This is a genomic window from Alteraurantiacibacter buctensis, from assembly GCF_009827655.1.
GTDB classification, from domain to species: domain Bacteria; phylum Pseudomonadota; class Alphaproteobacteria; order Sphingomonadales; family Sphingomonadaceae; genus Alteraurantiacibacter; species Alteraurantiacibacter buctensis.
The window spans coordinates 1-56,541 of record NZ_WTYV01000009.1; the positions used below are offsets into that span (position 1 = coordinate 1).

The following is a 56,541-nucleotide window of genomic DNA, read 5'->3' on the forward strand; positions in this document are numbered from 1 at the left end:
ACAAAGGGACCAGCAATCATGAACGCCATCCGCACCCTGATCGAACGGGGGCGGCAGGAAGTCGCCCTCTTCCGCCAAAGCCGCGAGGACGCCCTCTGGTTCGTCGCCATCGCCTTCGGCCCCGCCATCGCGCTGGCCGTGATCTTCGCCCTCTTCAACGAAGGAACGATGTAGGCTTTCGCCGGCAGGACACCGATGGGTACGCTTCGCGAAAAACTGCCTGATTGGCCCCGTCTGATGAGTTCGGAACTTGCTGCGGCGTATCTGTCGATCGGCACCACCACGCTGCGCACGAAGGGGCCGCAGCCTAGAAGCTTGGGTACACGAGTGCTTTACGATCGTCGCGACCTCGATCGCTGGGCCGACGCGCTTTCAGGTCAGGACCTTGACGCGGCCGAGCGCACGGCAGAGGGTGATGACATCGCCGCACGCGTTGCCCAGCGCCTCGCCGCTAGTTGACCCGCAAGGAAGCCAGCATGCCGCCTTCTGCCCTCCCCTATACCTATTGCAACGCCAAGCGGCTAAAGAACGGCGTCCGCCAGTACTGGCGGTTTCGTCGCGATGGCACCGACTGCCCTTTGCCAGGCAATCCGGCCACCGACACAGCGGCCATGCGCAAGTATGCCGAACTGATCGATAGGGCAAATGCAGTGGCGGAGACGGCTGCCGGGCCGGGGCGCCACTCCTTCGAGTGGCTCGCCAACCAATACCGCGCCAGCGCCGAATTCAACCAGCTCGCCCCCGCTACCCAGCTGGATTACGGGAAGGTGCTTGATCGACTTCTCCTGCCGGCGCTAGGCCCGGAGCGGTTCGATTGCATCAACCGCGCCGCGATCAAGCTGGTGCGCGATTCCGTGCTCGCCAGCGGCAAATCCGCACGCACTGCCAACAAAGTGAAACAGGTGGCCAGTCTGCTCTACAGCTGGGCCGATGATGAGGAGCTGCTGCCTGCGGGCTTCGCTAATCCGGGCCGCGCGCTCAAGAAACTGAAGGGCAAGGCCACGCCGATCGAGATCTGGTCGGCCGAGGAGATCGCGCTGTTCCTGTCCCGCTGTGACGCGCCGATGAAAACCGCCGTGCTGCTGGCGCTCCACACCGGCCAGCGCGCCAGCGACGTCGTCGCCATGCAGTGGAGCGATTGCCTCGGTAACATGATCAGGGTGCGGCAGAACAAGACTGATGAACCGCTTGTGATCCCCTGCCACCCGGTGCTGGCCGCGCACCTCAAACAGATCCGCACCCGCTTCGCCGGGCCCATCTTGCGCATGGCCGATGGCAAGCCCACCAACGCCAACGCACTCGCCAGCGCTATCTACCGCGCTATCGGCAAGATCGATGGGATGCCTCGCCGCTCGATGCACGGCTTGCGATATGCGGCCGCCGGCAACCTCGCCCAAGCGGGATGCACGGTCAGCCAGGTCAGCGCGATCATCGGCCACCGCACCTATCAGATGGCCATGAAGTACGCCGCCCAGCGCGCCGACGCCGAAGCCGCGATTGCCCGCCTCGGATCGCAGGCTTGACCCCGTCCGGAATCGCGCTAGACGCACCCCCTCGCAGGGTGTCCGAAAGGGCAAATTGCGGAAAATGAGGACAAGCACTGCGGAAAACCACCCGTGGAACGCCCTAACTCATTGAAAAGGCCCGATGGCGGAGTGGTTACGCAGAGGACTGCAAATCCTTGCACGCCGGTTCGATTCCGGCTCGGGCCTCCACTTCCCTTGCATTGCCCCAGCGTGACGCTGGCAATATGCGAGGGGTGGATCACATGGTGAGCCGCTTTAGCTCAGTTGGTAGAGCATCGCATTCGTAATGCGGGGGTCACAGGTTCGAGTCCTGTAAGCGGCACCATTTTCCCATTCATCAGCGTCCGCCGATGAATCTGGCCATCGGAAAATATGCAAAAAGGCGTGCACCTTCCGGTCACCCGCGTTCGCTCCTGTTTGGCCGGGGCTCCTGGGGCGGGCGACACCACGGGATCGATAGAGGACTAGCGAGAGTATCAATTTGGAGTGGACCACGGTGCATGTCATCTACATATGTAGAACACTTCGATCACGGGGGGAAAACACCATCGAGAACGAAGTGATCCTACCCGGTGCCGGCAACCAGCCACATCTCACATGGCTCCCTGCGGCCGTCGGGGTGCGGCGGGGTTACGACGTCTGATAAGCGGCGGCAGCACCGCCGCCCCAAGGCATCACGGCGGGACAGGGGGAGGGGAGAAGATGATGGTCGATCGCTTGCGAACTGTTGCGGCCGCACTGGTGCTGCTGGCAGGGGGACCTGCCTGCGCGGGAACTGCCTCTGCGCCGGTGCTGGCGTCGGATACAGCGGTTGCCAGTGACGCGCATGCCGTCACCATGACGCTGCTGGGCACCGGCGGCGGCCCCGGCGGTCGCGTCGACCGCTCGGGCATCGCCACGCTGGTGCAGATAGGCGACCGCAACTACCTGGTCGATGCCGGCGACGGCGTTTCCCGCCAGCTGGCGCACGCCGGAATCGGTGACGTGGAAATTCCCGTCGTCTTCCTGACCCACCTGCATGACGACCACTATGCCGGTCTCACCGCGCTGGCCACCTTTGCCTACACCCTGCGGTCGCGCAACCTCCACCTGGTAGGTCCGGCAGGCACGGACCAGCTGCGCACGGCCTTGGCGGCCATGCTGCAGGTCAGCGCCAATATCCGCATGGTCGAGAACCGGCTGCCGCTGACTCCCGACCAGTTCCTGCATGCCACGCAATTCACCCAGAACCCGGTTTACCAGGATGACCGGGTGACCGTTACGGCCATCGAGAACCATCACTTCCGCTTCGGGCCGGAGAGCCCTGCGGCGACCAACAAATCCTATTCGCTGCGGTTCGAAACCGGCGGCAGGGTGATCGTGTTTACCGGGGATACCGGCCCCGATCCCCGCGTCGACGAGCTGGCCCGCGGCGCCGATATCATGTTTGCCGAGATGGTCTCTGCCGCCGATCGCCTGGCCGTTCCGCCCCAGGTACTGCGGCACATGGACGAGGAGCATCTCTCGCCAACCGAAGTGGGCCTCCTGGCAACCCGTGCCGGGGTAAGGAAGCTGGTCCTGACGCACATCGGCGATGTGTCCGAGGAGGATATTGCCGAGGTACGCCGTAACTATTCCGGCGAACTGGTGGTCGGCACCGACCTGGCCGAAATCGCGCTCTGACCTGCTCCATCAAAAGGATTCCACCATGCCTTGCTCCACACTTCGTTCGCTGGTCCTTGCGGTCGCGCTGGCCACGCCTCTTGTTCCCGTGAGCAGCGCGCTGGCCCGTTCTGGTGATGCCACTACCGCCACAGAGCGGACAGAAAGTTCCTATGAATGGGTGACCCTGGGCACGATGGGCGGTCCGATGCCGAGTGCCGCCCGCGCCGAGCCCGCCAACCTGCTGGTGCGCAACGGCAGCGCCCACCTGGTCGATGTCGGCGATGGCGCAGCGACGGCCATGACGGTGGCGGGCGCGGACTTTCAGGAACTGCGCAGCATCTGGATCAGCCACATCCACTTCGACCACATCGGCGGCCTCTTCGGCGCGCTGGGCCTGCGCCTGCAGACCCGCGGGACCGGACCGCTGACGATCTATGGCCCCCCGGGCACCCGCGCCATCGTTGACGGCCTGATCGCGGCCATGCAGCCCAGCGCGCGGTCGGGCTTTGGCGTACCGGGCGAGGTGCCGATCGATCCGGGTGCCTCGATCACGGTGGTGGAACTCGACGACGGGGACGTGGTGACGCTCGACGATTTCACCGTGCGCGTTGCCAGCAACACGCACTACAGCTTCCTTCCGGGGTCGGCCAACGAGCGGGACTTCCGTTCGCTGTCGTTCCGGTTCGATCTTCCGCAGAGGTCGATCGTCTACACCGGCGACACCGGGCCCAGCGACAAGGTGACCGCCCTGGCCCAGGGTGCGGACATGCTCGTCACCGAAATGATCGACGTCGAGGCGACCATCGCCAACGTGCGTCGCCGCGCGCCCCAGCTTTCACCCGCAGAAGCGGCCAATATGGAGCGCCACCTGCGCGAACATCACGTGACTACCGCCGATATCGGCATGATGGCGCATGCCGCGGGCGTTGGCGAAGTGGTGGTGACCCACCTGGCCGGGGGCGAGGCGCAGGGCGAACGGGACGCGGCGGCCCGCTATGCCCGCGAAATCGGCAACCACTACTCCGGCCGCGTCAGGGTCGCGAACGACCAGGACCGGTTCTGACAGGACCAGCCTTGCATCGGTCAATTCGGGGGTCGTAAATGGAAATGCGCGGACTGCGGGACGCGTGAACCCGGGAGCTCCTCCGTTGAACCCTGCAACCTCAAACAGTGCACCAGGGCAGGCGTTGCAGCGGGGGGAACGCCGGCCGGCCATTGCCCGCGCGGCGCTGGAAGTTCTCGGCCGGCATGGCAGCCGGGGATTGACGCACCGGGCCATCGATCAGCACCTTGGCCTGCCGATGGGGACGACCTCGGCCTATTTCCGGCGGCGCGAAGACCTGGTGGGGGCGGCCATCCGCGCCTTGTTCAAGGCAGACAGCGACCGTTTCACAGCGATGGTCGGAGATCTGCTGGCAAGCGGTGAAGAAATCACGCTGGAGACGGTCGTCCGGTTCTTCGTCCGCATGATCCGGCACGTGCGTGACAACACGCCCGAGGTCATCCAGCTTGCGCGCTACGAGTGCTTCCTGCTGGCCCGGCGGGACGAGGAGCTGAAGCTGTTGCTCAAGGCCCAGTTCGATGCGCGGGAAAGGCGCGATGCCGAACTGTTCGCCCGGCTGGGAGCGACTGACCCCGTGCGTTCAGCCACCCGCTTCGGCATTACCGTCCGCGGCGCCTTCTTTACACTGGCCTTCTTTCCCGAGCCATCGATGCAGGTCGACGAGCTCGACGAGTCATTCATCAGGAACGCGCTGATTGCTGCCATGGCATAAGCGAATGCCGCAAGCCTGCCTCCAGCGTGACTGTTCGAGGAAAGGCCCCCGGCATCCCATCGACACCTGCCGCGTCAGGCTGCCGCCCTGCCCATCGATACTACCCCGTGTTCCCGGGATGCCGGGGCTGGCCGGGCAGGCATGCTTTGGGAGAAGTCCCCAAAGGAAAGCGGGCGGCCGAACATGTAGCCCTGCAGGTAGTCGCACCCCGGCTTGCGCAGCAGATCGGCCTGTTCAACGCATTCGACTCCTTCCGCGATGACCTCCATGTCGAGCCCCTTGGCCAGCAGGATGGCGCCCGCCACCAGCAGCGAAGCCTTGTTGCCCGGCTGCAATCCGCTCACCAGCGACTTGTCGATCTTGATATGGCTGAAGCCATAGGACTGGAGGTAATGGATCGAGGTGAAGCCGGTCCCGAAATCATCCAGGGCAACCGATATGCCCATCGCCTTGAATTCTCCGATCATCCTGATGGCCCGTTCCGGCTGGGCAAGCAGGTAGCCCTCGGTAATTTCCAGTTGCAGGCGATCGGGGGGAAACCCTGTCTCCTGCAGGATCTCGGCAACCTGGCGTTCGAAGCCGGGATCGCGAAACTGCGCCGGCGACACGTTGACGCTGAGGCGAAGCCCCGGCAACTGCACGAAGTCCTGGCAGGCGCGGCGCAGGACCAGCGCACCCAGCGGATGGATCTGCCCGGTGGCCTCGGCGATTGCGATGAACTGGTCCGGGTCGAGCTGGCCCTCGCGCCGGCGGGGCCAGCGGATCAGGGCTTCTGCAGCCACGATCGAGCCGGTCGCGCCGTCTACCACGGGTTGGTAGAAAACATCGAATTCGTCATTGACCAGGCCCCTGGCAATCTGCTCCTCGATCAGCATCCGGTGCAGCCGGCCTTCGTCGAACGCCTTGTCGTACAGCGCGATCTCGCCTTTGCCGTTGCTCTTGCAATGGTACATGGCGATGTCGGCCCGGCGGAGGAGCTCGTGGGCCTTGAGCTGACCTTCCAGGTTGCTGGCAATGCCGATGCTTGCCCCCACCTGGAGAACATGCCGCTGGAAGACCACCGGCAGGCAGATCTCCTCGGCCAGGTGGCGGGCGATGGACAGGGCCTGGAAAGTGGCATTGGGCACTTCGATCAGGATGGCGAACTCGTCTCCCCCCACGCGGGTCAGCATGGCATGGCCCGGGCAGGCCTTGCGCAAGCGCGCTGCCAGGCAGCTGATCAGCGTATCGCCTGCATGGTGGCCATGCGCGTCGTTGATGTCCTTGAAGCCGTCCAGATCGATGAAGATCACCGCCTGCGTGTCCTGCGCCGGCGGCGGCAATGCGTCCAGCGTATCAAGCCGGCCGAGCAGGTGGCGCCGGTTGGGCAGGCCGCTCAACGCATCGGTCAGCGATACCCGCCGGTTTTCCTCGCTCAGGCGCTCGGTTTCAATCTGGCGCCACCGCAGGTCGCGGCCCGAGCGGATCATCTGTGAGAAATCGAGATTGTAGCGGTGCGTGACCACCATCATGCCCGCCCCGACAAAGCTCAGGACAATTGCCTGTACGATCATCTTGCCGTCATCGATCCACGAGAAATAGAGGACGAACGCTACCGTGCTGGCCAGCGCAACCCGCAAGGCGGCCGCGCGCATGCTCATCAGGCAGAATACCGAGCTGACCTGGGTCAGTGCCAGGAAGAACGTCAGGTGTCCGCGGGCGTAGGCATCGCCCAGGGGGTAGATCCACATGCACCATCCCTCGAACCCCAGCGTCATGATGACTGCCAGGCTGCACGTGCGGCGGATCAGCGCGGAAATCTCGGCATCCGAAATCGCCTCGATATTCTTCTGGCGGTACCACCATATGGCCCGCCTGATGCCCACCGCGCACATCGCCAACGGGGCGATGACGGTGCGGAAGGGATATTCCGGCCGGTAGAACTCGATCATGATCGCGGCAGCATTGCAGACGAGAATGGCGTAGAGCAGTGGCATCTGCCGCGAGAACGAGCGGAACTGCGCGTGCGCCAGCTCGCCGTCGCTCGTGTCGAGCCGGAACAGGGCCATCACCTGGCGTAACATCAGTCGCATCGCTGCCCTCGGGCGATATTGGTATGAACGTTCGCGTTTTCGTCACCACGGGTTAAGCCCGCGTGTCACCAGCCAAGGGGTTTTCCCTAGGCCGCGCTGGTGCAAGTCCTCAGGCATGGAAGTGGGCCGCAGCCGCTGGCGGCGCGGATCGCCGGGAAGGGATCAGGCTCCAGGAAGCGTATCGGCGCCGACGTGACGCGAAAAGCTTGCCCGCATGCGGTGCCGATCGGCCCTCCGCTCCGTGAAAATCTCGAAGGCCCGGGCGGCCTGGCCGATCACCATGCCGCTGCCGTCAAGCGTGCGACAGCCACGCAGCCTGGCGGCGCGCAGCAGTTCGGTCTCCAGCGGGAAATAGACGATGTCGGCGACCCAGTGGCGCGGGGCGATCAGGTCCACGGCAATGGCCGGGGCGGGGTTGGTGGCCATGCCCATCGGGGTGGTGTTGACGATGCCATCGACCACGCTGGTATCCAGCCGGTCCATCCGGCAGGCAACGGCCCTGCCGGGACCGAAATGGCCGGACAGCAAGGCGGCGAGGTTCTCGGCCCGCGCCAGGTCGAGATCGGCAATCATCACCGTGCCCGTGCCCGCGCTGAGCAGGGCATTGGCCACGGCCGCGCCGGCTCCGCCCGCACCTAGTTGCAGCACCCTGTCGAGGGCAGCCCCCGGGAGCCCTTCGGCCAGGCTGGTCTCGAAGCCCGTCTTGTCGGTGTTGTAACCGATCTTGCGGCCATCGCGCATGGCCACGGTATTGACCGCCCCCACCAGTCGCGCGCAGTCGGCCAGCTCGTCCAGCAGCGGGATCACCGCCTGCTTGAAGGGAAAGGTGATGTTGACCCCGGCGTATCCTTCGGCCGCAAGGCGGTCCAGCAGGCGGCCGAGGGCGCTGTCGTCCCACTCGCGGTCGGTAAAATCGAACAGCTCGTAGGCCAGCTCGATCCCTTGCGCCGCCGCCTCCTGCTCGTGCAGCCAGGGCGATCGCGACGCCAGTATCGATCGTCCTATGAGGCCCGTACGCAGCATGTCACCTCTCTAGTGGAACTGGCCTGCGACCGCCAGAATGGGGTACCGGCGGTCGCAGGCGGGTGCCCTTCGATCAGAATTCGAAGGTTGCGCCAAGGAAGAACGAGCGGCCGACGAGGTCGTAGAGCGCAGCATCGGTCGAGTTCTGCGAGCTGGCCACGAATGGCAGGCCGCGATCGAACAGGTTGGTCACCCCGGCGCGCAGTTCCAGACCGTTCTCGAAGGTGTAGTTCGCGAACAGGTCGAACAGGTGGTAGGACGAGACGCCGACCTGGACGTTGTTGGGCGTGAGCACCGAACTGACATCGTCGATCGCCCCCTGGAAGCGCCAGCGCAGGCCCACGTTGAAGTCGTCCGTCCGGTAGCCGAAGGTGCTAAGCGCCTTCCATTCCGGCGTGGCGCGCGGCGGCACGCTGTTGGGTCCGGCCCCGCCGTTGCTGATGCCGGTATAGTCGAGGAACGGCGCCCCGGGCAGCAGTTGCACCTTGAACGAATTGAGCCAGCCGATCGCGCTGTCGACATAGACCCGGCCACTATCGGCCAGGAACGGCGCGGGCACGCTCCAGCGCACCTGCACCTCCACCCCGTCGGTCTTCAGCGCGCCCAGGTTCTGGAACGGCGTGGACACGTTGAGCAGCTGGCCGTTGGCATCGCGGCGCACCAGCTGGCAGAACTCGTTGGTGGTGCTGTAGCTGGGGTTGCTGCCATCCAAGTTGTAGCACTTGGACAGCACCGTCAGGCCGGGGATCGGCGAGATCACGTTCTGGATGCTGATGTTGTAGTAATCGACCGACAGCGAGAAGTCGCCGAACACGCCGTCGCTCGCCGGAGAGTTGAACACCGCGCCCACGTTGAAGGTATTGGCCCGCTCCGGCGTCAGCAGGGCATTGCCCGTGTTCACCTGGCCGGTGGCGGTGGTGGGGAACTGGTAGGACCCGATCCCCGCCTGCGGCACGCCCTGCGCCACGCACAGGTTGGCCACCTGGGTGCCGTTGGCTCCGGTGCGCGCCGTGGAGCGCACGTCGCACGGATCGCCCAGCGCGCCCGGCGGGGTGCCGATCACCAGCTGCGCACCCTGCGGGGGCGAGAACAGCTCGGCAATGTTGGGCGCACGCACGGCGCGCTGGTAGCTGCCACGGATCAGCAGGTCCTCTACCGGCCGCCAGCGGGCGTCGAATTCGTAGCTGTGGACTGAGCCGACCGTGGAATAGTCCGACACGCGGCCCGCCGCGCCGATCGCCAGTTCCTCGGCAAAGGGGCTGTTGGCGATCAGCGGAATGTCGACCTGCGCGGCAAATTCCTTCACCGCAATCGCCGTGCGGCCCAGCGGCAGGGTGTTGACCACGCCTTCGATGTTGGCGCCCGGGGCAAAGCCGCTGTCTGCCGTCAGGTCCTGGTCCGGCGCGAAAGCATAGGTGTTGCGGCGATAGCTGCCCAGCAGCGCGATTTGCGCCGGCCCGGCACCCAGGTCGAAAAGGTTGCCGTTGACCTGCGCCTGGAACTGGGTCTGCGTCAGGTCCTCGATGCTGATCGCATCCTTGGTGATGAAATCGACGCAGGCGGCCGAGAGGCTGCGGGCGTTGCTGTCACCGAAGGGATTGAACCCGCCGCTGCACAGCGACCGGCCGCCGTCCGCCGCATTGAGCAGCCGCTGCACCTGCGACTTGAGCACCGCCTGGTGCATCACCTGGGTATGGCGCGACTGGTCGTAGGCCCCGAACACGTCGTAGGTCCAGCCGTCGGTAATGTCGCCGCGGAAGCCCAGCACGTACTGCTGGACCACGTAGTTCTCGTCCCAGTTCTTGTCCGGCACGCCGACATAGCGGCCGTTCCAGGTGAAGTTGGCCGTGGGATTAGGCCGCGAAGCCAAAACGCGGGCCAGATCGGGCGTGATGAAGGGGTTGGTCACCGGCACGCTGGTCAGCGTGGGGAACTGGGTCAGGCTGCCGCCGCTTTCGGTGTTCACCGTCAGGTCCACATAGAGGAACTGGCCATAGGCGGTGATGCTCGGGGCCAGCTCGTACTCGCCGTTGACGAAGGCAGTCTTGCGCTCCAGCGAGTTGAGGATCTGGATCTGCTGGCCCACCGGCATGCGCACCTGGTTGCCGAACACGCCATAGCCATTGGTGCCGTTGGGGCCCTGATAGTTGACCGCGCCCGGCTGGACCACCGCCCCGCCCGCCGCGATGTTGTTCTGGGTGAACAGCGTGCCGTTATTGTTGAAGCCCAGGTTGCCCACCTGGCTGCCCTGGGTGATCGATCCGGGCAGGTTCAGCGGGGTGCCGTAGCCGGCGAAGACCTGCTGGATCACCGCCAGGCTGGGCGAGTTGGTGGCGCTGGGAATGAAGGTGCCGGTGCCGATGAACGATGATGGCACCTTGTCGAAGAAGAAGTCCCGCTCGCTGCCCTGCAGCGAATCCTGGTGGGTATAGCTGAAGGCGGCCAGCACGCTGCCGCGCCCGTCAGCGAAGGCCGAACCGATCGCCAGCGAGGTGTTGTAGCGCTCGGCATCGCCCATCTCGCTGATGCCGTACTGGCCATCCAGCACCACGCCTTCGAACCCGCGCAGGGTGCGGAAGTTGACCACGCCCGACATCGCGTCCGAACCGTAAACTGCCGAGGCGCCGCCGGTGATCACGTCCACCCCGCCGATGATCGATTCCGGGATGATGTTGATGTCCACGTTGCCCGAGATGTCGGACAGCGGCAGGCGGCGGCCGTCCAGCAGCACCAGGTTGCGGTTGGAGCCGAGGCCCCGCAGGTTGATCGTCGCGCGCCCGCCGGTGCCCTGCCCGCCGGTGGCGGCATTGCCCGAGGTGGTGAAGCTGGGCAGCTGGTTCAGCGCATCGTTGAGGTTGATCGTGCCGGCCTGGTCGAGCGCTTCCGGCCCCACCGTGATGATCGGGCTGACCGAAGTGTTGTTGGGCCGCCGGATCAGCGAGCCGGTGACGACGATCGTGTCATCGTCGTCCGCGCTTGCCGATTCGGCACCAGCCTGCGCCAGGGCAGCCGATGGCAGCAACAGCGCGGTGGCACAGGCGGCCAGCGACGACGACACCAAGAGACGAGAAAAAGACGAAACCATAATGCACCCTCCCCTTGCCGGATCTGCAATCCGATCGATGGAGGCTCATTTATGTTACGAACTAGTTCCTGTCAATTTCCAATCGCCATCTGCTTTCCCTGGCCCAGCCGGTGCGCGAGGGCGGCGCAGATCGCGCACAGGACCAGCGGCACGCAGTAGCTGGCAAACAGCACCGGCAGGGACACCCCGGCCGCCATCAGCTGGCCGCCAAACCACGGGCCGAAGATTGCTCCGGCGCGGCCGATGCCGATGGCCCAGCCCACGCCTGTTGCGCGGATCGAGGCAGGGTACGATCCCGCGGCCAGCGGCCAGACGCCGTTGTACCCGCCCTGCAGCAGCACCCCGATGCCGAAAGCCGTGGCCATGGTCCCGGCCACCGACATGGGAATAGAGGCGAACCACATCATCGCGGCCGCCGCCGCCACCAGCATGACAGGCACCAGCCGCCCCAGCGAAATGCGCACCGCCAGGAAGCTCATGGCCACGGTGCCCACGAAAGCGCCAAGGTTGTACAGCGCGCCGGCGTAGATTCCGTCGGTCTCGGACAGGCCGGCCTCGATCGCCAACTTGGTGATCCAGCTGACGATGAAGTAGAGCACCATCAGGCCGAAGAAGACGGCACCCCACAGGGCCAGCGTGCGGCCACGGAATTCGGTGGCGAAAAGCCGCTTCACCCCGCCGTCCAAGGCCTGTTCGGCAGAGGCCGGGCGGGCATCGGGCAGGAGCCGCCAGGCCAGCGGAAACAGCACCACGGTAATCAGGCCCGCCGCAACCAGCAGCGCGTGCCAGCCGTAGACCGGCAGCAGTTGCGCCACGATCAGCCCGGTGAACACGGCGGCAAAGGGGTATCCGGCCTGGACCATGCCCACGGCCAGGTTGCGGTGGTGGGCCGGGGCACTTTCGGCCGCCAGCGCCGCCATCGCCGCCAGCACCGTGCCGATGCCCGCGCCCACGATCACCCGCAGGACAAAGAACTGGGCCACGGTGGTCACCAGCCCGCTGGCCATCATGCCGACAGACATCAGCGCCAGCGCGGTCAGGATGATGCGCCGCCGGCCATAGCGGTCGGCCAGCGGAGCGATCAGCATGCCGCCGATGGCCATGCCCAGCAGCCCGGCGCTGAACAGGGTGCCCATCACCTCGGCCCCGATGGTCCATTCCTGCTGGATGCGCGGGGCGATGAAGGACAGGATCGTGACGTCGATCCCGTCGGCCATGTTGATCGCAAAGCACAAGGCCACCACCGCCAGCGTGCGCTTCGTCCAGCCTTCATCTGTGCCCGCCGGGGCACCCGTGTCGATTGCAGCCAATTGCCATCCCTCCCGTTATGCCAGGCAATCGCAAACCGGACCGGAGGCAGGGGCGGGAACGCCCGGCGTCAGTCCTGCTTGGTCACCCATGCTATGATGATGTCCGCCACCTGTTTGGCCCGCCGCGCCACCGCTTCGGGGCTGGTCATGTCGACCCCGAAATTCTGTGCGAAGGTGAACTGGTTGGAGACGTTGTAGAAACTGAGCGCGGTCATGTTGAGGTGCAGCTCCACCGGGTCGATGCCCGGGCGGAAACTGCCCTCCGCCTCGCCCCGCGCGATGATGCGCGCCAGGATGGCGATGACCTGGCGGTTGCCCGAAGGCAGGTCTTCGATCTGCTTGAGATGCTCGGCCCGGTGGATGTTCTCGTTCATCACCAGGCGGACCAGTTCGGAATGTTCCGAGTGGTAGTGCACGTCATGCTCGATCAGGCGGCGCAGGGCCTCCACCGCGGTGCCGGATTCGATATCGACCTGGGCCTCGCTGGCGCGCACGCGCTGGTAGGCCCGCTTGAGGACCGCGCGGTACAGCTCCTCCTTGCCTTCGAAGTAGTAGTAGATCTTGCGCTTAGTGGCCTTGCCCGCGATCTCGTCGATCCTCGCGCCGGCCAGGCCCTTTTCGACGAATTCGGCCGTGGCGATGTCGATGATCTGGTTGATGGCCTTTTCGCGCGCTTCTGCGCGCGACTGGCGCTGGCCCTTCTGGTCGCTCAAGCGGGAACCCCTTCTGCTGCCGGCCGGCACGGACGATCCGCTGCCCCCGCCCTGCCAGATAGCCTGTTCGCGCCGCTGCGTCTTCACGGCCATGACCAGTTACCAACTCCGAATTATGTAACGAACTAGTCCCTCACATTTTCTCTGTTGTCAACCACGCTTTGGTGTTAGCCTGCGGGCAAGAGGGCACGCCTGCGGCCCCGCAGGAATGGGCTTGAAGAGGATCGGGGATGAAGACGTCGATCGCCACGGTTTCGATCAGCGGCACGCTGGAGGCCAAGCTGCAGGCCATCGCGGCCGCCGGGTTCCAGGGCGCGGAAGTGTTCGAGAACGACCTGCTCTCATCCCCCCTCACCGCGCGCGAGATCGGCGCGCTGATGCGCGAACTGGGGCTGGCCTGCACCCTGTTCCAGCCCTTCCGCGACCTGGAGGGCATGCCTGACGATTTGCGCCAGCGCACTTTCGACCGCCTTGAACGCAAGTTCGACCTGATGGGGGAACTTGGCGCGCGCGACGTGCTGGTCTGCTCCAATTGCCAGCCGCACGCGCTGGCGGATCGCGGGCGGCTGCTGGCGGACCTGGCCGAAGCGGCCGAGCGGGCTGGACGGCGGGACTTGCGCGTGGGCTATGAAGCCCTGGCCTGGGGTCGCCACGTGTTCGACCATCGCGAGGCCTGGGGCCTGGTGCGCGATGTCGACCACCCCGCCCTTGGCCTGATCCTCGACAGCTTCCATTCGCTGGCCCGCGCCGTGCCGTCCAGCAGCATCGGCGATATCCGGCCTGAAAAGCTGTTCATGGTGCAGGTGGCCGATGCACCCCGGCTGGACATGGATTACCTCAGCTGGAGCCGCCATTTCCGCTGCATGCCCGGCCAGGGCGACCTGCCGCTGGATGACTGGGCCGATGCCATCCGCCGGATCGGCTATGACGGGTTCTGGAGCCTGGAGATCTTCAACGACCGCTTCCGCGCCGGTTCGGCCAGCGGCGTGGCTACCGATGGCTACCGCTCGCTGCGCCTGCTGGAGGGCGGCATCAACCGGCCCGCGCAGCCCGTGCCCGCGCTGCCGACCCGCAGCGAGCCGCTGGGCGTGGAATTCATCGAGTTTGCCGCCAGCCATGCCGAGGCCGAAGATCTGGCGGCCATGCTGCGGCCGCTGGGCTTCGTGCCCACCGCGCGCCACCGCAGCAAGGACGTCACCCGCTGGCAGCAGGGGCAGGCCAACATCGTCATCAACTGCGAGCAGGAGGGCCTGGCCCACAGTTTCGACATGGTCCACGGTGCCTCGGTCTGCGCCATCGGCATTGCCGTGGCCGATCCGCAGGCCGCGCTAGCCCGCGCCGATGCCATGCGCATCGAACGCTTCGAACAGGCCATCGCGCCCGACGAATGGGCCGTGCCATCGGTGCGCGGGGTGGGCGGCAGCCTGCTCTACCTGGTGGAAGCGGCCACGACGCAGGCCATGTGGGCGCACGAGTTTCCACATCCGCTGGAGCCGGCACCCGCAGCAGGACCGGCACTCAGCCTCGACCACATCGCCCAGACCATGCAGTACGAAGAATTCCTTAGCTGGCTGCTTTTCTACATCAGCCTGTTCGCCATGCGCAAAACGCCGCAGGTGGAGATCGCCGATCCGATGGGGCTGGTGCAGAGCCAGGCGGTGGAATCGGCCAACGGGGCTGTGCGCTTCACGCTCAACGGGTCGCTGGCGCACCAATCGCTGTCGGCCCGCTTCGTGCAGAACTATTTCGGTGCCGGAGTGCAGCACATCGCCTTTGCCTGCGACGACATCTTCGCCGCGGCCGACCGGGCGATTGCCGGCGGGGTGGAGCGGCTGGCAATCCCCGCCAACTACTACGAGGACCTGGAGGCCCGCTGGGGCCTGGCCCCCGACCTGGTGCAACGAATGGCCGCGCGCGACATCCTGTATGACCGCGACGGCGATGCCGAATACTTCCAGTTCTACACCCGCGCCTTTGCCCGCCGGGTGTTCTTCGAACTGGTCGAGCGGCGCGATTATGGCGGATACGGCGCGGCCAATGCCCCGATCCGCCTTGCCGCCCAGGCGCGCCACAAACCGCAATTCATCGACTGACAAGGGAGAATAGAGGGATGAGCATGAACAGGCACGCCGGAGCGGCCACACTCGCACTGCTGGCGGCATCGCTGGCCGCGCCGGTACAGGCACAGGGTCAGCGCGATTTTCCGGTGGCCGATGCGCCGGTGCTGGCCGACAACTTTCCGGTCCACGCCGTGCCCTTTCCGCGCGGGGTCAGCGCCTGGCGCGACGTGATCTACCAGCAGTTGTCGGGCCATATCCCGCAGGTGCTCGATATCTATGTCCCGCGCGAACCAGGGCCGCACCCGCTGGTGCTATATATCCACGGCGGCGGCTGGCAGGGCGGGCACACGCGCCATTCGGGTGCCCTGGCCAATTTCCCCGAGGTGCTGGCGGCGCTGGCGGCGGAAGGCTTCGTGGTAGCCAGCCTCGAGTATCGCCTGTCTGCCGATGCGCAGTTTCCGGCCCAGTTGCAGGATGCCAAGGCGGCCATCCGGTTCCTGGCCGCCAATGCCGCGCAGTACCGGGTCGATCCGGCGCGGGTCGGCGTGTGGGGCGGCTCCGCCGGCGGGCACCTGACGGCGCTGGCTGCGCTCACCTGCGGCGACACCGCGCTTGATCCCGCAGCAGCAGGCGAACCCTGCGTGTCAGCGGCAGTGACATGGTACGGCGTGTTCGACTTTGCCCAGCAGGCAGCCGGCCAGCCGGGCAGTGTCGACACCGCCGCCGAGCGGCTGCTGGGCTGCGCAGGACGCTGCCCGGCCGACCGCTATGCCTTCGCCAGCCCGGTGACCTACATCGATGCGCAGGACCCCGCCTTCCTGCTGATCCACGGCGAGGAGGACCGCACCGTCGCCATTGGCCAGTCGCGGCTGGCCGAACAGCGCCTGCGCGCCGCCGGGGTACCGGTGGAGGCGATCTACATCCCGCACGTCGACCACAGCTTCATTGGCCGCACGCCGGCCGAAACGCGCGAGGCCACCCTGCGAGCCACCAATGCCACCTTCGACTTCTTCCATGCCCGCCTGCACCGGGGAGGCCAGTGATGCGCCTGGTCCTGACCGCGCTGGCGGCAGGGCTGGCGCTGGCGGTGACCGGCCCCGCTGCGGCGGAAGAACCGGTTGCCGTCGACGGCGGCATGATCGACGGCATTACCCTGCCATCCGGGGTAGATGCCTGGCTGGGCGTGCCCTTTGCCGCCCCGCCGGTGCGCGAACGGCGCTGGCAGCCGCCGCAGCCGGTGGAGCCATGGACCGGCGTGCGCCACGCCGACCGGTTTGCCCCGCAATGCCTGCAACCGCTGCGCAGCCCGGCGCAGAACCACTACTTCGGCGTGGAGGCGACCAGCGAGGACTGCCTCTACCTCAACATCTGGGCACCGGCCGGCGCGCGTGACAAGCTGCCGGTGGTGGTCTGGGTCTATGGCGGCGGGTTCAACATCGGTTCGGCCAGCATGGCCAACTATTCGGGCGAAGGGCTGGCCGCCGACGGGGTGATCCGGGTGAACCTGTCCTACCGCGTCGGTCCGCTGGGTTTCTTGGCCCATCCCGAGCTGTCGCGTGAAGCGGACTATGGGGCATCGGGCAATTATGGCCTGATGGACCTTGTCGCCGGCCTCGAATGGGTGCGCGACAACATCGCGCGCTTCGGCGGCGATCCCGGCAACGTGACACTGGTGGGCCAGTCGGCCGGATCGATGGCCATTGCGGTGCTGCAACAAAGCCCGCAAGCCGCCGGCCTGTTCCACCGTGCGGTGGCGATGAGCGGCAGCAATTTCGGCGGGCTGGTCAATCCCGTGCCGCTGGCTGCCGCCGAAGCACAAGGGTTGGCCTTGCAACAGGAACTGGGCGCAACCTCGCTTTCCGATCTGCGCGCCCTGCCGGGTGACCGCGTGGCCGCCGCGCGCTCCCCGCGCGATCCGGTGGTGATTGACGGCCACGTGGTCATGGGCACCGCCGATCAGGTTTATGCCAGCGGCCGTTTCAACGATGTGCCGCTGCTGCTGGGCTATACCCGCGACGAGAGCTTCCGGCCCCTGCCCCCGCCGGCCAGCGCCGCGCAGCTCGAGGCCGAGGTTGCCGCGCGCTTTCCGGCCAATGCCGCCGCCGTGCTTGCCGCCTATGCCGGAGCCGATCCGCAGCGGGCCGCGCTGGACATCGCGCGCGATGCCACGGTGGGCCTGCAGATGGCAGGCTGGGCACGCGCGCAGGCCGGCAACGGCGCGGCGCCGGTCTACGGCTATTTCTTCACCCGCCGCCAGCCCTATACGCCGGGCGTGTCCTTCTCGGACCACGACCCGGCGACGGCGGGGGCCTATCACACCGGTGACGTGCCCTACTGGCTGCGCACGCGCGAATCGCTCAACCTGTTCCGCCGCACGCGTGACTGGGAGCCGGGCGATGCGGCGCTGGAACGGGAGATGGCCGGCGCCCTGATCGCCTTTGCCCGCGACGGCGTGCCCCGCAGCGAGCGGCTGGGCCCCTGGCCGCAGCTTGACCTGGCTGACCCGCGCGTAGCCCTGCTGGCGCCCGAACCGGCGATCGCAGCCTGGCCACACTGGGCCGACATGGCCCTGCTTGCCGGTTCCGCCCAGCCGCCCGCCCAGTCCCCCGCCCAGCCCAGGCCGCCACGCGACTGATGATGCGCGCGCTTTCCTGCACCGCCGCCCTGTGGCTCGCCTGCCTGGCCAGCAGCCCGGCAGCGGCGCAGGAGTGCCCGGCCGACAGCCAGCTTGCCTATATCTGCGGGCTTGACCGGCCCGAGGACCTGGTAGTGATCCCCGGCACCCGCTGGCTGGTGGCCAGCAGCTTCGTGCCAGGCGGCGGCATCCGGCTGGTCGATGGCGAGGCGCGCATGGCCCGGCGCTGGTTCGCGGGCACGGCGGACCAGATCGCCCCGCTGGCCGATGCCCTGCCCGCCTGCCCCGGCCCGCCCGATCCGGCCCTGCTGCACACCCGGGGCCTTGCCCTGCGGCCGCTGGACGATGGCCGCTGGCGGCTGCTGGCAGTCAACCACGGCGGGCGCGAGGCGATCGAGCTGTTCGACGTTGTGCAGACCGGTGGCGAGCCGCAGATCGTCTGGCGCGGCTGCCTGCCGCTGCCGGCGGGGCAGGTCGCCAACTCCGTCACCGCCTTTGCCGACGGCACGGTGCTGGTCACTGTGCTGACACGGCCGGGCACGACCATCGGCGATTTCATGCTGGGGCGCACCACGGGCGCGGTATGGCAATGGCGGCCCGGAGAGCCCGGCTTCAGCGAGCTCCCCGGAACGCAGCTTCCCGGCAACAACGGGATCGAGACCGATCCGGACCAGCGGCATTTCTATGTCGTTTCATTCGGCCTGCACGCGGTTGCGGTGTTCGACCGGCAGAACACCGCGGCCCCCGTCAGCCTGATTACCGCGCCAGATTTCATGCCGGACAACATCCGCTGGTCCGAAGGCAGGCTGCTGCTGGCCGGGATGCGCCTTGACGAGCCGGCCTGCGGCGGGCTGCGGCAGGTGGTGGACGGGGTGGCCGACCCGATGCTGTGCCACCGCGGCTGGGTGGTGGGCGAACTGCTGCGCGATCAGGAGCGCATCGCCACCCTTGCCTATGGCCACCCGCAACCCGGCTTCAACGGCCACTCGGTAGCGGTCCTGTGGCAGGACGAGCTGTGGCTGGGATCGTTCCAGGCAGACCGCGTGGCGACTGTCACGCCGCCGCGCTAGGCGGTCTTGTCCGCCAGTGGCACGCGGAACGATGCCGCCAGCCCTGTGGTCGTCCGGGAAAGCACCAGCCGGGTGTCCAGCGCCTCGGCAATGTCGAGCGCCATGGCCAGCCCCAGGCCGGAGCCGGGCATGTCCGGATCGAAGCGGGTGCCGATCTCGGTGGCGCGCGCGATCTGCTCGTCGGTCATGCCGGGCCCGTCATCGCTGACCGTCAGGCGACAGCCGCCATCGGCGCGGACCGCCCCGATCGTCACCTGGCGGGCCGCCCACTTGCCCGCATTGTCGAGCAGGATCGCGCACAGGTCCACCAGGTTGGCCTGGTCCGCTGCGACGCTGAAGGGCCTCTCGAACCCCTGCATCGCAAACGCCTTGTCCGGGTGCAGCCGGCGCATGGCCCGCAGCACCGGCTCCAGCGCATCGGGCAGGGGCACGCTTTCGCCGGGCAGGCGGGCCACGGCGTTCGAGCGGGCGCGGGCGAGCTGGTAATCGATCTGTTGCTGCATCCGTTCGGCATGATCCAGCAATACGGTGGCCGAGGCGCGGGTCGCCTCATTGTCCGCCAGCCGCTCCGCCTCGTCGGTGATCACGGCCAGCGGGGTGCGCAGCGAGTGGGCCAGGTTGCCGGCATGAACCCGCGCCCGGTCAACCATCTGCCCGGTCTGCGCGATGTAGGCGTTGAGGTCGCTCACCAGCGGGGCGATCTCGGCGGGATAGGTGCCGTCCAGCGTGCGCGACCTGCCGCCGCGCACCGCGTTGATTGCCGAACCCAGCCGGTCGAGCGGCTTGAGACCGATGCCGATCATCACCAGCCCGGTTGCCAGCAGGGCAGTGGCCAGCGCCGCCAGCCACCAGCTCAGCTCGCGCGAGAAAGCGGCGATGTCCTCGTCCAGCTCGCGCTGGTCGGTGGCGATCACGACGTGCACTTCCTCGCCCGCCGGGCCGCGCTCGATCATGCCATAGGTGATGGCCGGCCCGGTGGGGCCCCGCTCGATGCGGTGGACGATCTGCGGCGAATGGGCCACGCGCTGGTCCAGCTCGCCGCGGGTCATCGATTCCGATTTCAGCGGAGGGTGGCCGTGGACCGCTACCTCCCAGTAGAAGCCGGACAGCGGTTCCTCATACCGCGGATCGGACAGCGGGCGCAGCAGGTAGGGCGCGCCCTCCCCGTCCAGCTCGGCCAGCCGCGCCAGCTCGCGCACGTGGACTTCCAGCTCCTCGTGATAGGCAGTCTCGATGTGGCGGGTGAACACCTGCGTGGCGGTGAACCAGATGCCGGCGATGCCCAGCAGCACCCACAGGCCCACGGCCAGCACGAAACGCAGCCGCAGGCTGCCGGAGGCTGGCAGAGCCGCCCTCACCGGTTGAGCCTGTAGCCAAGGCCGCGCAGGGTGCTGATCCGCTCGCGCCCGATCTTGCGGCGCAGGCGGCCCACCAGCACTTCCACGGTGTTGAGCTCGCGCTCCGCCTCAAGGTCGTAGAGGTCTTCCAGGATATCCCCTTGCGCCAGCACCTGGCCGGGGCGGCGCATGAACAGGTGCAGCAGGGCGAACTCGCGGCGGCTGAGCTCCAGCTCCTCGCCATCCGCCTGCGCGGTGCGGGCCAGCGGGTCCAGGGTCAGGTCGCCCACGCTGAGCGCCGAGGCGCGGGTGCCGCCCTGCCGCCGGTGCAGGGCGTTGAGGCGGGCCTGCAGTTCCTCGAACCGCACCGGCTTGACCACGAAATCGTCGGCCCCCGCGTTGAGGCCTTCCACCTTGTCCTGCCAGCTTCCCCGCGCGGTCAGGATCAGGATCGGACAGGCCACGCGGGCCGCGCGCCAGTGGCGCAGCAGGTCGATCCCGCTGCCGTCGGGCAGGCCAAGATCGAGCACCACGGCGGCCATGCGGTCCATGTCCGGCCAGTCGCGCGCTGCATCGCAGGTGGTGGCCAGGTCCACGGCATAGCCCGCCCCGCGCAGCCGCTCGGCCAGGCGGCGGCCCAGTTCGGGATCGTCCTCAACCAGCAGCAGGCGCATCGCGCGAAGTTCCTTGGGGCCAGGCGGTGGTGCCGCCCCTTTCCGCCCCGAAACTGACAACAAGCTGGCAAACTGACAAGTTGCTGTCAGCTTGGCAGCGGAAACGGGGCGGCATGACCACCCGCCGCCCGCTCCGCTTCGCCTGCGCCACCGCGCTGCTTTTGCTTGCCGCCTGCGGCTCCGGCGCGGATGAGCCCGCCGCACCGCAAGCCGCCGCCAGCCCCGCGCTGGCGATCGAGACTGCCACGGCCGCCGCCGCAACCGGCCTGCCGCTGGCCCGCGTGCCGGGCCAGGTGACCCTGCCCCCCGATGCCCGCGTGGCGGTGACCGCACCCTTCCCCGGCGCGGCGGTGCGGGTGTTCGTGATCGAAGGGCAGGCCGTGGCGCGCGGCACGCCGCTGGCGCTGGTCCGCGCGGCCGAGCCGGTGACCATCGGCGCCGATATCGCCCGCGCCCGCGCCGAGGTGGGCCTGGCCGAAGCCCGCGCTTCCCGGCTCAACCAGTTGGCCGAGGAAGGCATCATTGCCCGCGCACGCGCCGACGAGGCCGCCGCCGCGCTGACCCAGGCCCGCGCCACCCTCAATGAAGCCCAGCGCATGGCCAGCATGGCCGGTTCCGGCCCCGATGGCATGATGACCCTGCGCGCGCCCATTGCCGGGCGCGTGGCCCATGTGGCGGTGGAAACCGGCGGCGGGGTGGACGGGATGACCGCGCCCTTCGTGATCGAGGCGACCGGCCGCTACCAGCTTGACCTGCAGATTCCCGCGCGGCTGGCGGCGCAGGTCCGCCCCGGCATGGCGGTGGAGGTGGAAGTGCCCACGGTGGAAGGTGCTGAGCCGCTGGTGGTTGGCGGGCAGATCCTCTCGGTCACCCCCTCGCTCGATCCGCAGACCCGTTCGGTCATGGCCAAGGCCAGCGTGGGCGCAGCACCTGGCCTGGTCGCCGGGCAGAACCTCACCGTTTCGATCACCGGCAATGGTGACGGCACCGGCGTTGCCGTCCCCTCGCGGGCGGTCACCCGGATCGAGGGGGCAGACCACGTGTTCGTCCGCAGCGGAGCGGACTTTACCCCCCGACCCGTCACTGTGCTTGCCAATTCGGGCGGCACCGCCGTCATCAGCCAGGGGCTGCAGGCGGGCGAGGTGGTAGCCACCAGCTCGATTGCCGAGCTCAAGGCAGCGGCGGCGGAATAGGGCCATGCTGCGCGCACTCATCGAAAAGGCGCTGGCCCTGCGCCTCGCCGTTCTCGGCCTCGCAGTGCTGCTGGCGGGCCTGGGAGCCTGGTCGTTCGCCAGGCTGCCGATCGATGCCTTCCCGGACATCAGCTCCACCCAGGTGAAGATCATCCTGCGCGCGCCGGGGATGACCCCGGAAGAAGTGGAAAGCCGCGTCATCACCCCGATCGAGATGGAGATGCTGGGCATCCCCGACCAGACCATGCTGCGATCGGTCGCCAAGTATGCCATCGCCGATATCACCATCGACTTTGCCGACGGGACCGACATCTACTGGGCCCGCAGCCAGGTGGCCGAGCGGCTCAACAATGCCATAGGCGACCTGCCCGATACGGTGGACGGCGGCATGGCCCCGATCTCCACCCCGTTGAGCGACATGTACATGTTCACGCTGGAAGGCCCGCAATCGCTGGCCGAGAAGCGCCGCGTGCTCGACTGGGTGGTCCGCCCGGCCCTGCGCACGGTGCCCGGCGTGGCCGACGTCAATTCGCTCGGCGGCTTTGTCGAGACCTTCGAGGTGGCGCCGGACAATGCCGCGCTGGCCGCCGCGGGCCTGTCCACCGCCGACCTTGCCGCCGCCATAGAAGGCGGCAACCGCAACGACGGCGCGGGCCGGCTGGTGACCGGCGAGGAAGCGCTGATCGTGCGCTCCACCGGGGCCATCGCCTCGCTGGAGGACCTGGCCAACACCGTGGTGAAGAACGAAGCCGGCGGCGTGGTGCTGGTGGGTGACGTGGCCAATGTGCGCACCGGCAGCCTCACCCGCTATGGCGCGGTCACCCGCAATGGCGAAGAGGAGGCGGTGCAGGGCCTGGTTATCGGCCTGCGCGGGGCCGATGCGTCACAGGTGGTAGCGGGCGTCCGCACGCGGCTGGAGGAGATCGCCCCCAGCCTGCCCGAAGGGATGGACGTGGTGCCCTTCTACGACCGGTCCGACCTGATCGGCCGCGCCGTGGGGACGGTGGAGAAAGCGCTGCTGGAAGCCACCGTGCTGGTGGTGTTCCTGCTGCTGCTGTTCCTGGGTGACCTGCGCGCCTCGGTGATCGTGGCGCTGGCCCTGCCGATGGCGGCATTGCTGACCTTCATCTTCATGAGCGCGATCGGCCTCACCGCCAACCTGATGAGCCTGGGGGGCCTGGCGATTGCCGTGGGCATCCTGGTGGATGGCGCGGTGGTGGTGGTGGAGAACGTGGTCGAGCGCCTGTCCGACGCAAAGCACGCGAAAATGGGCAAGGCCTACAACGTGCTGCGGGCCACGGTGGAAGTGGCCAAGCCCGTGGCCGCCGGGCTGGCGATCATCGCCATCGTGTTCCTGCCGCTGCTGACGCTGGAAGGGCTGGAGGGTAAGCTGTTCTCGCCGGTCGCCAAGACCATCGTGCTGGCGCTGCTGTCCGCACTGGTCCTGTCGCTGACGCTGGTGCCGGTGCTGGCGCTCTACCTGCTGAAGGTGAAGGAGGGGCATCACGAACCCTGGCTGATGCGCCAGATCGGGCCGCGCTATACCACGCTGCTGGATCGCGCCTTTGCCCGCAAGAAGGTGGTGTTCGGCGTGGCGGGCGCGGCGCTGGCGCTGGCAGGCGTGGCCTACAGCTTCACCGGCAAGACCTTCCTGCCGGTGATGGACGAAGGTTCGGTGGTGATGCAGCTCTCCAAGCTGCCCTCGGTCTCGCTGGAGCATTCGCTGGCGGGCGACCTGGTCGTGCAGCGCGCGATCCTTGAGGACGTGCCCGAAGTGGAGGCGATCATCGCCCGTGTCGGCTCGGACGAGATCGGGCTTGATCCGATGGGCCTGAACGAGACCGACGCCTTCCTGCAACTGGCCCCGCGCGAGGACTGGCGGGTGGCCGACAAGGACTGGCTGGTTGATCAGCTCCGCGCCGTGCTGGCCCGCTTCCCCGGCATCGAGCCCGGCTTCACCCAGCCGATCGAGATGCGCACATCGGAAATGCTCACCGGCGCCCGCGGTGACCTGGCGATCAAGCTGTTCGGGCCGGACCTGGCAGAACTGTCGCGCCTGTCGGGCCAGATCCAGACCCGGCTGGAAGGGATCGAAGGCACCAGCGAGGCGATGACCGTGGCCAACGATACCGTGGACTACCTGCAGGTGGATATCGACCGCGTGGCCGCGGGCCGGGTGGGGATGCCGGTCACCGACCTGCAGGACATGCTGCGCGCGCAGGTGGAAGGCACCCGCGCGGGCGTGGTGGCCGATGGCAACCGCCGCGTGCCGATCGTGCTGCGCGGTGAAGGCTCGGCGGCCGATACGCCGCAGGCCTTTGCCGACCAGCTTTACCGCTCGCCCGCCGGCCAGCTCGTCCGCGCCAGCGATGTCGCCCGCGTAGCGGTGACGGAAGGCCCGGTGAAGCTGGAGCACGAGAACGGCAGCCGCTTCGCCCTGATCCAGGCCTTCGTGACCGGGCGCGACCTGGTGGGTTACGTTGACGAGGCCCGCGCCGACATCGAGGCCAATGTCCCGCTGCCACCGGGCTATCGCGTGGAATGGGGCGGCCAGTTCGAGAACCAGCAGCGCGCCAGCGCCCGGCTGGGGCTGGTGCTGCCGATTGCCGTGCTGATGATCTTCGGTGTGCTCTACATGACACTGGGCTCGCTGCGGGCCTCGCTGCTGATCCTCACCAACATCCCCTTCGCCATGGTCGGCGGCATGGTGGCGCTAGCCATATCCGGCGAATACCTGTCGGTTCCCGCCTCGGTTGGGTTCATCGCTCTGGTCGGCATCGCGGTGCTCAACGGCCTGGTCATGGTCAGCTACTTCCGCCAGTTGCGCAGCGAGGGGATGCCGCTGCACGAGGCGGTCCGCCGCGGGGCGGAGCGGCGCCTGCGGCCGGTGCTGATGACGGCCACCATCGCTGCCTTCGGCCTGGTGCCGCTGTTGTTCGCCACCGGGCCGGGATCGGAAATCCAGAAGCCGCTGGCCATCGTGGTGATCGGCGGCCTCGTCACCGCCACGCTGCTGACGCTGGTACTGCTGCCGATCCTCTACGAACGCTTCGGCGAAAGCGCGGGCGAGCACGACGAGGAACTGGGCGGAGGGTATGACGCATGACCTGGCGACTGTTCCTTGCCCTCTCCGCCGCCGTGATCGTGCCGCTGCCGGCGCTGGCCGAACCCGGCCTGCCCGATGCAGCGCAGGTGGCCGAGGCGCTGGATGCCCACCCCTCTGTCCTCGCCGCCCGGCAGCGCGTGGAGGCGACCCGAGCCGGGGCCGAGGCGCGCGCCATCGGTCCGCACGAGCTGACCTTCTCCGGCAGCTACGTGCGGCGCGACACGCGGATCGACGGCGGCTTCAACGAATTCGACACCCAGCTTTCGCGCTCGGTCCGCCTGCCCGGCAAGGCCCGGCTCGACAGCGAGATCGGCCAGCACCAGGTCGAGGCGGCGGAAAACATGGCCGAGGACGTGCGCCACCAGGCTGCGCTGGTGCTGGCCGGCCACTGGTGGGATTGGCTGGAGGCTGCCGCCGCCGCGCGGGTGGACCTGCAGGCGGTGGGCAACCTTGAACGGTCGCTGGCGGCGGTCCGGCGGCGCGTGGAACTGGGCGATGCAGCCCTGCTTGATGCCGATCTGGCCGAGGCCGCCCTGGGCCAGGCGCGCATCCTGGCCGAGCAGTCCGCCGGCGAGGCCCTGCTGGCGCGCGGGCGGCTGGAAACGCACTTCCCGGCGCTGGCCCTGCCCGCCGAAGCGCCCGAGGTGCCGCAGCCCGCTGCCGACGGCGACCTGCTGGCAACCCTGCGCGACCAGGTGCTGACCAACAGCCACGAAATCGCCGCCGCCGAGGCCCACGCCGATGGCATGTCCGCCGCTGCCGAGCGCGCCAGGCTGGAACGCACGGCCGACCCTTCGCTGGGCGTGCGGCTGTTCTCCGAACGCGGCGGGGAAGAGCGCGGCGCGGGCCTGGTCTTCTCGATCCCGCTGGGCGGCGGCCACCGCGCAGCCCTGGCCAGCGAGGCTGCGGCCACCGCCTCGGCCGCCGCGGCCGATGCCACCCTCGCCCGCTTCACCGTGCGCGAAACCGCGGATGCAGACCTGGCCGAGGCGACCTTTCGCATCAGCGCCTGGCACCGCGCCCGCGAGGCGCTGGACGCGCAGATGTCTGCCCTGCAACGCCTGCGGCGCGGCCATGACCTCAGCGAGATCGACCTGTCCGACCTGTTGCTGGGCGAGCGGCTGACCCACGAAGCCTTCCGCACCGAAGCCGTGACCCGCGCCCAGGCTCAGCGCGCCATCACCCGGATTCGCGTGGACAGCCACCAGTTGTGGCTGGCCGACTGAGGCTCCGTGGCCGCCCCGGCAGCCCGGCCCCGCAAGGTTCCGCCCGCCCCGCCCCAAGGTCTACTTGGCAGCGGGGTCGCAAGTCTGTAGACTTTGTCAAAATCGGGACTGGATCACTTCACAGGAGTTAGCGATGGCCTATCGGGTCAAGATCAATGGCGAGACGCGCGAGATCGATGCGCCGCAGGATATGCCCCTGCTGTGGGCCCTGCGCCAGGAACTGGGCATGGTCGGCACGAAGTTCGGCTGCGGCATCGGCATGTGCGGGGCCTGCACCGTGCATGTGGACGGCGTGGCCACCCGCTCGTGCAGCCTGCCGGTCGGCTCCATCGGCGACAAGGAAGTGACCACCATCGAGGCGCTGGCCCAGTCGCCCGTGGGTGAGGCCCTGCAGCAGGTGTGGCTGGAAGAGGACGTGATGCAGTGCGGCTATTGCCAGGCCGGCCAGCTGATGACCGCCACAGCGCTGCTCACCGCCAACCCCAACCCCAGCCAGGACGAGATCGAGAACGCCATGCGCGGCAACATCTGCCGCTGCGCGTGCTACAAGCGGATCAACCAGGCGATTGCCCGCGTTGCGCAGGAGGGCCCGGTCAATGCGTGATATCGCTCTCGCCCGCCGCGGGTTCCTGAAGGCCAGCGCCCTTGTCGGCGGCGGCTTTGCCCTTGCCGCCAGCATCCCGATGGCTGCCCGCGCGATGGCGGCAGAACAGGCCGAAGGCGGCATGCTCAACGCCTTCGTCACCATCAATCCGGACAACACCATTACCATCATCGGCAAGAACCCGGAGATCGGCCAGGGCATCAAGACTATGCTGCCCATGCTGATCGCCGAGGAGCTGGACGCCGACTGGGACCAGGTGCGCATCCTGCAGGGCGATACCGATGCCGCCCGCTATGGCCCGCAGCTAGCCGGCGGCAGCTTTGCCACGCCGATGAACTGGATTCCCATGCGCCAGGTGGGCGCCGCCGCCCGGCAGATGCTGCTGGCCGCCGCCGCGCAGACCTGGGGGGTCGAGGCTTCCTCGCTTACCACCGAGCCGAACGCCGTGGTCCATGCCGCTTCGGGCCGCCGCGCCAGCTATGGCAGCCTGGCCAGCGTGGCCGCCGGAATGCAGGTGCCGGACCTGGCCGCCGTGCCGCTGAAGGATGCGGCGCAGTTCCGCATCATCGGCCGTGCGATTGGCGGGATCGACAGCCCGCGCATCGTCAAGGGTGAGCCGATCTTCGGCGTCGACACCCAGCTTCCCGGCATGGTCTATGCCGCCTACGAGCGCAGCCCGGTCTATGGCGCGCGGCTGGTTTCGGCCGACGTGGCGGCCGCCAAGGCGCAGGCCGGCGTGATCGATGCCTTCACCATCGAGGGCAACGGCAAGGCCGACGAGCTGGTTGATGGCGTGGCCGTGATCGCCAGCAACTGGTGGCTGGCCAACCGCGCTCGCTCGGCCCTCAACGTCCAGTGGGACCAGGGCGAGTGGGCGAACCATTCCACCGCCGGCTATACCGCGCAGGCCGCCGAGGCCTGGGCATCGGGCACCCCTCAGGAAGTGCTCAACAACAAGGGCGATTTCGCCGCTGCTGCCGCCAGCGCGGCCAAGGTGATCGAGGCCGAATACAGCTATCCGTTCCTGGCCCACGTGGCGATGGAGCCGATGAACTGCACCGCGCTGATGCACGAGGACGGGCGCATGGAAATGTGGGCCCCGTCGCAGACCCCGCAGGGGGGCCTGGCCGTGGTGGCCAGTTACCTGGGCCTGCCGCAGGACAAGGTGACCGTGCACATCACCCGCATGGGCGGCGGCTTCGGCCGGCGGCTGACCAACGACTACATGGTCCAGGTGGCCGCGATTGCGAAGCGGATGCCCGGCACCCCGGTGCAGCTGATCTGGAGCCGCGAGGATGACGTGCGGTCGGACTTCTTCCGGCCGGGCGGCTATCACAAGTTCAAGGCGGCGATCGACGGCAGCGGCAAGCTGGTGGGTATCCAGGACCACTTCGTCACCTTCGACTATCCCGCCGGCGGCCCGTTCAACCCGGCATCGATGCCGGCCAGCGAGTTCCCCGCCAACTATGTGCCCAACGTGCACTATGGCATGACCAAGCTGCGCACCGCGATCCCGATGGGCGCGCTGCGGGCCCCCACCAGCAACGCGCTGGCCTTCGTCTTCCAGAGCTTTCTGGACGAGGTGGCGCAGGCATCGGGCAAGGACCTGCCTTCGCTGATGCTGGAGCTGATCGACGGTGCCGGCCCCGAACAGGGCGGCCGTGGTCCTGCCGGCCCCACCCCGGGCTTCAACCCCGCGCGGCTGGCCGGCGTCACCCGCAAGGTGATGGAGATGGCCAACTGGGGCACCCCTGCCGCAGAAGGCCGCGCCAAGGGCTTCGGCTTCTACTTCAGCCACCAGGGCTATTTCGCCGAAGTGGTGGAAGCCAGCCTCGACGCGCGCAACCAGGTGGTGATCCATGACGTGTGGTGCGCGGGCGACGTGGGCGCGCACATCATCAACCCGCACGGGGCGCTGAACCAGGTGGAAGGCTCGATCATCGACGGCCTGGGCCAGGCGCTGCAACTGGCGGTGGAATTCGAAGGGGGCGCGGCCAAGCAGTCCAACTTCCACAACTACCAGCTGCCGCGCATGCCGATGGTGCCCAACCTGCACGTGGAATTCGTGAAGAGCGACAATGCCCCCACCGGCCTGGGCGAACCCGCGCTGCCGCCGGTAATCCCGGCGCTGACCAACGCGCTGTTTGCCCTGACCGGTAAGCGGGTGCGCAAGCTGCCGATCGACACCAGCCAGTTCGCCTGATCGTCCGCGTCTGAACACAAGCTCGGCCCCTTTCCCGCCCGGCGGGAGAGGGGCCGATCCTCATTTGCCTTCCGCCGGGGTGGTGATCGCGGGCGGCTGCTTGCCCGCGCGGATGGCGAACTGGGTGGGCCGCCGCACCGGAATGGTCAGCAGGCAGCGCAGCCCTTCGGGCAGGAATTCCAGCTTCACCGGCTGCTTCAGTTCCTGCGCCACCACCCGCTCGATCAGGTCGGTGCCGAAGCCGCGCCGGTCCGGGCGCACCACCGGCGGACCGCCGCTTTCCTGCCAAGCGACTTCCACCAGTTCCTCGCTCCGCCGATGCCAAGTGACCGAAACCGTGCCGCCCGGCCGCGAGAGCGCGCCGTACTTGGCGGCATTGGTGGCCAGCTCGTGGATCGCCAGGCCCAGCGACAGGGCATCGTTGGGCGCCAGTTCCACGTCCGGACCGGCCATCTCCACCGTGTGCTCGGCCTCGAAGGCATAAGGGTTCAACTCTGCCTCGATCAGCGCGCGGATGGGGGTTGCCCCCCAGTCTGACATGGTCAGCAGGTCGTGGGTGGCAGACAGCGCGCGGATGCGCCCGTCCAGCCCGTCGGCAAACTCGTCCAGGCTGCCGCCCCGCCGCCGGGTGAGGGCGATGATTGAAAGGACGTTGGCCAGCGTGTTTTTGACCCGGTGGTTGAGCTCGCGGGTCAGCGTGGCGCGGATCGCGCTCTGCTCCTCGAACCAGTTAAGCGCCGCCTCGTCCTCCAGCGCCTGGCGGGTAAGCATCCGCACCAGCAGCATCAGCAGGCTGGCCGCCAGCAGGCCGAAGATCAGCGTGGCCATCGACAGGCGCGAGAGCGCGGCCGATCCGCTGCGCCCCACCTCGATGCGGAACGGGCGGTTGGCGATGTTCACCTGCAGCCGCACCACGCGGCCCGATGGCTCGACCCCCGGGCTGGTGGAGGCCAGTAACTGGCTGCCATCGCCCCACCCGTCATACAGGTTGACCAGGTAGCTGCCGGCATCCTCCAGTTCCAGCGCGCTGCTGAGGAAGTCCTGGCCGTTGAACGGGCTGTAGACGAAGCCGCTGAGCTGCCGCCGGCCGTCGACCATCACGAACACCGGCATGTAGATCAGGAAGCCGGGGCGCTCCTCGTCTCCCTCCTGCGCCAGCACCACCGCGCCCGAAGCGGTCGGGCGGGCCTGGTCGGCCGCCTCGTCCATCGCCGCACGGCGCACCGGTTCGGAATACATGTCAAAACCCAGCGCCCGCCGGCTGCGGTCGGTATCGGGCTGCAGGTAGAGCACGCCCACGCTGAAGGGCTGCCCTGGTTGGCGCGCGGGATTGAGCACGGCGGGGATGATGGCCGAGGCATTGAGCAGGGTGTTGAACGCCGCCTCGCCGCCCGGCCGCACTACCTTGGCCCAGCCGATTCCTTCTGCCCCGCGTGAATCCCCGTCCAGCCGCAGCTCGGATACGAAGCGGCGGAAATCGTCCGCCTGCACCTCGCCACCCTGCGCCGCAATCAGCGCGGCACCGGCGCGAAGGTAAGCGGCGCTGGCATTGGCGCGCCGTTCCAGCGCGCTGGCCAGCGCGGCGGAGCGGCTGCTCTGCAAGGCCTGGTTGCGCTCGCTCTCGCTGCGCTCGATGGCAAAGATTGCCAGCAGGGTGACCATGATGACGAGGAGGAAGATGCCCACCGGCGTAAAGCGCGGGTTGCCCACCAGCCAGCGCTGTACGCGGCCGCGTGTCACCTTGCTTCTTGCCGATCCACCCTCTGAAATCATGCCCATCCTGTTGGGAACCGAATAGAAGCGTTTTCGTTCCACTACGAGGACAAACCGCAAAAGGCGGTGTAGGGATCGTTAACTCAGGCAGTTGGTATGGTGCGGGAACAAACAATAACAGTGGAACCAAAAGGCAGGCCCGGCGGCAATGGTCGCAAGCCCGAGTGGGCGCAGGGCCTGAAAAAGCTTTACGATTCCGTCGTCGAAGAACCCCTGCCCGATGACCTGACCGCCCTGCTCGCCCGTCTGGATGACGAGGGCAAGAAGTGACCGCTGCCGCCACCGCACCCCGGCAGGTGATCCCGCGCAGCGACGCTGACCGCGCTGCCTTCAAGCGCGACCTTGCGGCCGTGGTGCCGCACCTGCGCGCCTTTGCCCGCGGCCTGTGCGGTCGGCCGGACATGGCCGACGACCTGGTGCAGGAAACCATGCTGAAGGCCTGGGCCGCGCAGGACCGGTTCGAGCCCGGCACATCGATGCGCGCCTGGACCTTCGTGATCCTGCGCAACATCTACCTCACCGACATGCGCCGCAACCGCTTCCGCGGCGAGTATGACGAGCTGGTGGCCGAGCGCATCCTGGTGGAACCCGCCGGGCAGGAAGCCCCGCTGCACCTGGCCGATCTGCACAGCGCCCTGCTGACCCTGCCGCCCGAACGGCGCGAGGCGCTGCTGCTGGTGGGGGCCGGCGGCTTTTCCTATGAAGAAGCCGCCGAAATCTGCGGCTGCGCCGTGGGCACGATCAAGAGCCGCGTGGGCCGCGCCCGCGCCGCCCTGTCGCAGATGATCGAGGCTGGAGGCGTTCCCGACGCCGATCGCAAGGGCAAGGAAGCCCACACCGCGATCATGGACGAGCTGGACATGGTGGCCGCCGGTGACGGCCTGACCGAGCCGCTGCGCTGACCTCCTCCTAATCACCGCTTGATCCGCCGCCCCGCGCGCGCCATGGATTTGGCCGGCATTCGCGACAAGGCGCACGGGGCAATGGCTTCGCAGGCAGATCAGCAACCGGACCCTGCGGCTTCGCCGGCCCCGTCCCCGCGCCGCCGGACCATGGGCTTTGCCGCGCAGGAACTGCGGCTGATTTCCGCCCTGGTGGTGATCCTCGCAATCGGCTTGTTCCTGGCCCTGCCTTTCGTGCTGTCGATCGGCGCGGTGGTGTTCCTGCCGCTGGTGTCGGCTATGGTGCTGACCATCCTGCTCTCTCCGCTGGCCGACAAGCTGGCCGGCTGGGGCCTGCCCAATACGCTTGCCTCGCTGCTGTCGATGGTAGTGATGGTGCTGGTGATCCTGCTGGCGCTGACTGCCGTGCTGAGCCCGGCCATCGCGCTGTATGACGAGCTACCGCAGATGATCGCCACGGTGGGCGAGCGGTTCAGCGAACTGCGCGGCAACCTTTCGTGGCTGGCCCGCATCAATGACCAGATCGCCGGCATCACCGGCGGCACCAGCGCCCGCGAGGTGGTGCTGGCCAGCCCATCGCTACTGGAAAAGGTGGCCGTGGCCACGCCCACCGTGGTGCTGGAACTGCTGCTGACCATCATGATGACCTTCTTCATGGTGGAATCGCGCGTGCGCCTGCGCCGCCGGCTGGTGCTGCAACGCCAGCAACTGGATGCCAGCCTGAAAGCCGCACGGGTTATGCGCGCGGTGCAGGACCGGGTGGCCGCCTATATCCTGACCGTGGGCGTCATCAACTTGGGCGTGGGCGTGATCGTGACGCTGGGGGCTTGGGCCATGGGCGTCACCGCGCCGCTGATGTGGGGCGGGCTGGCAGCGCTGTTGAACTTCATCCCCTATATCGGGCCGATGGCGATGGTGGCGCTGCTGGCGCTGTTTGGCCTTGGCACGGCGGAAAGCCCGCTGGTGGGCCTGATCCCGGCGGCGGCCTACCTGGGCCTGCACACCATCGAATCGAACGTGGTGACACCCGCCGTGCTGGGCGCGCGCTTCACCATGAACCCGGTGATGATCCTTCTGGCGCTGTCCTATTTCAGCTGGATCTGGGGGGTGGCGGGGGCGCTGCTGTCGGTCCCGCTGCTGCTGGCGCTGACCGCGCTGGTCGACCACCTGGGCAAGCCCAACCTGATCGGCTTCCTGTTTGGCGAGCCCTTGTTCGCCAACAATCTGCTGGAACTGGCCGAGGGCGACTGATGCCGCCCCCGGCCTGCCCTGCTTACGCGGGATAGGTCCAGGCGCTGCCGCGCGCCAGGTTCTCGGCGGCAAAATCCCAGTTCAGGTGCTGGTCGATCACCGCATCCAGATAGGCAGGCCGCGCATTGCGGTGGTCGATGTAATAGGCGTGCTCCCACAGGTCGATCACCAGCAGCGGGTTGACGCCCTGATCGGCGAAGGTGTCGCCGTCATGCGTTTCGCCCACTTCCAGCGTGCCGCCGCGATCCACCAGCCACACCCAGCCGCTGGCAAAGTGGCCCGCGCCCTTTTCCTTCAGCAGCGCCACCAGCTTTTCGAGCGAGCCGAACGCGGCATCGATCGCGCTGGCGAGGTCGCCGGCCGGGGCGCCGCCCTGCGGGGCCAGCGAATGCCAGTAGAAGCCGTGGTTCCAGCTCTGCGCGGCGTTGTTGAACAGGCCCTGGTTGCTGCCGCGCGCGGCGGCAATCACGTATTCCAGGCTTTTACCGTCAAGGTCGGTGCCAGCAATCGCGGCATTGGTCTTGTCGATATAGGCCTTGTGGTGCTTGCCGTGGTGATAGTCGAAGGTCTCGCCGCTGATGGCGGGGGCCAGGGCTTCCTTGGCAAAAGGCAGGTCGATCAGGGTAAAGGCCATCTTGGTGTCTTTCCGTATCCGGGGGGTTGAGTGGGGTGCCTGCCCCTAACGCATGGCCCCTGCAATGGTTGCGAAATCTCTGCTTTTCCCGTGCCAAGCAGGCGTGACTTTACGCTGCGGACTTGGCATTGCTGGGGTGTGAAAAACTGGGACTTGTAGATGGCGCGCACATATTTCGGCACCGACGGCATTCGCGGCCGGGCCAATGCCGGCAAGCTGAACGCCGCCACGGCGATGAAAGTGGGCCAGGCTGCCGGAAAGCACTTCCTGCGCGGCAGCCACAAGCACCGGGTGGTGATCGGCAAGGACACCCGTCTGTCGGGCTATATGATGGAAAACGCGCTCACCGCCGGCTTCACCAGCGTGGGGATGGACGTGATCCTGACTGGCCCGCTGCCCACCCCCGCGGTGGCCCTGCTGGCACGCGAGATGCGGGCCGACCTGGGGGTGATGATTTCCGCCTCCCACAACGCCTTTGCCGATAACGGCATCAAGCTGTTCGGCCCCGATGGCTACAAGCTGTCCGACGCGGACGAGGAAGCGATCGAGGCCGAGATGGGCCGCGAGCAGGAGCTGGCGCAGGCCGAGCACATCGGCCGCGCCCGCCGGATCGACGATGCGCGCGGCCGCTATATCCACGCGATCAAGCAATCCCTGTCTGACGACGTGCGGCTGGACGGGCTGAAGATCGTGGTCGATTGCGCCCACGGCGCGGCCTATTCCGTGGCCCCCACCGCCATCTGGGAACTGGGCGCGGAAGTGGTGGCCATGGGCGTGTCTCCCAACGGCACCAATATCAACGACGGTGTCGGCTCCACCGCGCTCGCGGCCATCAAGGCGCGGGTGGTGGAGGAAGGCGCGCACATCGGCATTGCGCTGGATGGCGATGCCGACCGGCTGATCGTGATCGACGAGAAGGGGCAGGAGGTCGACGGCGACCAGATCATGGCGCTGATCGGCATTTCGATGGCCAAGCGCGGGCTGCTGAAGGGCGGCGGCGTGGTGGCCACGGTGATGTCCAACCTGGGGCTGGAGCGGCGGCTGGCCGCCGAGGGGCTGGGCCTGATCCGCACCAAGGTGGGCGATCGCTACGTGCTCGAAGCCATGCGCGCGGGCGGTTACAACGTGGGCGGCGAACAGAGCGGCCACATGATCCTGACCGACCATGCCACCACCGGCGATGGCACCATTGCCGCGCTGCAGGTGCTGGGTGCGATGGTCCGCCGCGGCGTGCCCGCCAGCGAACTGCTGCACCTGTTCGATCCCGTGCCCCAGTTGCTCAAGAACGTGCGCTATGAAAGCGGCGATCCGCTGGCAGATGCGCTGGTGAAGCAGGCGATCGAGGATGCGGCGGCCGACCTTGGCGGCGGCGGGCGGCTGGTGATCCGCAAGTCCGGCACCGAGCCGCTGATCCGCGTGATGGCCGAAGGCGACGATGCCGCCCAGGTGGAGCGGGTGGTCGATTCGATCTGCGACGCGGTGCGGGCGGCGGTCTGATGCTGGAAATGCGCCCCGATTGCGAACGCTGCGGCGAGGACCTGCCCGCCGAAGCACCCGGCGCGTTCATCTGCAGCTTCGAGTGCACCTTGTGCGCCGAATGCGCCGACGCGCTGGACGAGCGCTGCCCCAATTGCGGCGGCGAACTGCTGGACCGGCCCACGCGGGCGAAGAAGCACCATTCAGCCCATCCGCCGTCCACCGATCGGCGTTACAAGGGCGCATGACCGCCTCGCGCCCACCCCGCATTCTGATCATTGCCGGATCCGACAGTTCCGGCGGCGCGGGCATTCAGGCCGACATCAAGACCGTCACCATGCTGGGCGGCTATGCGATGACCGCCATCACCGCCGTGACCGCGCAGAACACCCGGGGCGTGACCGGGGTGGAACTGCTGACGCCCGATTTCGTGGCCGCGCAGATGGATGCCTGCATGACCGATATCGGCGTGGACGCGGTGAAGATCGGCATGCTGGGCAGCGCCGACATTGCCGAAGTGGTGGCCGACCGGCTGGAAGACCTGCCGGTGCCCATCGTGTTCGACCCGGTGATGGTGGCCACCAGCGGCAGCACACTGGCGGACGAGGCGACCGTGGGCGTGTTCGAATGGCTGATGGAGCTGGCCACGCTGACCACCCCCAACGTGCCCGAACTGGCCGCACTGGGCGGCGATGCGGCGATGCAGGCGCGCGGCGTCACGTATCTCGCCAAGGGCGGCGATGCCGACGGGCCGGAAGTGACTGACGTGCTGCACCGTGCGGGCCAGGTGCCGGTGATCTGGTCCGACCCGCGCATCGTCACCCGCCACACCCACGGCACCGGCTGCACGCTGGCCAGCGCCATTGCCACCCTGCTGGCGCGGGGGCTGGAGCTGGACCAGGCGGTGGCGCAAGCGCGCCTGTTCGTCCGCCGCGCGCTGGAGGCCGCCCCCGGTTTCGGCAGCGGCCATGGGCCGATGGGCCATCAGGCAGTCAGGTAATCAGTCGCAGCCGTTTATCGGGTCGCTGATGCGGTAGAATTCGCAGATGTGCGCCCAGGCCTCCTCGGCCGTTTCGCACCACTGGATCAGTTCCAGGTCCTTGGCGTTGATCGTGCCTTCTTCCACCAGCCCCTCGAAGTTGACGATGCGGTTCCAGAACTCGCGCCCGAACAGCAGGATCGGCACGCGCTTCATCTTGCCGGTCTGGATCAGGGTCAGCAGTTCGAACATCTCGTCACACGTGCCGAACCCGCCGGGGAACACCGCCACGGCCCGCGCGCGGATCAGGAAGTGCATCTTGCGCAGCGCGAAATAGTGGAAGTTCAGCGCCAGGTAGGGCGTGACATACTGGTTGGGCGCCTGTTCATGCGGCAGCACGATGTTGAGGCCGATGCTTTCCGCGCCCGCGTCGCTGGCCCCCTTGTTGGCCGCTTCCATGATCGAGGGGCCACCGCCCGAGCAGATCACGAACTGGCGCTTGCCGTCCTCGATCAGGCTGCGTTCGCTGACCATGCGCGCCAGGTTATAGGCTTCCTGGTAGTATTTCGCCTTGTCGATCAGGCTCTGCTTAACCCGCTGCTCGTCTTCAGGCATGTCTGGCAGCAGTCTGGCCAGGTCGGCGGCGTTCTCCGGCGAAGGGATGCGGGCCGAACCGTACATCACCAGCGTGGAACCGATGCGCGCCTCCTCCAGGATCATCTCCGGCTTCAGCAGTTCAAGCTGGAAGCGCACCGGGCGCAGTTCCTCGCGCAGCAGGAAATCGGTGTCGCGGAAAGCCAGGCGATAGCTGGGGTGGCGCGTCTGCGGGGTATCGGCCGGATCGCGGTCGAGGAACTTCACCTCGGCCTGCGCGGGGTAGAACTTGCGGTGCGTCAACTCGCGGTCTTCTTCAGCGGCGGGCGTGACCGGATCGGTAGGGGTATCGGACAAAAGGCAATCTCCAGAACACACGGGCGACAGGCCTAGGCCGCCGCGCCGGGCCTGCCAATGTGGGCACTGGCAGGCGTTCAGTCCAGCGCGGCCTGCAGGTCTTCGGCCAGGGCGCGCTCGGCCGCCTCGGCGCTCACCGGCTGCTGCGGGGGGGAAGCGAGGCGCACGCCGGCGCCGATCTGCGGTGCGCGGGTGGCTGCTGGCGTCAGCGTTTCCGGCCCGGCCGGCCCCGAATTGTCCTTGAGATCGGGCATGGGAGCGGGATTGGCAGCGCGGGTCGGCACTGGTGCCGGTGCTGGTGCCTGCACCACGCGCGGCTCCGCAGCGCGCTCGCGGCGCGGCGACTGGTCAAGGAAAAAGCCAGCCGCCGCCACGCAACACACCAGCAGCGTCACCGACGACCGAATGTTTATGATGTCCATCCTGACACCCTGCGTAACCCCTGATGCCCCCATATCCCCCCGCAAGCGGCACGGCGTTACCGTGCCCCTAGGTAGAAACGCGCAGGAGACCGCTAGGCCGGTGCCAGCCCTCACCCCGCTAAGGCGCGCGGATGATCACGCCTGCCATCACGCGCCGGCCCCCCTGTCGGGCCACGGCCCTGCGGCTGCTGCGCGCCCTGCTGGCGCGCCTGGCGCGTGATGCGCGGGGCAACGTGATGGTGCTGGCCGCCGTGGCGCTGGTGCCGCTGGTGATCGTGATCGGCAGCGCGATCGATGTCAGCCGCTACCAGATGGCCCAGACCCGGCTGCAGAACGCCTGCGATTCCGGGGCCCTGGCCGCACGCAAGCTGATGACCAACGACACGATGACCACGGCGGCCCGCAACCAGGGGCTGGCCTTCTTCGACCACAACTTTCCCGCCGGCACCTTCGGCACCACCAACCTGACGCGCGATTACGGGGCTACCAGCAATGGCGAGGTGGGGGGCACGGCCAGCGCTCGCCTGCCCACCACGATCATGCAGATGTTCGGCTTTGCCCGGTTCGACCTGGCGGTGGACTGCACGGCGGAAGTCAACATCTCCAACACCGATATCGTCTTCGTGCTGGACGTGACCGGTTCGATGAACTGCCCGGATGATGGCGCCTTCTGCCCCAACGGCAACAACAACAATACCGAGGCCGGCAATGCCCGCATCCGCGGCCTGCGCACGGCGGTGATGAGCTTCTACGACACGGTGGAGGCGGCCACATCGTCCGCCGCGCAGGTGCGCTATGGCGTGGTGCCCTATTCCAGCGGGATCAACGTGGGCCGTTCAATCCCCGCGCAATACATGGCCACCAGCGCCGCCTACCAGACGCGGGTGCCGCAATATACCACGTCCACCAGCACGGTCAGCGTCACGGTCAACAGCCTGTCCAACCGGGGGACCAAGACCTACCATTCCTACTGGTACAATCCGACCGGGGAATCCTCGGTTTCCAGCCAGACCGCGTGCAACTCGAAGGCGGCCAGTTCCCCGCTGGCCACCACCGATGTCTATGTCGACAACACTATTCAGGCGAATACCGTCACCGTCGTGTCCGAAAGCTGGAACGGCGACCTGCGCACCCGCGTGATCACCGCGCGGGCCACCTTCCAGGAAGGGGTGCCCACCGCCTGGTGGAATTCCAACTGGAATCCCAGGTGTTTCATCGACCTGACCTACAACCGCTATCCGGCGGACATGAACGCCACCATCGTGGAGCGGGTGAGCAACACCTTTGCCAGCTGGAACTACCAGCAGGCCACGTGGAACGTGGGCGCGATGGTGACCAACGGCGCGGTTACCCTGCCCACCGGCGCATCGGGCGCCAACCAGGTGCACACCTGGGACGGTTGCATCGAGGAAGCCGGAACCACCACCTCCACCAGCCTCAACCCGCTGCCCGCCACCGCCTATGACCTGGACATCAACCTGGTGCCGGCCAGCACGGCGCAGAAGTGGAAGCCCACCCTGCCGGGGGCGGTCTACCTGCGCTACAGCGGCTACAACGCCACGCAAGCCACGGTGAACACCACGGGCAACTTCGGCCTGGCCCCCTATTACTGCCCCAAGGCGGCGACGCGGCTGACCGATTACGACCGCACCGGCCTTGAGAATTACCTCAGCCATGCCAACGGCTTCCGCGCGCTGGGCAGCACCTATCACGATATCGGCATGCTGTGGGGCGCGCGCTTCCTCAGCCCCAACGGGCTGTTCGCGGCAGACAATGCCACCGCCCCCAACGGCGATGCCATTTCGCGCCACATCGTCTTCATGACCGATGGCGAACTGTCCACCAGCGACACGGTGTACACCCCCTATGGCATCCACTGGTGGGACCGGCGGGTCACCACCGGCACAGCCTTTGCCGATGTCCAGGCAGCCCACGAGGCGCGCTTCCAGGCGATTTGCCGCCAGGCGCGCGAGGAGAACATCTCGGTCTGGGTTGTGGCCTTCGGCACCACGCTTACGCAAAGCCTGATCGATTGCGCCACCCCCGGGCGGGCCTTTGCGGCCAGCAATTCGGCCGGCTTGCAGACCGCCTTTACCCAGATCGCGGAAAAGATCGCCGCGCTGCGGCTGACAAGCTGACATGGCCTGCCTTCGCTCCCTCGCCACCCGTCTTTCCGCCTGCACGCGCGGCGCGGCCATCGTGGAATTCGCGCTGGTGGCCCCGCTGTTCCTGATGATGCTGTTCGCCGTGTTCGATACCGGCATGAAGGTCTATGCCAGCTCGGTCCTGCAGGGCGCGATGCAGCGGGTGGGGCGCGATTTCTCGATGGAGGACGCCTATTCGCGCCGCACCGAGCTGGAGAACCTGATCCGCGGCCAGGTGGGCAGCGTGGTGCCGGGGGCGCAATTCACCTTTAACCGCAGGTCCTACTTCGATTTCGGCGACATCGGCCAGGCGGAGAAGTTCGACGACATCAACGCCGACGGCCAGTGCAACGCCAACGAGCCGTTCGAGGACGCCAACGGCAATGGCGCCTGGGACAGCGACCGGGGCCGGTCCGGCAACGGGGGCGCGCGCGATGCCGTGGTGTTCACCGCCACGGTCAGCTATCGCCGCCTGCTGCCGCTGGGCGCGCTGGTGGGCTGGCCGAGCACCGAGGAGCTGCGCGCGACGACCGTGCTGCGCAACCAGCCCTATGACGAGCAGAACCGCACGATCCCGCTGGGAAATTGCGCATGACGGGTGCCCGCTCCCAACTGAGCCGTATCGGGCGTGCCGATGGCGCGGTGGCCACCACCGAATTCGCCCTGCTGCTGCCGCTGTTCCTGGTGCTGGGCGTGGGCGGCGTGGATACCGCCAGCTACATCCTCACCCACATGCGGATGAGCCAGCTGGCCCTGCAGGTGGCCGACAACGCCAGCCGGATGGGCGAGCGCAACGTGCTGGTCAGCCGCAAGGTCTATGAAAGCGACATCAACGACGTGTTCATCGGTGCGCGGCAGGCCGCCAGCGGGCTGGACATCGCCGGGCGCGGGCGGATCATCCTGTCCAGCCTGGAACGCAATGCGGACGGTGGCCAGTGGATCCACTGGCAGCGCTGCACCGGCACGCTGGCGCGGGCATCGGCCTATGGCCCGCAAGGGACGGGAGCCACCGGAACTGCCTTTCCCGGCATGGGCCCGGCCGGCACGCGCATAACCGCCGGGGCGGGCGATGCGGTGATGTTCGTGGAAGTGGCCTATCGCTACCACGCGGTCAGCGGGCTGTCCCCGTTTGACGGGCGGCTGATCGTCTATACCGGATCATACAACGTGCGCGATGCGCGCGACCTGACGCAGGTGTACCAGACCACCCCGGCGGCCATGGTGGCCACCTGCTCCTGAACTGTCGGGAAAAACGGGAAGGTTGGATGCCCCGCGAGGATTCGAACCTCGATAGACGGAATCAGAATCCGTAGTCTTACCTTTAGACGACGGGGCAATAGAGGGCGGGCCTCTAGAACGCGCACCAGCGGGAATCAACCCCCTATCCATAGGGTAGTTCCGGGAGATGTCGCTTAACGGGCCGCTGGCCATACCTTCGTGCGGCAGATGAAGCCAAGGCAGCCCTTCACCTCCAGCGTGCCGCCGCTGCCGGGGCGCACTTCGGTGCGGTAGGTGCCGCCGTCCTCCGGATTGTACACCCGCCCGCGCCAGGCCCCGTCGCGCCAGGCGAGGCCGGACAGGATGGTGATGCCCAAAATCGAGCGGCCGCGCAGCGCCGGGTTGTCGTTGTGTCGGTCGCGGTCGGTCTCGCCCGGCTTCTGGCGGATGATGCGGGTAATGCGGCCGCAGCGCGTCGCGCCGCCCTGAGCGCCCCAGGGGCCGACAGTGATCTCGACATAGCCGCCATCGTCGCGCCACACGCCGTCGATGCTGCCTTGCGCCGCTGCGGGGACGGCCAGCGCCAGCGCGGCAATGCCCAGCCACCCCCTCATGCCGAGCAGCTCGCCCCGCCCAGCACGCAGAAGCGCGCGCAATGCGGGTGGTTCAGCGGCACGGGGCGGGCGGCTTCGGCCAGCGTCGCGCCCAGATCGAACTGCGGATCGTAGGGCAGCAGAGTGCAGGCGACCACGCGCGCCTCCCCCTCCCCCTTGCGGCGCACCACCATGCGGCTGGTGGCACACATAACATCGGCAGGGCGCTTGTGCAGGATGCCCCAGCAGGCCTCGGTAATCTCCGGCACGTCGGCTCCGGCATCCATCTCGGGGAAGATCACCAGGGCTGCGGGATCGGCGGCGTCGATGGCGATGCCCTCGGCAGCGAACAGCGCGGCATAGGCGGCGCGGGCCGTGTCCTGGTCCTCGCCCGCAAGCGCGCGGCCTGCGGCGGCCAGGCTGAAGTGGTGGGCGGACAGCCAGCGCAGCCCCTCGATCATCGGCTGCCACGAACCGGGGCCGCGCTCACCCTCGTGCACGGCGCGAGTGTGGTGATCGATCGAGACGCGCAGGGTCAGCGCAGGTCCGAACCGCTGGCGCAAGGCCAGCAGCGCCGCCTCGTGCCGCCGCATCGGGCGCATGGCATTGGTCAGCACCAGCACGCGGTGGCCGCGTTCCAGCGCAGCCTCCAGCATGGGCACGATCGCCGGGTTCATGAACGGCTCGCCGCCGGTGAAGCCGATCTCGATAGGCTGGGCCAGTTCGTCGAGGAACTGCTCGGCCTCGGCCAGCGACAGGTAGGCCAGCGCATCGTTGGTGGGGCTGCTCTCGATATAGCAACTGGCACAGGCCAGGTTGCACAGAGTGCCGGTGTTGAGCCACAGCGTTTCCAGCCGCGCCAGCGCCACCACGGCGCGCGGGGAGCCATCGGCGGTGACCAGCGAATCGGTGAACTTGTCCGCAGGCAGCGGCCGGCGATCCGGCAGGGCGAAGGGAGAGGGGCCGATGGGGGCCTTGCGCGAGAGGGTGCGGCTGGCCATCAGGACCGCCTCCGCAGGCTGGCCAGCAGGCCCGCCCACTTCTTCGGCCACTTGCCGAACACGGTCGGTTCCCACGCCTTGAACGCCAGCGCCTTGGTCACATCGCTGCGAGTGGGATAGGCGACAATCGCCCCGCCCAGCGCGAAGGTGCCGGTCTTGCCGGTGATCGCCTGCCACAGCGGCAGCAGCAGCTCGCCCGCGTTGTCGCCCACGATGCTGGCGCCGACGACCTTCCTGCCCTTCAACACCAGCTTCATGTGGCCCGCCGTCTCGCCTTCGGCCACGGCGCGGTCGATATGGTCAAAGCCTTCGCGCTGCACGGTCACTGCATCGCCGAACTGCTCGCGCGCCTGCGCCTCGGTCAGGCCGATCTGCGCCACTTCGGGCAAGGTATAGGTGCACCAGGGCAGCGCCCGCCAGTCCACCTTGGTGGGCAGGCCGGTGCAGATCTCCAGCACCACGTTGCTGCCTTCCTGCCCGGCCACATGGGTCAGGCGCGGGCCATCGCGGCAATCGCCGATGGCGTAGATGTGCTTGAGCGAGGTGCGGCGGCGGGCATCCACGGCAATGCCGTTATCCCCCAGCTTCACGCCGATCTGCTCCAGCCCGTACCCTGCCACCCGCGCGCGGCGCCCGGTGGCCAGCAGCAGGTGGGTGCCCTGCACCTGCCCCCCGCCCGCCAGCGTCACCGTGATCGCCCCGGCCTTGCCGGACACGCGCGCCGCCTTGTCGGTCACGAACGCCACGCCATCGGCACGCATGGCGGCTTCCACCACGGCCACGCTGTCACGGTCATCGCGGGCAAGGAGCTGCCCCGGCTCGACCAGCGTCACCTGGCTGCCCAGCTTGCGGAAGGCCTGCGCCATTTCCATGCCCACGGCCCCGCCGCCCAGCACCACCAGGTGGCCGGGCAGTTCGGTGAGGGCAAACAGGTTCTCGTTGGTCAGGTAGGGCACATCGGCCAGCCCGGGGATCGGCGGCACCGCCGGTTCGGACCCCGTGGCCAGCACGATGCGGGGGGCGCAAAGCGTGCGGCCATTCACCGCAACGCTGTGCGGATCGGTCAGCCGGGCATCGCCCCGGATCACCTCGCAACCCATCCCTTCGAACCTGCCTTGCGAATCGTGCGGGGCAATCGCGGCAATCGCGCCGTGGATGTGGGCGTGGACGGCGGCCCAGTCGACTACCGGCGCGGGCAGGTGCACCCCCAGCGCGCTGCCAGCCGCGCCCGCCCGCCGGCTCGCGGCGATCAGCGCCTTCGACGGCACGCAGCCGTTGTTGAGGCACTCGCCGCCCATCTCGGCCCGCTCGATCAGCGCCACCTCAAGGCCGAACAGCGCGCAGCCGCCCGCCGCCGTCAGGCCGGCGGCCCCGGCGCCGATCACGATCACATCATGGGTATAGGCCATCGCTGCCAAGGTAGACCGAAAACCGTGTCGCGCGATACCGCTTATCGGTTAGGGTGCGCGCCAGACCGGAAGAGCGAGCACGATGAACCTCCAGAACGCGCAGGATTATTACGGCAAGGTGCTGCAGGGCAGCGCCGACCTGCTGACCGATGCCTGCTGCACGGCGGAAGCCCCGCCGCCGGAGGTGCTGGCGGCGCTCGCCAACGTCCACCCGGAGGTGAAGGCCCGCTATTACGGCTGCGGGCTGGTGATGCCGCAGATGATCGACGGCTGCCGGGTGCTCGACCTCGGCTCGGGCAGCGGCCAGGATGCCTACCTGCTGGCGCAGATGGTGGGCGCGCAGGGATCGGTGACGGGGGTGGATGCCACGCCCGAACAGCTCGCCGTGGCGCGCGATCATCAGGCCTGGCACGCCGAACGCTTCGGCTATGCCAACGTCAGGTTTGTGGAAGGCGACATCGAGCGGCTGGACGCGCTGGGGCTGGAGCCGGAAAGCTTCGACGTGATCGTGTCCAACTGCGTGATCAACCTGGTGGCCGACAAGGTTGCGGTGTTCCGCGCTGCCCACCGCCTGCTGAAGCCGGGCGGGGAACTGTATTTCAGCGACGTCTATGCCGACCGGCGCGTGCCCCAACACCTGCTGGCAGACCCGGTGCTGCACGGCGAATGCCTGTCCGGCGCGCTCTACTGGGGCGATTTCGACCGGCTGGCCAAGGCCACAGGCTTTGCCGATCCGCGCCTGGTGACCGACCGGCCGCTGGCGATCAACAACGCCGAGGTGGCCGAAAAGCTGGCCGGCATCAGCTTCGTTTCCGCCACCTATCGCCTGTTCAAGCTGGCGGCGCTGGAACCGCAGTGCGAGGATTATGGCCAGGCGGTGGTCTACAGGGGCACCATTCCCGGCCACCCCCAGGTATTCCACCTCGACGCGCACCATGCGATCGAGAAGGGGCGAATCTTCCCGATCTGCGGCAATTCGTGGGCCATGCTGGCCGGCACGCGGTTTGCCCCGCACTTCGATTTCATCGGCGATTTCTCGACGCACTTCGGCGTGTTCCCCGGCTGCGGCACCGGCAGCCCGTTTGGCCTGAGGGGCAGCCAGTCCGCCACGGCAAGCGGCGCACCCTGCTGCTAGCGCCCCTCCTGCTAACGAATATCGGGATAGAAGCGCTCCAGCCCCCGGCGCGCGCCCAGGCCCCACAGGATGCCGACCTTCAGGTAGATCCAGTTGGCCCTCAGCGCGCCCCACTGGGCAATGCGCCGGTCACTCGTCTCGATGGCGCGCGGCACCAGCCGCACCCGGCCAAGGGTGGCCATGCGCAGGCACAGTTCGGCCTCCTCCATCACCAGGGCCTGCGGATCGCAGCCGCCCGCAGCCAGGTAATCGGCGCGGCGGAAGAACATGCCGTGGTCGCCGAACAGCAGGCGCAGCCCGCGAGCGAAGCGGACGGGGTGGAACAGCAGCGGGGCATACCAGGTCTTGGCCCAGTTGTGCGCCGTGGTGCCCCAGCGGGTCTTGTCCGGCCCGCGAATGATCGGGGTGAAGCCCGCCAGCACGGTACCCGGATCGGCCAGCACCTGCGCCACCACGGCCAGCGCATCGGGCGGGGGAAAAGTATCGGCGTGGAGCACCACCACGGCATCGCCCGTGGCCGCTGCCACCCCGGCGTTGATCTGCCGCCCGCGCCCGCGCTCGCATTCCACCACCCGCCAGCCGAAGCCCTGCGCAAGCGCCACCGAGGCATCGGCGCTGCCACCGTCGACGCAGACCACCTCGTGCGGGGGCGGGTCGAGCGCGGCAATGACAGGAGCCAGCGCGGGCAGCGCCGCCGCCTCGTTCAGCATGGGAATGACCACCGAAACGCGCATCAGCCGAGCAGTTCGGGCCAATGGGCGAGGTCCGCCGGGCGGTCGCAATCGGCCAGCGGCTCCAGCATGTGGGGCGCGATCTGTTGCTGGCGCAGGCGGGCCAGCGTTTCCTCAAGCACGCTTGCGGTGCCCCAGGGCATGGCGGTGAACAGGAACGGCAGTCGGCGGGCAAGACCCAGCAGGTAATACCCGCCATCGAGCGCCGGGCCGATCGCCACTTCGCCAGCCTCCAGCGCGGCCGCAGCGGCAGTCAGGTGGCGCGGGGTGAGGCCGGGCACATCGGCCCCCAGCAGGATCGCGGGCGCCCCCACCCGCGTCAGCCGCGCGCCCAGATCACCCCCGCCCTGCTCCACCAGCGGCACGTCTGCGCCCAGCCATTCGGCAAAGTCTGCCAGCGGCGCGCCGGTGGCGTGGAGGGCGAACGGCAGGCCGCTGGCGCGCACCGTGGCCAGCGTCCGCTCCACCAGCAGCCGGTGCACCCGCGCCGCGCCTTCCGGCCCCAGCGCGGGGATCAGCCGGGTCTTGGCTTCGCCGGGAGTGGGATAGCGCGCAAACAGGGCAACGGTCGGTTTCATCTCCCGCCGTTTAGCCGCTGGACCCGGCTTTGGCGAAGGGGCATCTTGGCCCGCATGGCAGGCAGGTGGCTGAAACTGGCGGGCATGGCCTTCACGCTGGGCGCAGTGGGGGCAATCGCCGTGGCCGAACGCACGCGGCCGCTGCGGCGGCAGACCGTGCCCGCGCTCCCCCGCGTTACCCGCAACCTGATGATGGGGGCCATGTGCCTGGTGGTGATAGCCGCCATCGAGAACCCCGCCACCCGCGCGGTGGCCGCGCGCAATTCCCGCAAGCGGCGCGGATTGCAGCACGCGCTGGGCGGCATCCCGGGCAAGGCAGCGGCCTTCCTGGCGATGGATTACGGCTTCTACCTGTGGCACGTGGCGACCCACAAGGTGCCCTTCCTGTGGCGCTGGCACCGGGTGCACCATGTCGATCCGGACATGGATGCCAGCACGGCGCTGCGGTTCCATTTCCTCGACATGGTGGTCAGCCTGCCCTGGCGGCTGGTGCAGGTGCGGCTGAGCGGGGTGGACCCGGCAATGCTGGCGCGCTGGCAGCGGTTCTTCTTCCTCTCGGTGCTGTTCCACCATTCCAACACCCGGCTGAGCCCTGCGTGGGAACGGGCACTCTCCCGCCTGATCACCACGCCCGCCATGCACGGCGTCCACCACGCGCAGGACTGGCACCTGATGGACAGCAACTGGTCCAGCGGCGTGGCCCTGTGGGATCACCTTCACGGGACATACCGGGGCGAGGTGCCGCAGGATGCCATCACCATCGGCGTGGATGACCCGTGCGCCGCGCAGGACGTGCCGCTGGCGGGGGCGCTCAAGGCCCCGCTGCTCCCCTCGCCCCGGAGGGCGCGGCCCCTGCGCCTTGCCGATGGGGCACGGATCGGGTAACCTGCTTTCAGGTTCCGCTCACTGGTGGCGGGTTTTAGTATCGGAAAGTTCACTCCCATGGCGGACACGCATCCGCCGGACGGTCGCCGCAAAGGCACCGGCAATCGCAAGGGAAGGCCAGGTCGCCGTCCCGCCAGGAAGCCGGATCGCAAGCGCCCGTTTACCGGCAAGTCCCAGCCTTCGGGCCGCCCCGGCGCCCCTGCCGTATCAGGCGAAACCCCCGCTGCCGCGCCGCGCATGGCGACCCCCAAGAACATTGCGCTGCCCCCCGCCGGCGGCACCCGCCACGCCTATGCCGCGATCGACCTGGGCACCAACAACTGCCGCCTGCTGATCGCGCGGCCCGATGACGAGAATTTCACGGTGATCGATGCCTTCAGCCGCGTGGTGCGGCTGGGCGAAGGGCTGGCGCAGACCGGCCGCCTGTCCCCCGCGGCGATGGACCGGGCACTGGGCGCGCTGAAGATCTGTTCCGACAAGCTGCGGAAACGCAAGGTCCACCTGGCCCGCTCGGTCGCCACCGAAGCCTGCCGCCAGGCCGAGAACGGGGCCGAGTTCGTGGAGCGGGTGGCGCGCGAGACCGGCATCCTGCTCGACATCATCAGCGCCGAGGAGGAGGCGCGGCTGGCCGTGCTGGGCTGCCACAAGCTGCTGGAGGACGGCAGTGGCCCCGCGCTCATCTTCGATATCGGCGGCGGTTCCACCGAGCTGGTGCTGATCGATGCCGATACCGCGCCGGGCGTGCCGCGCATCGTCGACTGGGAAAGCGTGCCCTGGGGCGTGGTCTCGCTGTCCGAAACGCTGGGTGACGAGGTGGACAGCCACGCCGGCCGAGTGGACCGCTATAGCGCCATGCGCCAGCGGGTGGAGGACAGCCTCGCCCGCTTTGCCGCGCGGCTCCAGCCGCAGAAGCAGGCCCCGGAACTGCGCCTGCTGGGCACCAGCGGCACGGTGACCACGCTTGCCAGCATCCACCTGGACCTGCCGCAGTACAACCGCCAGGCGGTGGACGGGCTGGTGGTGCCGGCAGAACGGATGCGGGCGATCTCGCAGAAGCTGGCCGGCCTGTCGCTGGCCGAGCGCCGGCAGATTCCCTGCGTGGGTAATGAACGATCGGGCCTGGTGGTGGCCGGCTGCGCCATCCTGGAGGCGATCCTGGACCTGTGGCCCGCCACCCGGCTGGGCGTGGCCGACCGCGGCATCCGCGAAGGCATCCTGCGTTCGCTGATGGCCAGCGAAGTGGCGCCGCACCTGCGGCAGAAGGAACTGCACTGATGGCGCGCGCAGGCGACGATTCCAAGCGGCGGCTGACGTCGAACAAGAAGCGCAAGCCCAGCTCTGCCAGCTGGCTGACGCGGCAGCTGAACGACCCTTACGTCAAGCGCGCCAAGGCCGACGGCTATCGCAGCCGCGCCGCCTACAAGCTGGCCGAGCTGGACGAGAAGTTCGGCCTGCTGAAAGGCGTGCGCCGCGTGGTGGACCTGGGCATCGCGCCGGGCGGGTGGAGCCAGGTGGTCAGGAAGCGCGCCCCGCAGGCGGCGATCGTGGGGATCGACCTGCTGGAGGTGGAGCCGCTGGATGGCGTCACCATCTTCCAGATGGATTTCATGTCCGACGAGGCCCCGCGCGCCTTACGCGATGCGCTGGGTGGCGAGCCGGACCTGGTCCTGTCCGACATGGCCGCCAACACCGTGGGCCACAAGCAGACCGACCACCTGCGCACCATGGGCCTGGTGGAAGCCGGCGCCTGGTTCGCGGTGGAGAACCTGGCACCCGGCGGCGCCTATGTCGCCAAGGTGCTGGCGGGGGGCACGGATAACGATCTGCTGTCCCTGCTGAAGCAGCACTTCAAGACGGTGAAGCACGCCAAGCCGCCTGCGAGCCGGAAGGACAGCAGCGAGTGGTACGTGATCGCGCAGGGCTTCAAGGGGCGCGAGGGACCGGAGTAGCAACTCCATACCCGTCATTCGCAAAACAAAAGGCCGGAGCAATGCCCCGGCCTTTCGTAACTCTTCAAAGTTGACCGCTTATGCGGCGGGAGCAGCTTCCGCGGCAGGCGCTTCGCCCTCGGCCGGTGCAGCACTGTCGGCCGCGGCGGCAGCGTCGCCCTCAGCACCTTCGGCACCTTCTTCAGCGGCCGGGGCGGCCGGGGCCGGGAATTCCGGGCCGCCGCCGTTGGCGTGCATGTAGGCGATCACGTTGGCGCGCTCCTGCGGATCGCTGAGACCCGGGAAGCTCATCTTGGTGCCGTTGGCGAAGGCCTTGGGGCTCTTCAGCCAGGCATCGAGGTTCTCGTAGGTCCATTCGCCACCGTGGCTCGACAGGGCTTCCGAGTAGGCAAAGCCGGGAGCGTGGGCGCCGATCGGCGTGCCGACCACGGCCCACAGGTTGGGGCCGATGCCGGTGGCACCGCCCGAGGCGATGGTGTGGCAGGCCATGCACTTGGCAAAGCTGGCTTCACCCGCAGCCACATCGGCCATGGCCAGCAGGGTGCCGAGGTCCGGGCCGGCTTCCGCCCCGCCCTCTTCCGCAGCGACGATGGCATAGCCGGGTTCTTCCGGCGCTTCGGTATCGGGGATCACGAAGCCCACCAGGAAACGCAGCAGCAGGGCGACGACGCCCGCGCCAAGAAGCCAGCCGAGAATGGTGTTGAGACGGTCGCTCATGGGTGATTCACTGCCCGTTTGTGCCTGTTTGGGCGCGCTCTAGTCAGGCGCGCGCCCTTAGGCAAGTGCGCAATAACGGCTTGTCCGCCCCCTGGTGACGCGATAGGCGGCTTGCCCCATGCGATCATACCCCCAACCCGCGCTCGAACTGGTCGAGAAAATGCAAGGCCAGGCCGCTGCCGATCCGGCGCGGGCGATATCGTTCCAGGGCGCGCCGGGGGCCAATTCGCACCGCGCGGCGCTGGAATATGCGCCCGAATGCCTGCCGCTGCCCTGCTTCAGCTTCGAGGACGCGCTGGACGCGGTGAAGACCGGCAAGGCCGGTGCGGCGATCATCCCGATCGAGAATTCGCAGCACGGCCGGGTGGCCGATATCCACTTCCTGCTGCCCGAAAGTGGCCTTAGCATCGTGGGCGAGCACTTCCTGTCGATCACCCACGCGCTGATGGCGCTGGGCAACGGCCCCTTTCACGCGGCTTACAGCCACCCGCAGGCTTTGGGGCAGAGCCGCCACTACCTGCGCGAGCGGGGCATCGTGCCGATGGCTTATGCCGACACGGCGGGCGCGGCGGCCTTCGTGAAGGAAAGTGGCGACCCGACGATTGCCGCGATCGCCCCGGCGATTGCCGCCGACCTCTATGGCCTGACCATCATCGACCAGAAGGTGGAGGACGCGGCGGACAACACCACCCGCTTCGTGCTGCTGGCGCAGGAGCCGCTCGATCCCGCCACCCTCACGGGCGAGGATGCCATCACCACCTTCATCTTCGAGGTGAACAACGTGCCTGCCGCGCTGTACAAGGCGCTGGGCTGCTTTGCCACCAACGGGGTCAACATGACCAAGCTGGAAAGCTACCAGAAGGGGGCCAGCTTCGCCGCCACGATGTTCTTCTGCGACATCACGGGCGCCCCGGGCGATCCGGCGGTGGACATGGCGCTGCGGGAACTGGCATTTCACGCCAAGGACCTGCGGATGCTGGGCACTTACCGATCGGCTCGCAAGCGGGGGTAGGCAGCCGGTTCGCGCCGATAGCAGGAACAGCGAAGATCGCCGGTTGAAGGGCCTGCACCTGCGCTAGGGCCAGAAGGCTCCGCCCTCCTCCTTGCCGTCATCCTGAACTCGTTTCAGGATCCAGTTCTCGGCCCGGCACAGTTGCTTGTCGCCAAAGCCGAACTTCGCCGCTGCACCCCGCCCGATTGCTCCGCTCCGGCGGCACGATGGATCCTGAAACAAGTTCAGGATGACGATCATCGAACGCTCACACCGAGGGACAATAGCCCGCCACGAACGCCGCATGGTCCGGCAGGCGGCGCGCGGCGGCGGTGCATTCGTCGGCGATCTGGCGAATCTGGCGCGCGGCATAGGCGGGCTCGGCCCGGTCGGCCAGGGCATGAACCCCGACCGGCAGGCAGCGCTGGCCGATCAGCACCGATGACCAGCTGCCCAACTGGAACAGGTGCCCGCCATCCACGTCAAGGATGCCCCGCGCGCGCCACAACTCGATGGTATGGGCCAGGCTGTCCGGGATCGGCATGTGCCGCACGTGGCGCCAGAATTCGGAATCGTCGCGCTCACTCAGGTGATAGTGGGCGACGATGAAATCGCGCACATCGGTCCACTCGCGCGCAGTCTGGCGGTTGTAGGTATCGCGTAAGCATGGGTCCATCGCCCGGGTGGGGAACAGGTCCACCAGCCGTTCCAGCGAGGACTGGACGAAATGGATGCTGGTCGATTCCAGCGGCTCCAGGAAACCCGATGACAGGCCCAGCGCCACCACGTTGCCCACCCAGCTTCGCTGGCGGCGACCGGTGGTGAACCTGATCAGGCGCGGGGTATCCAGGGTTTCCCCCTCCACCGTCGCCAGCAGCCGCTCCTCCGCCTCGCTTTCGGACGAGAAGGCGCTGCAGAACACGTGGCCGTTGCCGGTGCGGTGTTGCAGCGGAATGCGCCACTGCCAGCCGACGCTGTGGGCGATCCCGTGGGTATAGGGGCGCAGCGGGCCATCGGGCCGCCTGCTTGGCACGGCCAGCGCCCGGTCCGACGGAATATAGCGGCTCCAGTCGTCGAACGGCTCGTCCAGCGCCTTGCCCAGCAGCAGGCTGGCAAAGCCGGAGCAGTCGATGAACAGGTCCGCCTCCAGCCGCCGCCCGTCGTCCAGCAGCACGGCAGTGACGAAGCCGCTCTCCCCGTCGCGCTCCACGTGGGCGATGCGCCCTTCGTGGCGCCTGACGCCGCGCCCCTCCGCCAGCTTTCTCAGATGTCTGCCATAGAGCGAAGCGTCGAAGTGGTAGGCATGGGTATAGCCGCTGGCCTGGTGTGCTGCGGGGGCAAAGCGGTTATCACGCGCGGCCGCCTGGGCCACGAACAGCTCTTGGAACTGGGGATAGGGCTGGCCGTCCCGCTGCGCCGCCAGCCGCCCGGCCTGCCACCAGTGGTGCAACCTGACCACGGCATCGATCTCGCGCCCCACGGCCCCGAACTGGTGCAGGTACTTGTCACCCACGCGGCCCCAGTTGTGGAACTCGATCCCCAGCTTGAAGGTGCCGTGGGTCTCGGCCATGAAGGCGCGCTCGTCGATCTGGCAGAAGCGGTTGAACTTCTGCATCGGCGGAATGGTCGCCTCGCCCACGCCGACAATGCCGATGGCGTCACTTTCCACCAGCTCCACCGCCGTGTGGCGCGACAGGGCCGTGACCAGCATGGTCGCCGCCATCCAGCCGGACGATCCGCCCCCCACCACCAGCACGCGGCGCACCGCCTGTTCGGAGGGGACCTGGGGCAGATAGGCGTGGGCGGCAAGCTGGGTCATGCCGGCCATAATGGCCGCTGGCGCGCCGGGGCGCAATCTGCCCCTTGGCCCAAGCTGCCCGCAATGCCCCGGTTGCGCGGGGCCGCCAGCCGTGCCACCACCGGCAGCGTGAAAAGACCGGCGGGGGATCAGGGATTTGCGGACGCTTGGGACGCGGTGCGTTCCGACGGCGATATCCAGTTCCAGCCGGTGCCCGAGCCCGCCACGCCCGAGCCGCCCACCCCGCCCGACTGGCTGACCGACCTGCTGGAATGGCTGGGCACGCTGCTCGGCCCCGTGGCGCAGGCTATCGCGGGAAACTGGTTCTGGCTGCAATGGCTGCTGCTGGGCGGGCTGGCCGTGCTGGTGCTGTGGGGCCTGTGGCGGCTGATCGATCCGGCCACCCTGCGCTTCGGCCGACGCGCCAGGGCCGAGGAGGAGGAGCTGCGGGTGGACCAGGGCCAGGCCCTGCAACTGCTGGAGGAGGCGGACCGGCTGGCGGCGGAAGGCCGCTTTGACGAGGCGACCCACCTGTTGCTGCAACGCTCCGTTGGCCAGATTGCCGAACTGCGGCCGGACCTGATCCCGCCCAGCAGCACCGCGCGCGAGATTGCCGCCCTGCCGGCCCTGCCCGCCAATGCCCGCAGCGCCTTTGCCACCATTGCCGCGCGGGTGGAGCGCAGCCTGTTTGCCCTCACCCGCCTGACCCGCGATGACTGGCAGGCGGCCCGTGCCGCCTATGCCGATTTCGCCCTGGGCTATCGCGGGGTGCGCGCGTGAGCGAGGTTGCCGTTACCGCGCCGGTGGGTGCTCCCGCTGCCAGGGGGCCGTTCGCCTTGCGCGGCGTGCTGGCGCTGGTCACTGTGGGCAGCGCGGTATTCCTGCTGCTGCTCTATGCGATCGGCGCGGGCTGGAACGGCAGCGCCGGGCGGACCGCCACCGAAACCGCCGATTCCAACGCGCTCAACGGTTTTACGGCCCTGGCCGACCTGCTGGAGCGGCGCGGGCAAGAGGTGATCCGCACCCGTGGCCGCCTGTCGGCCGGGATTGACGAGTGGGACGGGAACCTGCTGGTCATCACCCCCGGCCTTGGCACCGATCCCGCTGAACTGGGCGAAGTGATCGAGGCGCGCCGGTACCAGGGGCCCACCGTGGTGATCCTGCCCAAGTGGGTGGTCGTCCCGGTGGGCGAGGTGGAGGGCGAGGACGTGCCGGACGACTGGGTGCGCACCCTGCCCGGTCCGGCGCCCGAATGGTTTGCCCGGGTGCCCGAGTTTGCCGGCATGGCCCTGGCGCACGGGACATCCGCCCGCTGGCAGGGCGCGGGGCTGCGCGGCGCGCCGGCCAATCCGAAGATGGTCCAGGCGCTGGTGAACACCACCGACAAGCAGTTGCTGCCGCTGGTGACCGATGGCGAGGGCGACCTGCTGGTGGGCTACTGGAACCGTGGCGGCTGGCACCCGGCGCTGGCCGCGCTGGGCGGGATCTCGTTCAGCCGCGCGGAAGAGGATGCGCAGGATGCCGACATCTACCCGCTGGTGATCGTGGCCGAACCCGACCTGTTCAACAATTCCGGCATGGCCGACCGCACCCGCGCGCGCGCGGCGGTGGCCGTGATCGAGGCGGCGATGGACGAGACGGCGATCGAGGGCGCGGACGCGATGCCGATCGTGTTCGACAGCACCATCGATGGCCTGGGCCAGGGGCAGAACCTGCTGACCCTGGCCTTCCGCCCGCCGTTCCTGGCGGCCACGCTGTGCCTGCTGGTGGCCATGCTGGTGATCGGCTGGCGCGCCTTCCGCCGTTTCGGCTCGCCGCTGGCCGCGCCGCCCGCGATGGCCCTCGGCAAGACGCAACTGGCCAGCAACGGCGCCGCGCTGATCCAGCGCGCGCGGCGCTGGCACCTGCTGGGCGCGCCCTATGCCGCGCTGGTGGCCGGGCGCATCGCCGCCGCCTTGCAGATCCGCGCCGGTGACGAGGCCGCGCGCGAGGCGGCCATCGATGCCGCGCTGGACCGGCAGGGCCATCCCGGCCCCCGCTTTGCTCCCACGGCGGAAAGCCTGCGCCAGGCCCGCCGCCTGCCCGATGTGCTGCGCGGCGCGGCCGCCCTGAGATCGATCGAAAGGACCCTGACCAAATGACCATGACCCTGGAGGAAACCCGGAGCCTGGCCGCCGCCATCCGCGCCGAGGTGGGGAAAGCCATCGTGGGCCAGGAGGACACGGTGGAGCACCTGCTGATCGCCCTGATCGCGCGCGGCCACGTGCTGCTGGAAGGCCCGCCGGGCACGGCCAAGACCTTCCTGGCGCAGTGCTTTTCGCGCGCTACGGGCCTGGATTTCGGGCGCATCCAGTTCACGCCGGACCTGCTGCCGGGCGATATCCTGGGCAGCAACCTGTTCAACTTCCAGACCAGCCAGTTCACCCTTACGCGCGGCCCCATCTTCTGCGACCTGCTGCTGGCCGACGAGATCAACCGCACCCCGCCCAAGACCCAGGCCGCGTTGCTGGAAGCCATGCAGGAACGCCGCGTGACGCTGGATGGCGAGACCCACGCGCTGGGCGAGCAGTTCATGGTGGTGGCAACGCAAAACCCGATCGAGAACCAGGGCGTCTATCCGCTGCCCGAAGCCCAGTTGGACCGCTTCGCCTTCAAGCTGCTGGTGGCCTATCCCAGCCTCGAGGAGGAGGCGCGCATCGTGGAACGCTTCGGCCAGAACGCCGGCGCGCCCACGCCCGAAAGCTGCGGGGTGGCCGTGGTGGCCGATGCCGGCACCATCGCCGCCGCGCAGGGGTCGCTGCGCCACGTCACGCTGGCTCCGGAGATCGTCGACTATACCGTGCGCCTGGTGCGCGCCACGCGCGACAATGCCGAGATTGCCAGCGGGGCCAGCCCCCGCGCCGCCGTGCTGCTGGCCAACGCCGCCCGCGCCCGCGCCGCCTTGCAGGGCCGTGCCTATGTGATCCCCGATGACGTGAAGGCGCTGGCCACTGCCGTGCTGCGCCACCGCCTGCTGCTCAGCCCCGCCGCCGAGATCGAAGGACGCCAGATCGAAGACCTGGTGGCCGGCCTGGTCGAACAGACCGAGGCGCCGCGCTAGGCCTGATGATCCGCCTCCCCGCCTTCCCTATCGTCCCCACGGGCCGCGCGCTGGCGCTGCTGGTGCTGCTGACGCCGGTGGCCGTGGTCATCGCCGCCACGGCACCATCGGCCTGGATCGTCGCGCCCGCCGCCGCGCTGACCGTGCTGGTGCTGGTGCTGGCGGATGGCTGGCTGGCGGGATCACTGCACCGGCTGGACGTGACCGTGCCGCACGATGCCGAGGTGGGCCAGCCTGCCGCCGTGCGGGTGACGGCGCAGATCGCGCGCGACAGCGATGCCGCCGCGCCGCAGGGGGCGCTGGGCTTCGATGCCCGGCTGGGGCCGCGCGGAGCCATCGACTTTACCCTGTCCGGCACCGGCGCGGGCGAGCACTTTGCCGGTGCCGGGGCAATCGTCCCGCAGCGGCGCGGCACCGGCCTGGTGCAGGACCTGTGGCTGCGCTGGCCCGGCCCGCTGGGGCTGGGCGTGCGGCAGGTCTATCGCCACCTGGGCCAACCGGTGCGCGTGTGGCCGGACCTGTCCCCCACCCGCAGCCCGGTGCTCCAGAACTTCCTGCGCGATGCCCAGTTCGGCCTGATCGCCCGGCGCATCCGCGGCGAGGGCACCCAGTTCGAGGCGCTGAGCGAGTACGAGCCCGGCATGGACC

General features: G+C 68.3%; 52 protein-coding genes and 3 tRNA genes (1 of these 55 only partly in view). 35 read left to right on the top strand and 20 right to left on the bottom strand.

The features are described from left to right. Positions 1–18: 18 nt before the first annotated feature. The 8 genes from GRI99_RS16890 (at position 19) to GRI99_RS16925 (ending at position 4,945) form a co-directional block, all read left to right on the top strand. Positions 19–174 carry a hypothetical protein gene (locus GRI99_RS16890; RefSeq protein WP_160773249.1) on the top strand — a complete coding sequence of 52 codons (156 nt, stop codon included), beginning with the start codon at positions 19–21 and terminating at the stop codon, positions 172–174. Between the two features lie 21 nt (positions 175–195). Beyond that, positions 196–459 (top strand): hypothetical protein, encoded by a 264-nt coding sequence (locus tag GRI99_RS16895; protein ID WP_202393164.1) that lies wholly within the window; start codon positions 196–198, stop codon positions 457–459. After that, positions 456–1,523 (top strand): tyrosine-type recombinase/integrase, encoded by a 1,068-nt coding sequence (locus tag GRI99_RS16900; RefSeq protein WP_237438427.1) that lies wholly within the window; start codon positions 456–458, stop codon positions 1,521–1,523. The genes GRI99_RS16895 and GRI99_RS16900 overlap by 4 nt, the downstream gene beginning before the upstream one ends. A gap of 118 nt (positions 1,524–1,641) precedes the next feature. Beyond that, a tRNA-Cys gene (locus GRI99_RS16905) sits at positions 1,642–1,715 on the top strand. Between the two features lie 60 nt (positions 1,716–1,775). Further along, positions 1,776–1,851, top strand: a tRNA-Thr gene (locus GRI99_RS16910). Positions 1,852–2,228: 377 nt separating this feature from the next. Next, complete coding sequence (locus GRI99_RS16915; RefSeq protein ID WP_160773251.1) at positions 2,229–3,188, top strand: MBL fold metallo-hydrolase; 960 nt, start codon at positions 2,229–2,231, stop codon at positions 3,186–3,188. Between the two features lie 88 nt (positions 3,189–3,276). After that, positions 3,277–4,233, top strand: a complete 957-nt coding sequence (locus tag GRI99_RS16920; protein WP_160773252.1) for an MBL fold metallo-hydrolase — start codon at positions 3,277–3,279, stop codon at positions 4,231–4,233. 85 nt (positions 4,234–4,318) lie between these two features. Then, positions 4,319–4,945, top strand: coding sequence for a TetR/AcrR family transcriptional regulator (locus GRI99_RS16925; protein WP_160773253.1), 627 nt, complete (start codon positions 4,319–4,321; stop codon positions 4,943–4,945). Positions 4,946–5,019: 74 nt separating this feature from the next. Here GRI99_RS16925 and GRI99_RS16930 read toward each other — a convergent pair whose 3' ends face one another. The 5 genes from GRI99_RS16930 to GRI99_RS16950 form a co-directional block, all read right to left on the bottom strand. Continuing rightward, positions 5,020–7,008: a putative bifunctional diguanylate cyclase/phosphodiesterase gene (locus GRI99_RS16930; protein WP_237438428.1), complete on the bottom strand. Its 1,989-nt coding sequence runs from the start codon at positions 7,006–7,008 to the stop codon at positions 5,020–5,022. A gap of 171 nt (positions 7,009–7,179) precedes the next feature. Then, positions 7,180–8,040 (bottom strand): shikimate dehydrogenase, encoded by an 861-nt coding sequence (locus tag GRI99_RS16935; protein WP_160773254.1) that lies wholly within the window; start codon positions 8,038–8,040, stop codon positions 7,180–7,182. Positions 8,041–8,113: 73 nt separating this feature from the next. Continuing rightward, positions 8,114–11,098 carry a TonB-dependent receptor domain-containing protein gene (locus GRI99_RS16940; RefSeq protein ID WP_337192947.1) on the bottom strand — a complete coding sequence of 995 codons (2,985 nt, stop codon included), beginning with the start codon at positions 11,096–11,098 and terminating at the stop codon, positions 8,114–8,116. Between the two features lie 98 nt (positions 11,099–11,196). Further along, a complete protein-coding gene (locus tag GRI99_RS16945; protein ID WP_237438429.1) occupies positions 11,197–12,435 on the bottom strand; it encodes an MFS transporter in 1,239 nt (412 codons plus the stop codon). Positions 12,436–12,503: 68 nt separating this feature from the next. Then, positions 12,504–13,148 carry a TetR/AcrR family transcriptional regulator gene (locus tag GRI99_RS16950; protein WP_237438430.1) on the bottom strand — a complete coding sequence of 215 codons (645 nt, stop codon included), beginning with the start codon at positions 13,146–13,148 and terminating at the stop codon, positions 12,504–12,506. Between the two features lie 230 nt (positions 13,149–13,378). Here GRI99_RS16950 and GRI99_RS16955 point away from each other — a divergent pair, with 230 nt between their 5' ends. Genes GRI99_RS16955 through GRI99_RS16970 form a run of 4 tightly spaced genes read left to right on the top strand, consistent with a single transcriptional unit; the run spans position 13,379 to position 18,913 of the window. Next, positions 13,379–15,241 (top strand): bifunctional sugar phosphate isomerase/epimerase/4-hydroxyphenylpyruvate dioxygenase family protein, encoded by a 1,863-nt coding sequence (locus tag GRI99_RS16955; RefSeq protein WP_160773257.1) that lies wholly within the window; start codon positions 13,379–13,381, stop codon positions 15,239–15,241. A gap of 17 nt (positions 15,242–15,258) precedes the next feature. Beyond that, entirely contained in the window at positions 15,259–16,251 is a 993-nt protein-coding gene (locus GRI99_RS16960) for an alpha/beta hydrolase (RefSeq protein WP_237438431.1), read from the top strand. Continuing rightward, positions 16,251–17,843 carry a carboxylesterase/lipase family protein gene (locus GRI99_RS16965; RefSeq protein ID WP_160773258.1) on the top strand — a complete coding sequence of 531 codons (1,593 nt, stop codon included), beginning with the start codon at positions 16,251–16,253 and terminating at the stop codon, positions 17,841–17,843. The genes GRI99_RS16960 and GRI99_RS16965 overlap by 1 nt, the downstream gene beginning before the upstream one ends. Then, positions 17,843–18,913, top strand: coding sequence for an SMP-30/gluconolactonase/LRE family protein (locus GRI99_RS16970; RefSeq protein WP_237438432.1), 1,071 nt, complete (start codon positions 17,843–17,845; stop codon positions 18,911–18,913). The genes GRI99_RS16965 and GRI99_RS16970 overlap by 1 nt, the downstream gene beginning before the upstream one ends. Here GRI99_RS16970 and GRI99_RS16975 read toward each other — a convergent pair. Both GRI99_RS16975 and GRI99_RS16980 read right to left on the bottom strand, forming a co-directional pair. Further along, positions 18,910–20,271, bottom strand: coding sequence for an ATP-binding protein (locus GRI99_RS16975; protein ID WP_160773259.1), 1,362 nt, complete (start codon positions 20,269–20,271; stop codon positions 18,910–18,912). The two genes, GRI99_RS16970 and GRI99_RS16975, sit on opposite strands and share 4 nt — an antisense overlap. After that, complete coding sequence (locus GRI99_RS16980; protein ID WP_160773260.1) at positions 20,268–20,924, bottom strand: response regulator; 657 nt, start codon at positions 20,922–20,924, stop codon at positions 20,268–20,270. The genes GRI99_RS16975 and GRI99_RS16980 overlap by 4 nt, the downstream gene beginning before the upstream one ends. 113 nt (positions 20,925–21,037) lie before the next feature. Between GRI99_RS16980 and GRI99_RS16985 the strand changes: the two genes are divergently transcribed. From GRI99_RS16985 to GRI99_RS17005, 5 genes are all read left to right on the top strand, one after another. Further along, on the top strand, positions 21,038–22,117 hold the full coding sequence (locus tag GRI99_RS16985) for an efflux RND transporter periplasmic adaptor subunit (RefSeq protein WP_160773261.1): 1,080 nt from the start codon (positions 21,038–21,040) through the stop codon (positions 22,115–22,117). A 4-nt stretch (positions 22,118–22,121) separates the two neighbouring features. Then, the gene (locus GRI99_RS16990; RefSeq protein WP_160773262.1) at positions 22,122–25,223 is read left to right on the top strand and encodes an efflux RND transporter permease subunit; all 3,102 of its coding nucleotides are present in this window, start codon (positions 22,122–22,124) and stop codon (positions 25,221–25,223) included. Next, entirely contained in the window at positions 25,220–26,449 is a 1,230-nt protein-coding gene (locus tag GRI99_RS16995; RefSeq protein ID WP_160773263.1) for a TolC family protein, read from the top strand. The genes GRI99_RS16990 and GRI99_RS16995 overlap by 4 nt, the downstream gene beginning before the upstream one ends. Positions 26,450–26,582: 133 nt before the next feature. Then, positions 26,583–27,053 (top strand): (2Fe-2S)-binding protein, encoded by a 471-nt coding sequence (locus GRI99_RS17000; protein ID WP_160773264.1) that lies wholly within the window; start codon positions 26,583–26,585, stop codon positions 27,051–27,053. Then, the gene (locus GRI99_RS17005; RefSeq protein ID WP_160773265.1) at positions 27,046–29,256 is read left to right on the top strand and encodes a xanthine dehydrogenase family protein molybdopterin-binding subunit; all 2,211 of its coding nucleotides are present in this window, start codon (positions 27,046–27,048) and stop codon (positions 29,254–29,256) included. The genes GRI99_RS17000 and GRI99_RS17005 overlap by 8 nt, the downstream gene beginning before the upstream one ends. Positions 29,257–29,316: 60 nt before the next feature. Here GRI99_RS17005 and GRI99_RS17010 read toward each other — a convergent pair whose 3' ends face one another. After that, positions 29,317–30,996 carry a CHASE domain-containing protein gene (locus tag GRI99_RS17010; protein ID WP_337192948.1) on the bottom strand — a complete coding sequence of 560 codons (1,680 nt, stop codon included), beginning with the start codon at positions 30,994–30,996 and terminating at the stop codon, positions 29,317–29,319. A gap of 153 nt (positions 30,997–31,149) precedes the next feature. On the opposite strand from GRI99_RS17010, the gene GRI99_RS17015 reads away from it, so the two are divergent. From GRI99_RS17015 to GRI99_RS17025, 3 genes are all read left to right on the top strand, one after another. Next, positions 31,150–31,299 carry a NepR family anti-sigma factor gene (locus GRI99_RS17015; protein WP_337192949.1) on the top strand — a complete coding sequence of 50 codons (150 nt, stop codon included), beginning with the start codon at positions 31,150–31,152 and terminating at the stop codon, positions 31,297–31,299. Beyond that, positions 31,296–31,931, top strand: coding sequence for a sigma-70 family RNA polymerase sigma factor (locus tag GRI99_RS17020; RefSeq protein WP_337192950.1), 636 nt, complete (start codon positions 31,296–31,298; stop codon positions 31,929–31,931). Before GRI99_RS17015 ends, GRI99_RS17020 begins: the two co-directional genes overlap by 4 nt. A gap of 81 nt (positions 31,932–32,012) precedes the next feature. Continuing rightward, positions 32,013–33,182, top strand: coding sequence for an AI-2E family transporter (locus GRI99_RS17025; protein WP_160773267.1), 1,170 nt, complete (start codon positions 32,013–32,015; stop codon positions 33,180–33,182). Positions 33,183–33,204: 22 nt separating this feature from the next. Here the strand turns inward: GRI99_RS17025 and GRI99_RS17030 are convergent, their stop codons facing one another. Further along, a complete protein-coding gene (locus GRI99_RS17030; protein ID WP_160773268.1) occupies positions 33,205–33,816 on the bottom strand; it encodes a superoxide dismutase in 612 nt (203 codons plus the stop codon). 159 nt (positions 33,817–33,975) lie between these two features. On the opposite strand from GRI99_RS17030, the gene glmM reads away from it, so the two are divergent. The 3 genes from glmM to thiD are packed head-to-tail and all read left to right on the top strand — an operon-like array spanning position 33,976 to position 36,292. Beyond that, entirely contained in the window at positions 33,976–35,313 is a 1,338-nt protein-coding gene (gene glmM, locus GRI99_RS17035; protein WP_160773269.1) for a phosphoglucosamine mutase, read from the top strand. After that, positions 35,313–35,540: a DUF1272 domain-containing protein gene (locus tag GRI99_RS17040; protein WP_160773270.1), complete on the top strand. Its 228-nt coding sequence runs from the start codon at positions 35,313–35,315 to the stop codon at positions 35,538–35,540. The genes glmM and GRI99_RS17040 overlap by 1 nt, the downstream gene beginning before the upstream one ends. Next, the gene (thiD, locus tag GRI99_RS17045) at positions 35,537–36,292 is read left to right on the top strand and encodes a bifunctional hydroxymethylpyrimidine kinase/phosphomethylpyrimidine kinase (RefSeq protein WP_160773271.1); all 756 of its coding nucleotides are present in this window, start codon (positions 35,537–35,539) and stop codon (positions 36,290–36,292) included. The genes GRI99_RS17040 and thiD overlap by 4 nt, the downstream gene beginning before the upstream one ends. Here thiD and GRI99_RS17050 read toward each other — a convergent pair whose 3' ends face one another. After that, positions 36,293–37,222 carry an LOG family protein gene (locus tag GRI99_RS17050; protein ID WP_160773272.1) on the bottom strand — a complete coding sequence of 310 codons (930 nt, stop codon included), beginning with the start codon at positions 37,220–37,222 and terminating at the stop codon, positions 36,293–36,295. A gap of 77 nt (positions 37,223–37,299) precedes the next feature. Beyond that, positions 37,300–37,644 carry a hypothetical protein gene (locus GRI99_RS17055; RefSeq protein ID WP_160773273.1) on the bottom strand — a complete coding sequence of 115 codons (345 nt, stop codon included), beginning with the start codon at positions 37,642–37,644 and terminating at the stop codon, positions 37,300–37,302. A 131-nt stretch (positions 37,645–37,775) separates the two neighbouring features. Between GRI99_RS17055 and GRI99_RS17060 the strand changes: the two genes are divergently transcribed. Genes GRI99_RS17060 through GRI99_RS17070 form a run of 3 tightly spaced genes read left to right on the top strand, consistent with a single transcriptional unit; the run spans position 37,776 to position 41,027 of the window. Further along, positions 37,776–39,782, top strand: a complete 2,007-nt coding sequence (locus tag GRI99_RS17060) for a pilus assembly protein (protein ID WP_160773274.1) — start codon at positions 37,776–37,778, stop codon at positions 39,780–39,782. Between the two features lies 1 nt (position 39,783). Beyond that, positions 39,784–40,383: a TadE/TadG family type IV pilus assembly protein gene (locus GRI99_RS17065; protein ID WP_160773275.1), complete on the top strand. Its 600-nt coding sequence runs from the start codon at positions 39,784–39,786 to the stop codon at positions 40,381–40,383. Beyond that, positions 40,380–41,027: a TadE/TadG family type IV pilus assembly protein gene (locus GRI99_RS17070; protein WP_160773276.1), complete on the top strand. Its 648-nt coding sequence runs from the start codon at positions 40,380–40,382 to the stop codon at positions 41,025–41,027. Before GRI99_RS17065 ends, GRI99_RS17070 begins: the two co-directional genes overlap by 4 nt. Positions 41,028–41,050: 23 nt before the next feature. Here the strand turns inward: GRI99_RS17070 and GRI99_RS17075 are convergent. From GRI99_RS17075 to GRI99_RS17090, 4 genes are all read right to left on the bottom strand, one after another. Next, positions 41,051–41,124: transfer RNA gene (locus tag GRI99_RS17075), tRNA-Gln, on the bottom strand. A 76-nt stretch (positions 41,125–41,200) separates the two neighbouring features. Next, a complete protein-coding gene (locus GRI99_RS17080) occupies positions 41,201–41,620 on the bottom strand; it encodes a DUF2147 domain-containing protein (protein ID WP_160773277.1) in 420 nt (139 codons plus the stop codon). Continuing rightward, entirely contained in the window at positions 41,617–42,600 is a 984-nt protein-coding gene (locus GRI99_RS17085) for a radical SAM protein (RefSeq protein ID WP_160773278.1), read from the bottom strand. The genes GRI99_RS17080 and GRI99_RS17085 overlap by 4 nt, the downstream gene beginning before the upstream one ends. Further along, positions 42,600–44,009 carry a dihydrolipoyl dehydrogenase family protein gene (locus tag GRI99_RS17090; protein ID WP_160773279.1) on the bottom strand — a complete coding sequence of 470 codons (1,410 nt, stop codon included), beginning with the start codon at positions 44,007–44,009 and terminating at the stop codon, positions 42,600–42,602. The genes GRI99_RS17085 and GRI99_RS17090 overlap by 1 nt, the downstream gene beginning before the upstream one ends. An 82-nt stretch (positions 44,010–44,091) precedes the next feature. Between GRI99_RS17090 and GRI99_RS17095 the strand changes: the two genes are divergently transcribed. Next, positions 44,092–45,144 (top strand): methyltransferase domain-containing protein, encoded by a 1,053-nt coding sequence (locus GRI99_RS17095; protein ID WP_160773280.1) that lies wholly within the window; start codon positions 44,092–44,094, stop codon positions 45,142–45,144. Between the two features lie 11 nt (positions 45,145–45,155). Here GRI99_RS17095 and GRI99_RS17100 read toward each other — a convergent pair whose 3' ends face one another. Further along, positions 45,156–45,899 (bottom strand): glycosyltransferase, encoded by a 744-nt coding sequence (locus tag GRI99_RS17100; RefSeq protein ID WP_237438433.1) that lies wholly within the window; start codon positions 45,897–45,899, stop codon positions 45,156–45,158. Further along, entirely contained in the window at positions 45,878–46,453 is a 576-nt protein-coding gene (locus tag GRI99_RS17105; protein ID WP_160773281.1) for a TIGR04282 family arsenosugar biosynthesis glycosyltransferase, read from the bottom strand. The genes GRI99_RS17100 and GRI99_RS17105 overlap by 22 nt, the downstream gene beginning before the upstream one ends. 54 nt (positions 46,454–46,507) lie before the next feature. On the opposite strand from GRI99_RS17105, the gene GRI99_RS17110 reads away from it, so the two are divergent. From GRI99_RS17110 to GRI99_RS17120, 3 genes are read left to right on the top strand one after another with little or no spacing between them, the layout of a single operon-like run. Beyond that, on the top strand, positions 46,508–47,338 hold the full coding sequence (locus GRI99_RS17110) for a sterol desaturase family protein (protein ID WP_237438434.1): 831 nt from the start codon (positions 46,508–46,510) through the stop codon (positions 47,336–47,338). A 57-nt stretch (positions 47,339–47,395) separates the two neighbouring features. Then, positions 47,396–48,613, top strand: coding sequence for a Ppx/GppA phosphatase family protein (locus tag GRI99_RS17115; RefSeq protein WP_160773283.1), 1,218 nt, complete (start codon positions 47,396–47,398; stop codon positions 48,611–48,613). Continuing rightward, positions 48,613–49,287, top strand: a complete 675-nt coding sequence (locus GRI99_RS17120; RefSeq protein WP_160773284.1) for an RlmE family RNA methyltransferase — start codon at positions 48,613–48,615, stop codon at positions 49,285–49,287. Before GRI99_RS17115 ends, GRI99_RS17120 begins: the two co-directional genes overlap by 1 nt. Before the next feature lie 78 nt (positions 49,288–49,365). Here GRI99_RS17120 and GRI99_RS17125 read toward each other — a convergent pair whose 3' ends face one another. Further along, positions 49,366–50,004 (bottom strand): c-type cytochrome, encoded by a 639-nt coding sequence (locus GRI99_RS17125; RefSeq protein ID WP_160773285.1) that lies wholly within the window; start codon positions 50,002–50,004, stop codon positions 49,366–49,368. Between the two features lie 118 nt (positions 50,005–50,122). Between GRI99_RS17125 and GRI99_RS17130 the strand changes: the two genes are divergently transcribed. Beyond that, positions 50,123–51,016 (top strand): prephenate dehydratase, encoded by an 894-nt coding sequence (locus tag GRI99_RS17130; RefSeq protein WP_160773286.1) that lies wholly within the window; start codon positions 50,123–50,125, stop codon positions 51,014–51,016. A 63-nt stretch (positions 51,017–51,079) separates the two neighbouring features. Here GRI99_RS17130 and GRI99_RS17135 read toward each other — a convergent pair whose 3' ends face one another. Both GRI99_RS17135 and GRI99_RS17140 read right to left on the bottom strand, forming a co-directional pair. Beyond that, a complete protein-coding gene (locus tag GRI99_RS17135) occupies positions 51,080–51,256 on the bottom strand; it encodes a hypothetical protein (RefSeq protein WP_160773287.1) in 177 nt (58 codons plus the stop codon). Positions 51,257–51,263: 7 nt separating this feature from the next. Further along, the gene (locus tag GRI99_RS17140; RefSeq protein ID WP_160773288.1) at positions 51,264–52,814 is read right to left on the bottom strand and encodes a tryptophan halogenase family protein; all 1,551 of its coding nucleotides are present in this window, start codon (positions 52,812–52,814) and stop codon (positions 51,264–51,266) included. Here GRI99_RS17140 and GRI99_RS17145 point away from each other — a divergent pair. The 4 genes in view from GRI99_RS17145 to GRI99_RS17160 are tightly spaced (at most 5 nt apart) and all read left to right on the top strand, a layout consistent with a single transcriptional unit that may run on beyond the window. Further along, the gene (locus tag GRI99_RS17145) at positions 52,794–53,573 is read left to right on the top strand and encodes a hypothetical protein (RefSeq protein ID WP_160773289.1); all 780 of its coding nucleotides are present in this window, start codon (positions 52,794–52,796) and stop codon (positions 53,571–53,573) included. The two genes, GRI99_RS17140 and GRI99_RS17145, sit on opposite strands and share 21 nt — an antisense overlap. Continuing rightward, positions 53,570–54,934: a DUF4350 domain-containing protein gene (locus GRI99_RS17150; protein WP_160773290.1), complete on the top strand. Its 1,365-nt coding sequence runs from the start codon at positions 53,570–53,572 to the stop codon at positions 54,932–54,934. Before GRI99_RS17145 ends, GRI99_RS17150 begins: the two co-directional genes overlap by 4 nt. 2 nt (positions 54,935–54,936) lie before the next feature. Then, the gene (locus tag GRI99_RS17155) at positions 54,937–55,893 is read left to right on the top strand and encodes an AAA family ATPase (protein WP_160773377.1); all 957 of its coding nucleotides are present in this window, start codon (positions 54,937–54,939) and stop codon (positions 55,891–55,893) included. Positions 55,894–55,898: 5 nt separating this feature from the next. Further along, positions 55,899–56,541, top strand: the beginning of a protein-coding gene (locus tag GRI99_RS17160) for a DUF58 domain-containing protein (protein ID WP_160773291.1). 698 nt of this gene lie beyond the right edge of the window; only the first 643 of its 1,341 coding nucleotides appear in the window; its start codon is at positions 55,899–55,901; the stop codon falls past the right edge of the window.

Bases quoted from the DNA above. Each gene is read 5' to 3' on its own strand.
- GRI99_RS17155 (WP_160773377.1), top strand. From the start codon at position 54,937: ATGACCCTGGAGGAAACCCGGAGCCTGGCCGCCGCCATCCGCGCCGAG.
- GRI99_RS17095 (WP_160773280.1), top strand. From the start codon at position 44,092: ATGAACCTCCAGAACGCGCAGGATTATTACGGCAAGGTGCTGCAGGGC.
- GRI99_RS17090 (WP_160773279.1), bottom strand. From the start codon at position 44,009: ATGGCCTATACCCATGATGTGATCGTGATCGGCGCCGGGGCCGCCGGC.
- GRI99_RS16965 (WP_160773258.1), top strand. From the start codon at position 16,251: ATGCGCCTGGTCCTGACCGCGCTGGCGGCAGGGCTGGCGCTGGCGGTG.
- GRI99_RS17065 (WP_160773275.1), top strand. From the start codon at position 39,784: ATGGCCTGCCTTCGCTCCCTCGCCACCCGTCTTTCCGCCTGCACGCGC.
- GRI99_RS17070 (WP_160773276.1), top strand. From the start codon at position 40,380: ATGACGGGTGCCCGCTCCCAACTGAGCCGTATCGGGCGTGCCGATGGC.
- GRI99_RS17080 (WP_160773277.1), bottom strand. From the start codon at position 41,620: ATGAGGGGGTGGCTGGGCATTGCCGCGCTGGCGCTGGCCGTCCCCGCA.
- GRI99_RS17030 (WP_160773268.1), bottom strand. From the start codon at position 33,816: ATGGCCTTTACCCTGATCGACCTGCCTTTTGCCAAGGAAGCCCTGGCC.
- GRI99_RS17025 (WP_160773267.1), top strand. From the start codon at position 32,013: ATGGCTTCGCAGGCAGATCAGCAACCGGACCCTGCGGCTTCGCCGGCC.
- GRI99_RS16890 (WP_160773249.1), top strand. From the start codon at position 19: ATGAACGCCATCCGCACCCTGATCGAACGGGGGCGGCAGGAAGTCGCC.
- GRI99_RS17110 (WP_237438434.1), top strand. From the start codon at position 46,508: ATGGCAGGCAGGTGGCTGAAACTGGCGGGCATGGCCTTCACGCTGGGC.
- GRI99_RS16960 (WP_237438431.1), top strand. From the start codon at position 15,259: ATGAGCATGAACAGGCACGCCGGAGCGGCCACACTCGCACTGCTGGCG.
- GRI99_RS17140 (WP_160773288.1), bottom strand. From the start codon at position 52,814: ATGACCCAGCTTGCCGCCCACGCCTATCTGCCCCAGGTCCCCTCCGAA.
- GRI99_RS16970 (WP_237438432.1), top strand. From the start codon at position 17,843: ATGATGCGCGCGCTTTCCTGCACCGCCGCCCTGTGGCTCGCCTGCCTG.
- GRI99_RS17135 (WP_160773287.1), bottom strand. From the start codon at position 51,256: ATGATCGTCATCCTGAACTTGTTTCAGGATCCATCGTGCCGCCGGAGC.
- GRI99_RS17115 (WP_160773283.1), top strand. From the start codon at position 47,396: ATGGCGGACACGCATCCGCCGGACGGTCGCCGCAAAGGCACCGGCAAT.
- GRI99_RS16990 (WP_160773262.1), top strand. From the start codon at position 22,122: ATGCTGCGCGCACTCATCGAAAAGGCGCTGGCCCTGCGCCTCGCCGTT.
- GRI99_RS17125 (WP_160773285.1), bottom strand. From the start codon at position 50,004: ATGAGCGACCGTCTCAACACCATTCTCGGCTGGCTTCTTGGCGCGGGC.
- GRI99_RS16935 (WP_160773254.1), bottom strand. From the start codon at position 8,040: ATGCTGCGTACGGGCCTCATAGGACGATCGATACTGGCGTCGCGATCG.
- GRI99_RS16930 (WP_237438428.1), bottom strand. From the start codon at position 7,008: ATGTTACGCCAGGTGATGGCCCTGTTCCGGCTCGACACGAGCGACGGC.
- thiD (WP_160773271.1), top strand. From the start codon at position 35,537: ATGACCGCCTCGCGCCCACCCCGCATTCTGATCATTGCCGGATCCGAC.
- GRI99_RS17085 (WP_160773278.1), bottom strand. From the start codon at position 42,600: ATGGCCAGCCGCACCCTCTCGCGCAAGGCCCCCATCGGCCCCTCTCCC.
- GRI99_RS16985 (WP_160773261.1), top strand. From the start codon at position 21,038: ATGACCACCCGCCGCCCGCTCCGCTTCGCCTGCGCCACCGCGCTGCTT.
- GRI99_RS17040 (WP_160773270.1), top strand. From the start codon at position 35,313: ATGCTGGAAATGCGCCCCGATTGCGAACGCTGCGGCGAGGACCTGCCC.
- GRI99_RS17120 (WP_160773284.1), top strand. From the start codon at position 48,613: ATGGCGCGCGCAGGCGACGATTCCAAGCGGCGGCTGACGTCGAACAAG.
- GRI99_RS16895 (WP_202393164.1), top strand. From the start codon at position 196: ATGGGTACGCTTCGCGAAAAACTGCCTGATTGGCCCCGTCTGATGAGT.
- GRI99_RS16955 (WP_160773257.1), top strand. From the start codon at position 13,379: ATGAAGACGTCGATCGCCACGGTTTCGATCAGCGGCACGCTGGAGGCC.
- GRI99_RS17060 (WP_160773274.1), top strand. From the start codon at position 37,776: ATGATCACGCCTGCCATCACGCGCCGGCCCCCCTGTCGGGCCACGGCC.
- GRI99_RS17130 (WP_160773286.1), top strand. From the start codon at position 50,123: ATGCGATCATACCCCCAACCCGCGCTCGAACTGGTCGAGAAAATGCAA.
- GRI99_RS17105 (WP_160773281.1), bottom strand. From the start codon at position 46,453: ATGAAACCGACCGTTGCCCTGTTTGCGCGCTATCCCACTCCCGGCGAA.
- GRI99_RS16980 (WP_160773260.1), bottom strand. From the start codon at position 20,924: ATGCGCCTGCTGCTGGTTGAGGACGATCCCGAACTGGGCCGCCGCCTG.
- GRI99_RS16995 (WP_160773263.1), top strand. From the start codon at position 25,220: ATGACCTGGCGACTGTTCCTTGCCCTCTCCGCCGCCGTGATCGTGCCG.
- GRI99_RS17005 (WP_160773265.1), top strand. From the start codon at position 27,046: ATGCGTGATATCGCTCTCGCCCGCCGCGGGTTCCTGAAGGCCAGCGCC.
- GRI99_RS17000 (WP_160773264.1), top strand. From the start codon at position 26,583: ATGGCCTATCGGGTCAAGATCAATGGCGAGACGCGCGAGATCGATGCG.
- GRI99_RS16915 (WP_160773251.1), top strand. From the start codon at position 2,229: ATGATGGTCGATCGCTTGCGAACTGTTGCGGCCGCACTGGTGCTGCTG.
- glmM (WP_160773269.1), top strand. From the start codon at position 33,976: ATGGCGCGCACATATTTCGGCACCGACGGCATTCGCGGCCGGGCCAAT.
- GRI99_RS17055 (WP_160773273.1), bottom strand. From the start codon at position 37,644: ATGGACATCATAAACATTCGGTCGTCGGTGACGCTGCTGGTGTGTTGC.